52 protein-coding genes and 2 pseudogenes (1 of these 54 cut by a window edge) are annotated in these 57,095 nt (G+C 60.5%); 20 read left to right on the plus strand and 34 right to left on the minus strand.

The window, feature by feature from the left end:
* Positions 1–34 precede the first annotated feature (34 nt).
* Positions 35–568, plus strand: coding sequence for a DUF4142 domain-containing protein (locus P9236_RS11460; RefSeq protein ID WP_278074730.1), 534 nt, complete (start codon positions 35–37; stop codon positions 566–568).
* Positions 569–679: 111 nt separating this feature from the next.
* Here the strand turns inward: P9236_RS11460 and P9236_RS11465 are convergent, their stop codons facing one another.
* Together P9236_RS11465 and P9236_RS11470 are read right to left on the minus strand one after the other, a co-directional pair.
* Positions 680–883: a hypothetical protein gene (locus P9236_RS11465; protein ID WP_278074731.1), complete on the minus strand. Its 204-nt coding sequence runs from the start codon at positions 881–883 to the stop codon at positions 680–682.
* Positions 883–1,122, minus strand: coding sequence for a hypothetical protein (locus tag P9236_RS11470; RefSeq protein ID WP_278074732.1), 240 nt, complete (start codon positions 1,120–1,122; stop codon positions 883–885). The genes P9236_RS11465 and P9236_RS11470 overlap by 1 nt, the downstream gene beginning before the upstream one ends.
* Between P9236_RS11470 and P9236_RS11475 the strand changes: the two genes are divergently transcribed.
* Positions 1,109–1,498, plus strand: a complete 390-nt coding sequence (locus P9236_RS11475) for a hypothetical protein (RefSeq protein ID WP_278074733.1) — start codon at positions 1,109–1,111, stop codon at positions 1,496–1,498. The two genes, P9236_RS11470 and P9236_RS11475, sit on opposite strands and share 14 nt — an antisense overlap.
* Here the strand turns inward: P9236_RS11475 and P9236_RS11480 are convergent.
* Complete coding sequence (locus P9236_RS11480; RefSeq protein ID WP_278074734.1) at positions 1,455–1,697, minus strand: hypothetical protein; 243 nt, start codon at positions 1,695–1,697, stop codon at positions 1,455–1,457. The genes P9236_RS11475 and P9236_RS11480 overlap by 44 nt on opposite strands.
* Before the next feature lie 694 nt (positions 1,698–2,391).
* The gene (locus tag P9236_RS11485) at positions 2,392–2,613 is read right to left on the minus strand and encodes an RNA-binding protein (protein WP_278074735.1); all 222 of its coding nucleotides are present in this window, start codon (positions 2,611–2,613) and stop codon (positions 2,392–2,394) included.
* A gap of 392 nt (positions 2,614–3,005) precedes the next feature.
* On the opposite strand from P9236_RS11485, the gene P9236_RS11490 reads away from it, so the two are divergent.
* Together P9236_RS11490 and P9236_RS11495 are read left to right on the plus strand one after the other, a co-directional pair.
* Positions 3,006–3,188, plus strand: coding sequence for a hypothetical protein (locus tag P9236_RS11490; protein WP_278074736.1), 183 nt, complete (start codon positions 3,006–3,008; stop codon positions 3,186–3,188).
* 167 nt (positions 3,189–3,355) lie between these two features.
* Positions 3,356–3,658: a hypothetical protein gene (locus P9236_RS11495; RefSeq protein ID WP_278074737.1), complete on the plus strand. Its 303-nt coding sequence runs from the start codon at positions 3,356–3,358 to the stop codon at positions 3,656–3,658.
* 48 nt (positions 3,659–3,706) lie between these two features.
* On the opposite strand, the gene P9236_RS11500 is transcribed toward P9236_RS11495, so the two are convergent.
* The gene (locus P9236_RS11500) at positions 3,707–3,994 is read right to left on the minus strand and encodes a hypothetical protein (protein ID WP_278074738.1); all 288 of its coding nucleotides are present in this window, start codon (positions 3,992–3,994) and stop codon (positions 3,707–3,709) included.
* Between the two features lie 880 nt (positions 3,995–4,874).
* Between P9236_RS11500 and P9236_RS11505 the strand changes: the two genes are divergently transcribed.
* From P9236_RS11505 to P9236_RS11530, 5 genes are all read left to right on the plus strand, one after another.
* The gene (locus P9236_RS11505; RefSeq protein ID WP_278074739.1) at positions 4,875–6,314 is read left to right on the plus strand and encodes an FAD-binding oxidoreductase; all 1,440 of its coding nucleotides are present in this window, start codon (positions 4,875–4,877) and stop codon (positions 6,312–6,314) included.
* 1,826 nt (positions 6,315–8,140) lie between these two features.
* Positions 8,141–8,893, plus strand: a complete 753-nt coding sequence (locus P9236_RS11510; protein WP_278074740.1) for a hypothetical protein — start codon at positions 8,141–8,143, stop codon at positions 8,891–8,893.
* Positions 8,887–9,264, plus strand: coding sequence for a hypothetical protein (locus P9236_RS11515; protein ID WP_278074741.1), 378 nt, complete (start codon positions 8,887–8,889; stop codon positions 9,262–9,264). Before P9236_RS11510 ends, P9236_RS11515 begins: the two co-directional genes overlap by 7 nt.
* A 9-nt stretch (positions 9,265–9,273) precedes the next feature.
* The gene (locus P9236_RS11520; protein WP_278074742.1) at positions 9,274–9,966 is read left to right on the plus strand and encodes an SOS response-associated peptidase; all 693 of its coding nucleotides are present in this window, start codon (positions 9,274–9,276) and stop codon (positions 9,964–9,966) included.
* A gap of 235 nt (positions 9,967–10,201) precedes the next feature.
* On the plus strand, positions 10,202–10,378 hold the full coding sequence (locus P9236_RS11530) for a hypothetical protein (RefSeq protein ID WP_278074744.1): 177 nt from the start codon (positions 10,202–10,204) through the stop codon (positions 10,376–10,378).
* On the opposite strand, the gene P9236_RS11535 is transcribed toward P9236_RS11530, so the two are convergent.
* Positions 10,375–11,253 (minus strand): RNA ligase family protein, encoded by an 879-nt coding sequence (locus P9236_RS11535; protein ID WP_278074745.1) that lies wholly within the window; start codon positions 11,251–11,253, stop codon positions 10,375–10,377. The two genes, P9236_RS11530 and P9236_RS11535, sit on opposite strands and share 4 nt — an antisense overlap.
* Before the next feature lie 132 nt (positions 11,254–11,385).
* Between P9236_RS11535 and P9236_RS11540 the strand changes: the two genes are divergently transcribed.
* The gene (locus tag P9236_RS11540; protein ID WP_278074746.1) at positions 11,386–11,571 is read left to right on the plus strand and encodes a DUF3606 domain-containing protein; all 186 of its coding nucleotides are present in this window, start codon (positions 11,386–11,388) and stop codon (positions 11,569–11,571) included.
* 285 nt (positions 11,572–11,856) lie between these two features.
* Positions 11,857–12,108, plus strand: a complete 252-nt coding sequence (locus tag P9236_RS11545; RefSeq protein ID WP_278074747.1) for a hypothetical protein — start codon at positions 11,857–11,859, stop codon at positions 12,106–12,108.
* A gap of 533 nt (positions 12,109–12,641) precedes the next feature.
* Here P9236_RS11545 and P9236_RS11550 read toward each other — a convergent pair.
* Positions 12,642–13,466, minus strand: a complete 825-nt coding sequence (locus P9236_RS11550) for a plasmid partitioning protein RepB C-terminal domain-containing protein (protein WP_278074748.1) — start codon at positions 13,464–13,466, stop codon at positions 12,642–12,644.
* A complete protein-coding gene (locus P9236_RS11555; protein WP_278074749.1) occupies positions 13,463–15,025 on the minus strand; it encodes a recombinase family protein in 1,563 nt (520 codons plus the stop codon). The genes P9236_RS11550 and P9236_RS11555 overlap by 4 nt, the downstream gene beginning before the upstream one ends.
* Before the next feature lie 59 nt (positions 15,026–15,084).
* Between P9236_RS11555 and P9236_RS11560 the strand changes: the two are divergent.
* Positions 15,085–15,285 (plus strand): annotated as a pseudogene (locus P9236_RS11560) (type II toxin-antitoxin system HicB family antitoxin); the annotation flags it as partial.
* Positions 15,286–15,527: 242 nt separating this feature from the next.
* On the plus strand, positions 15,528–15,845 hold the full coding sequence (locus P9236_RS11565) for a YMGG-like glycine zipper-containing protein (protein ID WP_278074750.1): 318 nt from the start codon (positions 15,528–15,530) through the stop codon (positions 15,843–15,845).
* Positions 15,846–16,212: 367 nt separating this feature from the next.
* On the opposite strand, the gene P9236_RS11570 is transcribed toward P9236_RS11565, so the two are convergent.
* The gene (locus P9236_RS11570) at positions 16,213–16,626 is read right to left on the minus strand and encodes a KTSC domain-containing protein (RefSeq protein WP_278074751.1); all 414 of its coding nucleotides are present in this window, start codon (positions 16,624–16,626) and stop codon (positions 16,213–16,215) included.
* Positions 16,627–16,817: 191 nt separating this feature from the next.
* Between P9236_RS11570 and P9236_RS11575 the strand changes: the two are divergent.
* A pseudogene (locus P9236_RS11575) lies at positions 16,818–17,091 on the plus strand (MucR family transcriptional regulator); the annotation flags it as partial.
* On the opposite strand, the gene P9236_RS11580 reads toward P9236_RS11575, so the two are convergent.
* From P9236_RS11580 to P9236_RS11650, 14 genes are all read right to left on the minus strand, one after another.
* Complete coding sequence (locus P9236_RS11580) at positions 17,071–17,346, minus strand: DUF2274 domain-containing protein (RefSeq protein ID WP_278074752.1); 276 nt, start codon at positions 17,344–17,346, stop codon at positions 17,071–17,073. The pseudogene P9236_RS11575 and the gene P9236_RS11580 sit on opposite strands and share 21 nt — an antisense overlap.
* A gap of 12 nt (positions 17,347–17,358) precedes the next feature.
* The gene (locus P9236_RS11585; RefSeq protein WP_278074753.1) at positions 17,359–18,573 is read right to left on the minus strand and encodes a TrbI/VirB10 family protein; all 1,215 of its coding nucleotides are present in this window, start codon (positions 18,571–18,573) and stop codon (positions 17,359–17,361) included.
* A 12-nt stretch (positions 18,574–18,585) separates the two neighbouring features.
* Positions 18,586–19,614, minus strand: a complete 1,029-nt coding sequence (gene trbG, locus P9236_RS11590) for a P-type conjugative transfer protein TrbG (RefSeq protein WP_278074754.1) — start codon at positions 19,612–19,614, stop codon at positions 18,586–18,588.
* Positions 19,604–20,335, minus strand: a complete 732-nt coding sequence (trbF, locus tag P9236_RS11595; RefSeq protein ID WP_278074755.1) for a conjugal transfer protein TrbF — start codon at positions 20,333–20,335, stop codon at positions 19,604–19,606. The genes trbG and trbF overlap by 11 nt, the downstream gene beginning before the upstream one ends.
* Positions 20,336–21,658 carry a P-type conjugative transfer protein TrbL gene (trbL, locus tag P9236_RS11600; RefSeq protein WP_278074756.1) on the minus strand — a complete coding sequence of 441 codons (1,323 nt, stop codon included), beginning with the start codon at positions 21,656–21,658 and terminating at the stop codon, positions 20,336–20,338.
* A 36-nt stretch (positions 21,659–21,694) separates the two neighbouring features.
* A complete protein-coding gene (gene trbJ / locus P9236_RS11605; protein WP_278074757.1) occupies positions 21,695–22,420 on the minus strand; it encodes a P-type conjugative transfer protein TrbJ in 726 nt (241 codons plus the stop codon).
* Entirely contained in the window at positions 22,417–24,867 is a 2,451-nt protein-coding gene (trbE, locus tag P9236_RS11610) for a conjugal transfer protein TrbE (protein WP_278074758.1), read from the minus strand. Before trbE ends, trbJ begins: the two co-directional genes overlap by 4 nt.
* Entirely contained in the window at positions 24,861–25,133 is a 273-nt protein-coding gene (locus P9236_RS11615; protein ID WP_192385151.1) for a VirB3 family type IV secretion system protein, read from the minus strand. The genes trbE and P9236_RS11615 overlap by 7 nt, the downstream gene beginning before the upstream one ends.
* Positions 25,133–25,441: a TrbC/VirB2 family protein gene (locus tag P9236_RS11620; protein WP_192385150.1), complete on the minus strand. Its 309-nt coding sequence runs from the start codon at positions 25,439–25,441 to the stop codon at positions 25,133–25,135. Before P9236_RS11620 ends, P9236_RS11615 begins: the two co-directional genes overlap by 1 nt.
* A gap of 11 nt (positions 25,442–25,452) precedes the next feature.
* Complete coding sequence (gene trbB / locus P9236_RS11625) at positions 25,453–26,421, minus strand: P-type conjugative transfer ATPase TrbB (protein ID WP_278074759.1); 969 nt, start codon at positions 26,419–26,421, stop codon at positions 25,453–25,455.
* The gene (locus P9236_RS11630) at positions 26,418–26,831 is read right to left on the minus strand and encodes a CopG family transcriptional regulator (RefSeq protein ID WP_278074760.1); all 414 of its coding nucleotides are present in this window, start codon (positions 26,829–26,831) and stop codon (positions 26,418–26,420) included. The genes trbB and P9236_RS11630 overlap by 4 nt, the downstream gene beginning before the upstream one ends.
* A gap of 118 nt (positions 26,832–26,949) precedes the next feature.
* On the minus strand, positions 26,950–28,980 hold the full coding sequence (locus P9236_RS11635) for a conjugal transfer protein TraG (RefSeq protein ID WP_278074761.1): 2,031 nt from the start codon (positions 28,978–28,980) through the stop codon (positions 26,950–26,952).
* A gap of 758 nt (positions 28,981–29,738) precedes the next feature.
* Complete coding sequence (locus P9236_RS11645) at positions 29,739–30,272, minus strand: GNAT family N-acetyltransferase (protein ID WP_278074762.1); 534 nt, start codon at positions 30,270–30,272, stop codon at positions 29,739–29,741.
* Positions 30,273–30,557, minus strand: a complete 285-nt coding sequence (locus tag P9236_RS11650) for a DUF1778 domain-containing protein (protein WP_278074763.1) — start codon at positions 30,555–30,557, stop codon at positions 30,273–30,275.
* A 147-nt stretch (positions 30,558–30,704) separates the two neighbouring features.
* Here P9236_RS11650 and P9236_RS11655 point away from each other — a divergent pair, with 147 nt between their 5' ends.
* The gene (locus tag P9236_RS11655) at positions 30,705–31,787 is read left to right on the plus strand and encodes a site-2 protease family protein (RefSeq protein ID WP_278074764.1); all 1,083 of its coding nucleotides are present in this window, start codon (positions 30,705–30,707) and stop codon (positions 31,785–31,787) included.
* 356 nt (positions 31,788–32,143) lie between these two features.
* On the opposite strand, the gene P9236_RS11660 is transcribed toward P9236_RS11655, so the two are convergent.
* The 7 genes from P9236_RS11660 to P9236_RS11690 form a co-directional block, all read right to left on the minus strand.
* Positions 32,144–33,175: a serine protease gene (locus P9236_RS11660; RefSeq protein ID WP_278074765.1), complete on the minus strand. Its 1,032-nt coding sequence runs from the start codon at positions 33,173–33,175 to the stop codon at positions 32,144–32,146.
* Between the two features lie 17 nt (positions 33,176–33,192).
* Positions 33,193–34,719, minus strand: a complete 1,527-nt coding sequence (locus P9236_RS11665) for a hypothetical protein (RefSeq protein ID WP_278074766.1) — start codon at positions 34,717–34,719, stop codon at positions 33,193–33,195.
* A 284-nt stretch (positions 34,720–35,003) separates the two neighbouring features.
* Positions 35,004–35,591, minus strand: coding sequence for a hypothetical protein (locus P9236_RS11670; protein WP_278074767.1), 588 nt, complete (start codon positions 35,589–35,591; stop codon positions 35,004–35,006).
* Positions 35,592–35,850: 259 nt separating this feature from the next.
* Positions 35,851–36,738: a transglycosylase SLT domain-containing protein gene (locus P9236_RS11675; protein ID WP_278074768.1), complete on the minus strand. Its 888-nt coding sequence runs from the start codon at positions 36,736–36,738 to the stop codon at positions 35,851–35,853.
* Between the two features lie 60 nt (positions 36,739–36,798).
* Entirely contained in the window at positions 36,799–37,791 is a 993-nt protein-coding gene (locus P9236_RS11680) for a hypothetical protein (RefSeq protein ID WP_278074769.1), read from the minus strand.
* A 164-nt stretch (positions 37,792–37,955) separates the two neighbouring features.
* On the minus strand, positions 37,956–38,639 hold the full coding sequence (locus tag P9236_RS11685) for an acyl-homoserine-lactone synthase (protein ID WP_278074770.1): 684 nt from the start codon (positions 38,637–38,639) through the stop codon (positions 37,956–37,958).
* Positions 38,640–38,724: 85 nt separating this feature from the next.
* Positions 38,725–39,447, minus strand: coding sequence for a LuxR family transcriptional regulator (locus tag P9236_RS11690; protein WP_278074771.1), 723 nt, complete (start codon positions 39,445–39,447; stop codon positions 38,725–38,727).
* Between the two features lie 156 nt (positions 39,448–39,603).
* Here P9236_RS11690 and P9236_RS11695 point away from each other — a divergent pair, with 156 nt between their 5' ends.
* Positions 39,604–40,374: a hypothetical protein gene (locus P9236_RS11695; RefSeq protein WP_278074772.1), complete on the plus strand. Its 771-nt coding sequence runs from the start codon at positions 39,604–39,606 to the stop codon at positions 40,372–40,374.
* 471 nt (positions 40,375–40,845) lie between these two features.
* Here P9236_RS11695 and P9236_RS11700 read toward each other — a convergent pair whose 3' ends face one another.
* The 3 genes from P9236_RS11700 to P9236_RS11710 are packed head-to-tail and all read right to left on the minus strand — an operon-like array spanning position 40,846 to position 46,740.
* Positions 40,846–43,086: a DEAD/DEAH box helicase gene (locus P9236_RS11700; protein ID WP_278074773.1), complete on the minus strand. Its 2,241-nt coding sequence runs from the start codon at positions 43,084–43,086 to the stop codon at positions 40,846–40,848.
* Positions 43,067–44,386, minus strand: coding sequence for an ATP-binding protein (locus P9236_RS11705; RefSeq protein ID WP_278074774.1), 1,320 nt, complete (start codon positions 44,384–44,386; stop codon positions 43,067–43,069). The genes P9236_RS11700 and P9236_RS11705 overlap by 20 nt, the downstream gene beginning before the upstream one ends.
* On the minus strand, positions 44,383–46,740 hold the full coding sequence (locus tag P9236_RS11710; RefSeq protein ID WP_278074775.1) for a TerB N-terminal domain-containing protein: 2,358 nt from the start codon (positions 46,738–46,740) through the stop codon (positions 44,383–44,385). Before P9236_RS11710 ends, P9236_RS11705 begins: the two co-directional genes overlap by 4 nt.
* A gap of 293 nt (positions 46,741–47,033) precedes the next feature.
* On the opposite strand from P9236_RS11710, the gene P9236_RS11715 reads away from it, so the two are divergent.
* From P9236_RS11715 to P9236_RS11730, 4 genes are all read left to right on the plus strand, one after another.
* Positions 47,034–50,432 (plus strand): TM0106 family RecB-like putative nuclease, encoded by a 3,399-nt coding sequence (locus P9236_RS11715; RefSeq protein ID WP_278074776.1) that lies wholly within the window; start codon positions 47,034–47,036, stop codon positions 50,430–50,432.
* Between the two features lie 140 nt (positions 50,433–50,572).
* Complete coding sequence (locus P9236_RS11720) at positions 50,573–52,291, plus strand: SIR2 family protein (RefSeq protein ID WP_278074777.1); 1,719 nt, start codon at positions 50,573–50,575, stop codon at positions 52,289–52,291.
* On the plus strand, positions 52,288–52,899 hold the full coding sequence (locus P9236_RS11725) for a hypothetical protein (RefSeq protein WP_278074778.1): 612 nt from the start codon (positions 52,288–52,290) through the stop codon (positions 52,897–52,899). The genes P9236_RS11720 and P9236_RS11725 overlap by 4 nt, the downstream gene beginning before the upstream one ends.
* A complete protein-coding gene (locus tag P9236_RS11730; protein WP_278074779.1) occupies positions 52,896–55,310 on the plus strand; it encodes an AAA family ATPase in 2,415 nt (804 codons plus the stop codon). The genes P9236_RS11725 and P9236_RS11730 overlap by 4 nt, the downstream gene beginning before the upstream one ends.
* 153 nt (positions 55,311–55,463) lie before the next feature.
* On the opposite strand, the gene P9236_RS11735 is transcribed toward P9236_RS11730, so the two are convergent.
* Positions 55,464–57,095, minus strand: partial view of a hypothetical protein gene (locus tag P9236_RS11735; RefSeq protein WP_278074780.1) — the 3' portion only. Its footprint extends 600 nt past the window's final position; only the last 1,632 of its 2,232 coding nucleotides appear in the window; its start codon lies beyond the right edge, outside the window — the gene reads right to left on this strand; its stop codon occupies positions 55,464–55,466.

Consider the following 57,095-nt stretch of genomic DNA (forward strand, 5'->3'; position numbering starts at 1 on the left):
TCTTCGGTTCGGAAATTACAACGGAGACAAATCAATGAAAACGTTCGCTCTGACGGTCGCGACGGTTATGCTTGCGTCGCCGGCCTTGGCCCAATCAACCTCGACCACGGAAAAGACCGGCGTGAATTCGGTTCTGGGTGTTGCACCGTCGACGCAGGACTTCGTTACCGAAGCAGCCGCCAGCGACATGTTCGAGATTGAGTCCAGCAAGCTGGCGCTTGAACGGTCCGACGAAGCGACGAAGGCCTTTGCCAAGCAGATGGTCGCCGACCACGAGAAAACCACCGCCGATCTGAAGGGCCTCGTGACCAGCGGAAAGGTGAAGGCCACGCTTCCGACGGCCATGACCGACAAGCAGCAGTCGACCCTCAACGATTTGAAGGCGCTGCAGGGCAATGACTTCACCAAGCGGTACCATTCCGATCAGGTCGATGCGCACAAGGATGCGGTCGATCTCTTCAAGCGCTACAGCGAGGGTGGCGAACAGGCCGATCTGAAGGCATGGGCAGGGACGACATTGCCGCATCTGCAGCACCACCTGGACATGGCCAACGGACTTAACAAGTAGGCCTACCCTGGTTTGGCGACGCGTAGGAGGCACTGCACCTCGCGTCGCCAGCCGATTTGGCGGGAACCCGCATTGCCCTCAGCGTTTCGCAGGCATGGCGACATTGCAGCTTCAAGAAGCGCTCACCAAGATCGGCACGATGACGTCCGGCCAGCGGCCTTTTTGATTCTGGGCGGCTACACTGTTTGTTGGCTTGTCTTTGAACGAGAAGGATCGGATTGCAGCACAACGCGATATCTTCTGGTCGCGGCGCCCGTTCCGATGCGCGAACCTCGTTCCACGGGCAGAGTAATAGACCCACAGCAGCACGACCATCAGCGCGCCGGCAGCGCCATAGGAGGCGGCGATTGCGCTGGTCGAAGCACCAGCAGCCGGTTTGACATTCCGATCAGTTCAGGCATGTCTTCCGAGGACAGGATTATGGCGAGGCCCTGCGCCGCCTTCTGCCTTATGATGCGGTAAATTTCCGCGCGGGCGCCGATATCGACGCCGCGCGTAGGGTTGTTGAGCAGGAGCAGGCATGGCTGGACGGCTAGGCATTTGCCGATCACCACCTTTTGCAGATTACCTCCGGAGAGCGAACGACAGGACGCTTTGCGCCTTGATGCCGATCTGGGCGATGAGATCGCCCGCGATGGTGGTTGCAGCGGCGCGATCGAAGACCGGCCCATGATGCGGGGGGCGGGCCATCACCAGATTGTCGAGTACGCTGAACTCGGCAATCAGCCCTTCATTTTTGCGATCGCCCGGCAGATGAGCAACACCCCGCCGCCAAGCGAAAGTCGGGCTCGACGGCGCTATGAACCGCCCGCGAGCTTCATGGAGCCATGGCGCAAAGGCAAGTCGCCGCAAATGGCCGCAAACAGCGCTTCGGCACCGGCGCCTTTCAATCTGGCAAGGCCGAGGAGCTGGCACCAACATCCAGGCTGACATTATTGAGCTCGCGGCCAACGGCAGCGTCACTGACTTCGAGAACGACGGGCCCTCGCGCCTTGTCATCTCTCGCCGGTCGCGGCGGATAAATGCTTTTCGCAAGCTCGCGCCCCACCATGCGACGATGAATTTCACCCGACGCGATCTCGCTCGTGCCATACGTGCCGACGAATTGCCCGTCTTTGAGAATCGTCAACTCATCCCCTACGGCAAGCACCTCGTCGAGGTGATGAGAAACCTCGCAGGTTCGGCTGGCGGTGCAGGGGATGGATCGAGTCGTGCGTCTGGTGACGCGCAAGCCGATGCTTGGCGGACCTGTGGCGAACCACCCTACCATTGATAATAAAGATAATGGTGGGCCCGGAGGATGTCGTCGAACAGTTGATTGAGCTCTAACCGATTTCAATAAAATCAATAACTTACGGTATATTTTGTAACGTTGTGACGCACAGCCTAATGACCTGGAATTGGGATAAAATGCGAAGTCTTGGTTGTGCCAGGTGAATCAGGCACGACGCAGCCGACGGCGAGCGCCCAAACTCAAGCACTCGCCTACTCGATGTGCTGCGACGACGAGCTACAGGTTTTTAGACGTCAGCTGCTGCCCTGGCCCGAGAGCCCTAAGACGCAGTAGCGAGCCCTGTGGATAGTAATCGCCTGTTTACCATGGCGATGGCTTCGAATTGCTCGAAGACCAATTGCAGGCCCCACCTATCAGCGTTGCCTGAAAGGGCAACGCCCCCGCCGAGGGCCGGCGGCCGAAGCGTTCAGTTATTCCCCAACACATGATATGCATCGGTCGCCGGTTCTCACCTGAGTCTCCATTCATGAGCTTCGTTCCGCTCTACATCGCGGCCACCGGCGCGGTAGTGCTCGCGCTCGCCTCTAGCTCACCCCGCCCGAGCCGAACGCAGCTTTGAAAGCGCCCGCCACAACTCCGTTTCGTCGGTGAGGCCGTTCTCGAAAGCATCGATGACTTCGCGGGCAAGGCGCTCCCTCTGCTCCGAATCTTTCAGGGCCAGACGGCGCTCTTTGCACAGTTGGTCGAATACCCTTTGAAGGATGTCGATATCGGCGGGCATGTATATGCCGCTGTATCTTTTGGAAGCCATGACGCTTTCATTCCTCACCGGGGCGAAGGCGTGATGAGCGCCTGCTTGCCTCGGCTGGGTGCGGACGACAGAGGCATTTTACACTCGCCGCAGCTACCTAGCGAATCCTCCGTAAGAAAACAGACCATTGCCCCGAATAGGGCCCAGCCAGCACGCGGTTCGTCCCAGGAGCTAATAGCCGGATCTTCATTCGCACGTATCGTATATTAGCAATGAAACGTCCTCAGCCGGTGCCCGTCCCCCGGACCCCACCGGTTAGGCCGGCACCGTTCTGGCCTACCCCGCCCAGGTGCCGGGCCGCCCCCCGCACACCTTACACATCGAGATACACCCAAAAGAAGTCAGGCCCGCTTTCTTGAAGGCTTAGGACTTTGGGCCGTATGAACCCCGTTATGACGAGCAAGGCAAAACGGCTTTCGGCATTCGACCTTGACGAGCTGCGCGAGGCTTTCAAGAAGTCTGTTCGCGAGCAGGAGCAAACACCTATCGATTGGGAGGAATGCGCCAAACAATTCCTTGAGCGAGCCATCCAAGGAGGCGCGGAACGATTCCGCCGCTTTCGAATTAACCGTTAGGTGGTCGATCACAGGACTGTAGCCGCCTCAGTGACAACCGAAAGCCCGTCGCTTACGCTCATTAGCTGCGACGGGTTTTCCGTTTGGGCGCTGCCAGATTTCAAACTCAGACCGGTTCATATTAGCGAGTGCTTGACGAAGCCGCCAGCCGCGCCAGACTCTCACCCATGGCGAAAGGCATCAAGGTCGGCGATGAAGTCGCCATCACAGCGACGGTGCGCCGACGTGTGACTGAGGATCGCGTCAGCGTCTCGATCCCGTCTTATGGGTTTCCGCACTCGGTCGTCGACCGGACATCGACGGTGAAGAAAGGCCAGCACATAGAATTGACAGGCGACGTCACGCATATCGAAGGGGATTGGGTGACTGTGAACCTGGGTGTTCCTGTGACGGTGAACATGGATACCCTCAGGCTAGTGACATCCTATGTGCCACCGAAGCGGAAGGCCCCGCTGGTGGACAAGGCCTAAAGAATGGCCCGCTGGTCGAGCCAGCGGGCCAAGGTCCACTTTCTGAATCTAGCAGCCTTCGGTTGTCGTTTTCATCTGGCCCGGCGCAGCGGCTTTGGCGTCGGTATCTTGTTGCCCGGGCGCTGCCTGTTTCGCGCTGCCGGTCTGTTGTCCAGGGGCGCAATCCTTGGCCGAGTTGGGATTGGTCGACTTGGTCGTTGTCGTGTCCGTGTTCTGGTCGCTCGGCATTGTAGTGCTTGTTGTGGAAGAACCACTGGAAGTGGTGCTATTCGTTTGCCCGAAGGCAAGACCGGTAGACAGGGCCATCATGGCTGCTGCGAATAAAAGCCGGGTCATCATCATCTCCTAATGGGCGGTCCCTTCCAATTCATAACCCGAGTGTCCGCATCCGGTTCCTATATCGATGCAATCGACCCTCGCCGTCGCTCCCCACTTCCTCTCCGATTTCATCCGCGCTTTGTCATCGCTTTTCGCCAGGGCGCCTGACGTGGATCTCTCCTGGATTCCATCTTCCCGAAAATCATGCAGCGAGGCGTGGCGCAAGTCCTCCTCGCCGCGCAGATGCTTCACGCGGCCGATCAGCCCCGGTTTGACCCATTGCGTCGCCGGCCGCCCATCCCCTTCGGCGCCGGCCCGGCATGCTCTTGAACGCACTGCCAGAGCCGCTCGCGCACCGCTCTTCCGGCAAATTGGGCCGCAGCTGAGATCGTCGCGAAAACTGATCACGTGGTCGGTACGCCCGCCCTCGCGGATCGCGTGGCGAAGCGAACCACCCGCCGAACTGCTGGGCGCGACGTGCAGTATGCCGCTGACTCCAAAGAAAATCAATGGCTTAGCGGATGGTTAGCCAACGCATATCCTTCGTATTCTCTCGTGTGGTCTGGCGAACCTAGGGAACAGGAGAAGAATAGTATTTAGCGCGAGCGGCTTCTTTCCACAAAGGAGGTCGAAGGGCGCATGTATGGACCATGACGGTATGAGCGCGGCTGGTTTGGGGCCGTAAGCGGATCGGCAGCTTGCGGTTGCCGAGAAAGGAGAGCGGAGCTCAGCTCCACCGGCCAGCTTCCTACGCGTGTGAAAACGCCGTCGCCTTTGGCAGTGGCGTCTACCGGCCCCGGTTCCTTCTTCTCACGATCTCCGAAAACTTGCCTGATGTCTAACATAAGCGCACACTAAATTCAGGAGAGAGGCTCACCAACAAGATCGGGAGGAAATCATGAATGCCATGAGCTTTGCCACCCTTGAAGGTGGCACGACGACCGTCGAGGCCGCAACGCTTGAAGCCTTTTCGGCACAAATACGTGGCACGGTGCTGCGGGAAGGCGACGCCGCCTACGACGACATACGCAGCATCTGGAATAGCATGATCGACCGGCGGCCTGCGCTGATCGTTTGCTGCGTCGGCGCCTCGGATGTCATTGCCGCCGTGAACTTCGCACGGGAAAACAAGCTCCTCGTCTCCGTGCGTGGCGGTGGCCACAACATCGCCGGCAGCGCCGTCTGCGATAGCGGCCTGATGATCGACCTGTCGCCGATGAAGTCGGTGCGGGTCGATGTCGCGGCACGGCGGGCCTGGGTCGGACCCGGCGCCACGCTCGTCGATGTCGACAGGGAAACACAGGCCTTCGGATTGGCCCTGCCGACCGGCATCAACTCGACCACGGGTATTGCCGGCCTGACGCTGGGTGGCGGCTTCGGCTGGATCACCCGCAAATTCGGGCTGACGATCGACAATCTGGTTTCCGCCGACGTGGTCACCGCCGACGGCAAGTTGCTGCGCGCCAGCCAGAGCGAGAACCCCGACCTGTTCTGGGCGCTGCGCGGCGGCGGCGGCAATTTCGGCGTCGTCACGGCATTCGAGTTCCAACTCCATCAGTTCGGGCCGCAAGTGCTGTCGGGGCTTGTCGTCCATCCTTTCGCCGATGCGCGGAAGGTGCTGCGGGAGTATCGTGAGGCGCTGGAAGCGGCCCCCGACGAACTGACTTGCTGGGTGGTCATGCGGCAGGCGCCGCCGCTTCCCTTCCTGTCGGCCGAATGGCACGGCAAGGAAGTGCTGGTGCTGGCTATGTGCTATTGCGGCGATACCCTGGCCGGCGAAAAGGCGACGCAGGGGCTTCGCGCCATCGGCACGCCGATCGCCGACGTCGTCGGTTCCAATCCGTTCACCGGCTGGCAGCAAGCCTTCGACCCGCTGCTTGCGCCGGGCGCCCGCAACTACTGGAAGAGCCACGACTTCACCGAGCTCTCCGACAGCGCGATCGAGGTCACCACGGCGGCGATTGACAGGCTTCCGGGTCCGGAATGCGAAATATTCTTCGGCCATGTCGGTGGGGCGGCGGGCCGGGTCACGGCGGACGCCACCGCGTTTCCGCAGCGCAGCTCGCATTTCGTCATGAACGTCCATGCCCGCTGGCGCGAACCGGCAATGGACCAGGCGTGCATCGACTGGGCTCGCAGTATCTACGAGCAAGCACGACCCTACGCCGCTGGCACGGCTTATGTGAACTTCATGCCAGAGGACGAGGTCGACCGGGTCGAAGCGGCCTATGGCGGCAACTATCGGCGGCTGCTGGACATCAAGCAGCGCTATGACCCGCAAAACCTGTTCCGCATGAACCAGAACCTGCGTCCGATGGTGGGCCTGCGGGCGGCCTAGACATCAAGCTCCAGGGACGGCGCGCTCAGTCGCATCGTCCCTGACGGTTTGACATGGCTTGATCTCGCATCAGCAGGATTCAGAAACACAGGCGGTAGCTTTCGCTGCGACAACCGGATCGTACGTCCTCACCTGGTACCGGCACGACCTCTGCACCCGCTAGCCTGCTACGGCAGCTTCAGGGAACGGCAACGCTGATCTGTACGGCCGAGATCGGGGCGCGAAGCTGCTGATCATGAAATGGGGCCCGCGTTCCGATCTACAGAACGATCTATCCCGAGGCGGCCGGAGAAGGTTGCTCTGTCAGCGAGAGCGAGCTCTTGAAGCCCAGACAGGCGCGGTCTGCAGCAAATAGCTCGGGATTGCCACTCGGCTCCAACGAGCGAAGTGCTGTCCAAATTTGGCGACATTCTCTAAGGCTGGGGAGTGGGCTGTTCCACTCCCCGGCTTTATATTTCAGCAATTTCAGCGGGACAAAGGCTCCGAGGTTGACGGCATTTTGCGTTTATTTCGCTTAGGAAAACTGGGCGGCCAAGTGGCTACATCTCTAACGCCTTGGGCCCGCCATCAGCCTAGTTTGGACTGTTGTATATGGTGCCCGAACCAGTATCGACGCCGCCACCTCCATCAGTCCCGTTGTAAATATTGCCGCCCCCCAATGTCTGGAGTGGGGGCAACGTAACCGGGCTCGTAGGGTGCGACCGTCATTTACAGCATCGCCTTGGACGACGCCGGACACGCCGCCAAGTGGCGCCGAATTAAGCAGCGCAGCGGTCGACACTGGCGAAGTCGATGGGCCTTGGCCGCAAGCCTGGGACCAAGCTGGCGAAGAGCAGGAGTAAAAAGCGTTCTCCACGATAACACAGAGCCGCAGCGGTCCTAGAAGCTCCGATGGGCGCGGAGGTAAGTGTATCATTTTAATACAATCCTCAATTTGTAGACTCCTGCGATGCATCGGCAGCTAGTGTCTCGGTCCGGGCCTATGGAGGGAAGGCCGCGGACCGGGAGGAAAGCGAATGTCTGTCCAAGAAGACTATCGAACGAACAGAGCCGACTATGTGATCGCCGCGACGAAAGGCCAAGCGGCCGTCGATTTCGATCGCAATCATATACTGGAAAGAAAAAAGAAGTCTCTGTGGCTAAGGGACCCGCGAACCGCCAGACTGGCTGCAAATCCGTGTGAAAGCTTGCCAGGACCAAGATCCAGACCACGCGGGAATTAGAGACCGGTGTTCCGCAGCGGCGCGTGCGGCTACTCTTGGATCCGCCTTATAGATGCGTGCCGTTCATTGCGGCAGGAGCGTATATTTATCATCAGCCGGTGCCGTGTTTGTTTCCGAGCCCCCGCCGGTTAGGCCCGGCTCGTGCTGGCCTACCCGCCAGTGCGCCGGGCCGCTCCCGCAGTTCACCTATTCATCTCGCCAGACCACCCGCTTCTCCCATCTGATCTCCACCAGGCGCCGGAGGCGGATCGTGTGCGACTGCTCTCCTGTCGGGTGGAATAGCTGCGCGCTCATCCACTCCCGGCTGCCGCACTGCTGGCAGCGCACCTTGTCCCGCACCTCATCGATCGTAACGTTGCCGATCACCTCCCGCGCTCGAGCGGCTTGTAGTAGCGCGTGATGTTGCAGCGGGCGCAGCGGATGCCCGCCACTTGCCCGGCATCATGGGCATGCGTCAGGGTCCAGGCGACGCCTCTCGGCCACTTTTCGGGTTGTTCCGGCATTCCTTGAAGTGAGGAACATATTCCTGTGTCGTCAAGAGGTCTCTTGACTCCTGCGTTCTCTTTTTGTTCACTGATGGCAGGATAGCCACAGGAGGCGGAAATGCCACTTCGACTGGTGATCGAGAACGCAACGTTTGAAGAACTTGCCCGCGGGGTAGCCGCTGCGGAGGCGGTTTTTGAGGACTCTGGAATTTCCTACGAAGACGCGGCGAGCGGCATGTTCGCGGTTGAACTGTGGGATATGAAGGGTTTTCCTGAAGACGCGGAACCAACTGAGGATCAGGATGCGGCGGCCAGTGTTTGGTTGAAAGCCGAGCGGGCCGCTTGCGAAGCATGTTGTGCTGGATGGCCCGCGGATAAGGTCGTCCGAGCCCATGGAGTTTTGGGAATCGGCGCGGTCGAGCCGAGGGTGAAGATGGCCAATCTGGCGACTTGGCCGGACAGGCAGCGGCGCTACCGGGAGATCATTCAGCGCCTCGAAACAGCCACCGGTCCTGACCGGCAGCTCGACATCGACATCTGCTATGTCATGGGTTGGGTCAATGAGCCGGGGACGCCCAAAGAGGCCGCTGCTTTGGGCCTTCCGTATCTCACGAGCAACCTGGCTGAGGTTGCGGCCATCACCGAGAAATCCCTTCAGGGCTGGAAGATCGAGGTCGACCAGGATCCTTGTGATGCCCGCATTATCCAACTGGACCGCGACGAAGATGACGACGATGACTTGAGCGTCGCCGCGTGGCGTTGTGCTGATGGCTATCTGCATATGGAGAAGTCGCCAGCCAATACCGCGATTGCCCTCACGCTGGCGGCCATGCGCCTTCAAGCTGATAGTTTTCTGCCGCCGGCATGGTGAGGCGAAGCCGTGGCATTCCGCCCCCTTCGATCATCGACCGTGACATGCCACATCAGGTTGCCCTGCCCGACGACATCTGCACCGATCGCAACTTCTCGCTGATCAGGCGATTCCTGCAGGAGCGAGGGCTGACATGCAGGACAAGAGCGGTGATCGCGGTTTGGCAGGGCGGCAAGCAGGAACAATGGCGGCTGCATTGCTTCGCCGATCGCGAGGCCGCGGCTTTCCTTGACCACTTCGGCGGTGTCGTGTTCGATCCGAAGCGTGACAGGGAAAACGGGCGTGCACGCGGCATCTGGCGTCGCCAGGGTGTGTATCAGCGAATTCTGGAACTCGGGCCGCTCAGCGTGCCCGAGGCCCTGCGGAACTGAGGTCGAGGCATGTGCGGACGCTACACCAGATATCTGCCGTGGTCTGAAATCCATCGCCTCTACAGGTTGACGGCGACGGCCGACGTCGGCCGCAATGACGCGCCGCGCTACAACATCGCGCCAACCGATGAGGTGCCTTTCGTGACGGCGGCCGACGACGGCAATCATAAGGTCCGCATCGGGCGGTGGTGGCTGGTGCCGTTCTGGGCAAAGGAAATGCCCAAGGCGACGATGTTCAATGCCAAGATCGAGACGGTCGACACGACACCGGCATTCCGGGACGCCTTCAAATCGAAGCGCTGCCTCATTCCGGCCGATGGCTACTATGAATGGACCAAGAGCCCAGCCGATGGCGGCAAGGACCCATGGCACATCTTCCAGCCTGGCCATGCACCTTTCTCGTTCGCCGGCCTGTGGGCCTATAATTCAAGCCTCGACATCACAAGCTGCACGATCATCACGGAGCCGTCGGCGGCGCCCGTCAACCAGATCCACGATCGGCAGCCGCTCATGGTCGACCCCGCCTATTATGATGCCTGGCTTGACCCAAAGACACCGGCCGGCGACCTGAAGGACATTCTGAGCCACGACATCGACGGCCAGCTCCAATTCTACCGTGTCGGCCGAGAGGTGAACACTGCGGCCATCGACAAGAAGCCGAATGACCATGCCGGACTCATCGAACCGATCAAGCTGCTATGAGCGATGAACCGACGCGACCGGGCGAACCGATCCAGCCGCGCGAGCATGGCCCTCTCGGGCATGCCTGCGAGCACGCTGGATGCGGTAAGGATGCCGGCTGGGGTTTTGCCCGACCGCGCCAGCCGTCGCACTGGTTTTGCTTTGAACACCGCGGCGAGGGAGAGAAATTCCTATGATAAGCCCTCCTAGGCGCGCCAGTGCCTACCCGGACCGCGAGATTGACTGTCAGGAAGCAATGGAGCCGGGGTTCCAAGCCATTGTTGATTGCATGTTGGATGCGGGCTGGCAGCGCGGCGAAGTTATTCGCGCCCTGCGGCGCCTGATCGCCGCCGACAACATGACCCAGAAGGAAAACGCCAAGGTTGAGGCAGATTTGGCCATTGCCAGGGCGATGCTGCGCGCCAGCCGTTAATCCCGCTCCCAGAAATCCTTCAGCGCGGCGTGGCGAAGCTTGTCCTCGCCCTTCAGGAACTTCACCCGCCCGACCAAGCCGGGTTTCAGCCATTCGGCTTTTTCCTTCGCCAAGCCCGTCGGTGCTGGCGCGCCGGCCCTACCCTGCACGCGGTCCCACAGTGCCTGACGTTTGTCGGCTTTGAACGTGACGAAGGCGCCGCCCATGTAGCGCCCCTTGTCGGCCATCAGCACCATCGCCGGCTTGCCCGTCTCCCGCTTCACGCCAATGATGTCCATTTCCTTCTCCGCGTAGCACTTCACCTTGCGCCAGTTCATCGTCGCCCCACTGCGGTAGACGCTGTCCAGCCGCTTCGAAACGATGCCCTCCAGGCCGGTTTCGCATGCGAGGTGGTAGACGGCATCGCCCGTGCCTGGCAGTGCCTCACTCAATTGGATGTGGCCGCCACCGGGAATGAGCGCCTGCAGAATTTCGCACCGGTCCTTCAATGCCATGTCGCGCAGATCGTGACCGTTGAGGTGCAGGAGATCGAAAGCGACCAGATACAGATCCTGCGGGTGCCTGGTGATCGCCGAGCGCAGAGCGTGAAAGTCGGACAGCCCAGCTTCGTTGGTTACGATCACCTCGCCCTCGATGATGAAGCTCTTCGCCCCGAGCGCGCTGGCCTCCTCCGCGAGCGGCCGGTATTTGGCAGTCCAATCGATCCCGGTCTTTGTGTAGAGGCGGATGCCGTCAGCATCCTTGATGAGTTGAGTGCGGTAGCCGTCGAATTTGACCTCGTGGCTCCATCCCTCGCCCTTGGGCGGCTGCTCGACCAGATCGGGCTCCATCGGACGAATGAAGGATAACCGGACGCCGCCGGCGGGCTTACGCATCGAAACCCCACGCGATACTCGAATTTGATTCAAATATCGCACAGCCGCAGGCGTTCCGTTAGCGATTGCTGAAAAAGCAGATTGGAACGTTCATGCCCGGTGATGGGTTTCCCTGCCAGGAGGAACAGCGCCATGACGGACGACAAGAGCAAACGTGATTTCCGCGACCGCGACCGCGTGTCGGCAGATGAGGACTACGAGGTGAGGTATTTCGCCAAGCAGCACCGGATCACGCCCGAGCAAGTTCGGGAACTGATCGGCGAGCACGGCAACGACCGCAAGACGCTCGAGCGCGAGGCTAGGAAGTTGCGCGGGTGACGAAGCTTTCGGACCTTGGGCCACCCATCCTCGGGCGACGACACGGGGGCGACCCTCCCCGCGAGCAGGAGCATTTCTACGATTGCAGGAAATGCGGCCAGCCGGTCGACCGGCGCGATCTCCGCCAGGTCATTTGGCATGAGCGGCCGGACCATGAGCCGCTTGAACTGGATGGTTGATCTCAGATTCTTTCGGGCACGCGGAACCAATTTCGCACATCGAAGTTAGAAAGCGCCGCTTTGAGGGACTCTCGCGATGTTGCTAGCTCGGGACGATGCGATCTCCATGGCTGTTTTGGCCGGCAGAGGCGCCGACGCGGAAATCTTCGGAGTGATCGACCTCGCCAGCAAAATTGAAACCCGGATCTGCGCTATCAGCCTAGGGCGCGCCATCCAATTTGTCGCCAATGCGTCGGTGCTTGGTTACGACGTTCGCGGTGCGATGGTCCTGTACGGGGAACCAGGAACGCCAAGCTTGAGGATCTGGGACTGCGAACACCTTTGGGCGCAATACGGCGGCGCTTTGCTCGAGCCATAGGGCATGGCCATAGCTGTCGCAACGAAAATACGCGGTCCGGAGGTCGGGGCCAGTCGTTCGATCAAATAGTGCGCGATTTTCGCAACAGGCATGCCCATCGGATTGGCGTATAGTGAAGGCGATCAACCAAGATCAGTTCCCAGAGACTCTATAAATAGTCAAAGTAACAGATGAAGACGTGCCGAGATACTGCAAACTTTTTGCCGTAGTTGTGGGCACGGCGCTAACTAGTCTTCCCCTTCTGCCCGCCGATGGTCTCGGCGGCATGTCCGCTCAGACATGTCTTCCACCCCGAGCGACAACCTACTCGACGCTGGCCGCAGCCCTGCTCAACAGGCCGGGAAAACATTTCCCAGTCCCACGCAGTCTGCCCCGCGCGAACGTGTATTCCCCATAACTCAACGACCGGGATGGGGCGAAATCGGTCGCTCTGCTTGGAGACACGAGGACGAAAATCGGACATTCCGCCGGCCCACCTCGCCGAAGCGGCAATCCATCTAAAGCTGATATTGATAGCAAATGGATGATTCCACTTATTCCAGGACGGGTACGGACAAGCTGTGAAACTCTTCAAAATGGCCGGGAAAATTATGGGCCAAATAACGCACAACCTTGGAACTATCCATCAACCGGTCAAAATAGCGGCTGGCCGCGACCAGCTCCAGGCTCGCTGGCCCGCGTCGTTCCACGGCGCTTAGATACGCCAAGCAAAGCTTGGCCAACTCGGGCTCCATCTCTGCCATTTGATCTTCGGAAAGGCCGGCAATCTCCTTTCGCGGATCGGCATCCTTGGCCAGAAGGGACCGTGGCGTAAGAGCGACGAGCATTTTCACGTAGTTGAACCTGACCCGCTTCATGGCAATCATCAGCCGGGCAATCTCCACTTGCCTGACCGGAACGACCAGCCCCAGCAAGGCGAAAAGCTTTGCCGGTCCAGTGCAGTCCCGCAGCAGATTCCGGACTTCCGGGCAAACCTCGCCGGCGGGGAGCAGGGGGGCGCTCGGTACAGAGGCGGGCTGAGGCGAGCGTTGTGCGGGCGGCAAGCCTTGAACCCTCTGTGCCAATGATTTTGGCATCGTCGCAAGGCCCTCGGATGCAAGTAGGGCGCGGAACTGCCAGTCGCCCGTAATCAAAAGAACCGCCGCGGCGATACATTCCAGGCGTTTTTCCAGTTCTTCTGATTCTTCTATGAAGGCACGCTTTCGTTTGCATTCCGCGACATAGGTCTTGAGGAGCCTGGGGCCGAAACGACGCATCCTTGGCGCTTGCTGGTCGAGGGCAAAACGCCTCGCGTTTCTGCGGTCACTGTGCAGGAGCGCCTCGTAGGCGGCTTCCCGGCTCAGGCGCTTAACGTTCATAGTGCGCCCTCGACGGATACCCGCTCCGCCAACGCAACAAGCGGCTCGAGCGTGGGAAAGAGATATGAATCCAGCCGCGCCCCGTTGTCAGCATGCAATTCCCGTTTGCCAGCGATCTCACATGCGGGAGCAATCAGGTAGTCTCGAATGGTGAGGTCGCCGGGATTCATCCGGATCAGGACAAAAATGTCCGGCGTTGGCTGATGATCAGCCCTCGAGAACCAGCGCGGATAGCCAAGGCCGGAAACCCTGCAGCGTCCTACCGCGATCGCCACAGTGATCTCATGGTTGATCCGCAACAGGTCCGTCTCCGTATCATAGGTCGCAAACGCGCCACACTTTTCAAACGCCGCCATCAGATCCTGGATCGCCCCCTGCCTCATCGTTTCCAGGCGCCGGTTCACATGGATGAAGCGGCAACTCTTGGGTGGCTGGTATCCGATCAGTTCATAGGCTTTGACGATGCTTCCGAAACGCGAGTGATAGCGCGTGGACGGCGGGCAATCGGGTGCGGCGTCGACAATCGAGGCGGACAAGGCGCCGCGACGGGCCAGGAGCGCCTTGAGGGCGGCCAACATCTCCTCGTTTGTCATGTGGCGATAGATGGTCTTGAGGATAGCCTGCGCTTGGCTGAACACCTTGCGGTCCACGATCGGCTCCAAGACGTTTTCCGCCCGCACCCACTGTTCCGGGGGATTGCTGACATGACAGCCTTTGAGCCTGGTCGAGCTCCTGTTCCAAACGCTGTTGCCGATGTAGTTTTCGTTGGTCAGCAGCGAGTGCATAGACTCCCGTGTCCATGGGCGCCCGCGGTCGGTCAGCACGCTGCGCTTGTTGAGCAGTCTTGCGATCTGAAGCTCTGTCTTTCGTGTTTTGACAAAGTGATCGAAGATCCATCGCACGGTTGCGATCTCGCCGGGCGGGCCGGGCACCAGAACGATTCGATCCGTCTGCAGGCTCTTGTATTCGTGGGATGAAAGAATGCCTTTTGGGTGCCCCTGTTGGTCGACAAGTAAGCGTCGCAGGCCGAGCCCAGCCTTTGCGCCTTGGCGAAATCCCATCCGGATCAGCCTTACCTGACCCAGGAACACTTTCTGCGACAGCATGCGGCTATGCTCGGCCGCCATGCTGCGCTTGATAGCCTTGAGCACATCGGATCCGATGCTTCCGTCGTTTGCAAACTGCTCGGCGCAAAATTCGATCCGCACCCCGGCCATCTGGCACCGGTACTCATAAGCGGCGCTCTCATCGATATTCTGGAAGCGTCCCCAGCGGCTGACATCATATACAACGACCGTCTCGAAATCGGCTGTCCCGCTCTCGACATCGGCCAGCAACTGCTGAAGGCCCGGACGCCCTCCCAGCTTTAGACCACTGCGACCGACGTCCTCATAGGTGGCGACGATGTCGTAGCCCATGATATCGGCATAGTCGCGGATGGCATCCTTCTGGTTGTCGGTCGAGTAAGTCTGGTGCTCGGTCGACATGCGCAGATACTGGGCTGCGCGCACCATGCGCCTGCCCGAGGGAGCACTGCGAACCGATGCAACCTTGTCCATCGCTTTCCGTCGTCTTATCGATGTCTCAAACTAGCGCCAAGCGCACAGAGGAAAAGGGTATGCGGCACTACGTCGGGCTAGTTCATAGAGACGGCGACAGCGACTTTGGAGTGTCTTTTCCCGACTTTCCGGGCGTCGTCACTGCCGGTGCAAGCCTGGGCGAGGTGCGTGAGCTCGCTGCGCAGGCGCTGGCGTTCCATGTCGAGGGCCTTGTTGAGGATGGGGAAACAATTCCCGAGCCTTCATCGCTCAGCACGGTGACGGCTGGAGAACAGTGTTCAGTGGTCCCGATCTTGGTCCCGCTAAGAGTGAAGCAGGCCGGGCAATCGTTCCTCGGGTAAGCGCCGTCTTTCCGTTTTGGCGACCATGCTCTTCAACAGCCGGGAAACCATGACTCACTTCGTGAGCGGGCTTTGCCGCCGTTCCGCCGCAATGCGAGACCACTGCGGCCGGGTACGCCCCTGTTTCTTTTGGTCTTTGGGGCTTCAAAGGAGTTCTGGAGATGATGATCAAGAAGGTTTTCGTGGCGGTGCTGATGACCGCAGCCCTTGCCGGATGCGAGACACAAACCGAGGGTCAGCAGAGGGCCACCACGGGCGCGCTGATCGGCGGCGCCGGCGGCGCGCTGGTCGGCCAGGCCATCGGCGGCAACACCAAGAGTACGGTGATCGGCGCTGCGAGCGGCGCGCTGCTCGGCGCCGTCGTCGGCAGCGCGACCACTCCGAAGCGCCGCGGCGAGCAGCTCTGCCGCTACCAGGACCGCTACGGCCGGATTTACACCGCGCCCTGCGACGACCGCTACTATAACGGCGATTACTGATCGCCAGCCTTTTGACGGGAGGGGAGACTGGTGGTCTGGGACGCCCTTCTCCCCTCTAAATGTCATTCTTTTGTGCGCTACTCGATGTAGAAAGCGTTGGCGGCGGTGCTTGTGGCGGTCGAATTGACGACGAGCCCTGGCGCCCTGAAAACCCGATACATGCGACCGAAGCCGCGCAGCCTGAAATCTACGCACCGTCTTCGAGGATGACGAAGCTTTCTAAGCTCGGCCCTCGTCCAGAGGTGACGGTGCACCGCCAGCCGGCCGCTGACGAAGATTCGAACTTCTGTGGTATGAGACGTGCGGCCAAGTGGTTGAAAGACATGTGGCACGAGCAGGACGAACACGAGCCGCTTCAACTGGACAGCTAGTCAGGAACTTGGCGATAGCGGAAGTGATTGCGAATATGGTCGTTGAAATAGCGACCTTTGACAAACGCCGACCGTAACGCCGCGTAGGTCTCCGGCGGCACCTCCTCGAAATCGTAACGCTTGCCGCTGGCCACGAACCAGACGGACAAGATCCTGCTTGTCGGATCGTATTTGGTTTTCTCAATCGAGGTGGATGGCATGGTGGACCATCGTTGCAGATCGCTAACGATCGGCCGCGCCTTTTGTTTCGAGACCACTTTAATGCGCCCATGAAGACGGTAGCGACTTTCGATTCGGCGGCGGGCACCTTCACGCTCGAGAAAGACATATGGCGAGGAACATTTCCGATCGCTGACTTGCCGAAGTGGCTGAACTTCTATCGCCAGCAGATGCAGCGGTACCCAGCGCATGCGGCCAACTACGCGCCCGACATGGAAGCGCTTGAAGCGCTAGCCGCCGAGTTGCATGCGCGGCAATAGGCGAAGAAGAAAGTAGCCATCTGCAGCACCGGGTCCCTTCAGTCGCTCTCCGAGTTTGCAAATGCGGCGATGATTGCCTCAAGCGCTACGTTCAACGCACTGGAAAACGTGCGGCCCTTCGGAAATACAAGTCCCTTAAGCGCCATCTGGCAACCCGGCGCGGAATGACGCCCGATAAACACCGGGCGAAATGGGTTGGCGAAGGATTATCCCATGGTCGCCCCAGACGATTGGGCTGTCCGCTCAGCGCTGGCAAAATCGTTGGGAAGGAAGGCCGCTCCGGTCAAAAAGCCCACCGCGAAACTTGGCGGCCGATCAAAGAGGCTGAAGGCGGCGCCCAGGTTCAAGAGCCTGTCCTTCTCGGAACATCCCGCGCTACGCATTGTCTGCTGTTGAAGCTGATTGCCGTCGCGGTTTCTCAAACGCGACACCAGGCACACCTTCCTTTCGGGCCTTGGCAAAAGCTCGGTCGCTTTGGAGGAACTCCGACAGCATGAATGGGATGAGTTCAGCCACCGTTTCCGACTGGCCGTAGGTCTGGCGGTAAAGCGCCGCGTAGTCGTTGAGAGCTTGGCTCAAGGCCGCGCTAACGGTGATGGTGATCTTCGAAGGTGTCCTGTCGGGAAGCTTTCCTAGCTTTAGGCTGGCCATGATTATTCCTCTTCAACCCGTGTATGGCCTGAGCAAGACGTCTCTGTACAAAATCACCCGCAGCGGCCAACCAGGGCGGACCGTGATGGTGGGCTGAATATTGAGGTTCTTGTCCGTGATGCGCTGGCCAGCTTGACTGACGTTCTGCTGAGTGGATTGCCGGATCGCCTTGACCAGATCGCTTTCGTTCCTCCCGAAACTCAACTCAGTGCCGACGCCCAGCAACGTAGCTACCGCCACTCCCTTGATCAGCTGCCAGGTGTGCAAATCCACCTTGTCCTCCAGCCCCGCATAGCCGGCAGTGTCTGTCGCGGGTAGATTGTCGATTTTGATCGACGAGCCGTCCGGCATCACAATGCGTTGCCAGACCAGCAGTGCCCGTTTTTGCCCAAAAGCGACCACGCTGTCATAGGTACCGATCAGGCGTGACCCTTGTGGAATGAGCAAGGTGCTGCCGGTGACCGTGTCGTGCACATTCTCGGTGACCTGTGCGACGACAAGGCCGGGCAAATCGGAGTTGATACCCGTAATGAGGCTCGCGGCGATTACGCTACCGGCCATGAGCTGATATCGCGAAACAGGTGTCTGCAGCGCGTGTGGATTGTAGATCCCGCCCGCGTCCTTTTGGTCGATAAAATCGAGTTTGCGCTGTTGGTTGTTTTGGTCGCCCTCGGCTGGTGCAACCGAAGGCGATCCGCGTGTCGCATCGGACTGTGGAAGCGGCTCAAACGACTGCTGGGCACCTCGCCCCTTACCAGCGAGATCTGTCTGGGTAGGTCGATTATCGATGCGGAAGAGGACTTGCGATTCACGCGCCGAAATCGCCTGCTGGGCAAGGCGCTGCTCCTCGGCGGAGTTATCCTGTCCCGGCGCGATGCCGAGCTGTCGCTGGCGCTCGAGGATGGGACGGCCGAGGTCGCCCGGCAGTGGTGGCCCAAGGACCGGAGCCTTCGGCGTAACCCCAGAATAGTCCTTGGGAAGCGCGTCGATTCCTTCGGCGGTTGGCTTGCGCTCGGTGTTATAGCGGTCTTCCATCTGGCCGTTGATGCGCCAAGCTGGCCCTCGAAGTGCCACCATGGCGACGCCGAATATGGCGCTGGATCCAACAGCGGCGATAGCAATAATCACGCCGCCCCTGAAGCGTACGGCGCGTCTCGGAGAAGCGCGCAGCTGCAGTTGCTCAGGATCCAGCTTCGGCGAAGTATTAGAGCGGTGAGTATCGGTCATGAGCCCTCCCCCTCACCTGCCAAGACGCGGAAAGTGTGACATACGGGGCGATGGTTGTCGGCCGTCTGCCCGCGTGATGCGCACCACCTGCTGCTGCTTAGTGCCTAACCGAAGCTCTGCCGCGGCGAACAGGCGATCGACGATATAGAAGTTGCCGCGCATCCGGTAGTTGACGAGCTGGTTGTTCCCGTCAGCACCGACGATAAAGAGCGGCGGTGCCTCACCCTGATCGATGCGGCGCGGGAATTCGATATAGACTTTGCTGCCATCGTCGAAAGCGCGCGTCGGTCTCCAGGGCGGTGTATCGCCGGTAATCGCGTAGCGGAAGTGAATGTTCTCGAGCGCCACATTCGACGCGACCGGCATGGTCTCCTCGGCTTGAGCGTTGCGCTGGCGAACCGCGACGATCTGATCCTCGCTGTAGGTCCAGGAGATCGCCGCCATTGCGATCTTCTCGGTGCTTTGGAGCTGCAGGTGGTAGGTGCGCCGGTCCGTCGTGATGACAAGGTTGGTAATAAGCCCCGGCGCAAAGGGTTTTACCAACACATGGGTGCGCTGATTGTCACCGGTGCCGCTGACGGTGTCGCCAATGACCCAGCGCACAGTGTCGCCGGCCGACACGGCCGTCAGTTTCTCCCCCGGCTGTAGAGCGATATCGGTGACGCGCTCCGGCGCGGCATAGAGCTGATAGAGCGCGCCATCGGTGAAGGGATAGACCTGCACCGCATTGACATAGCCATACTTGGTCGGTTGCTGTGTCGCCGCCTTGTTGGCGTCGGCGACGCGTTCTTCAGGAGAGCGTTTGTCCTCGGCGACCTTGCCCGGATCGGGTTGCAACTGGCCGGGTAACGGCAAGGGTTTTGGCACTTCGACAATCTTGACCGGCTTCTCCGGCGGCTTCTCGACTGAGGCCGGCTGGAAGTCCGCATCGTCATAGGAAATCTGAGGCGGCGGCACCGGTTTCGAAGCACAGGCGGAGACAAGGGCTGCTGACGCGGACAGGACCAGCGCGGTACGGAGCGATGAGGCTTTAATTATCATTGGCGGGCTCCTTCGGGGAAACGGATGCAGGTGCTGCGCTGTCGAGCTCGCGCGACCAGTCGATGGCGTTGACGAAGACGCCGAGCGGATTGTTGCGCAGCTGGTCTGTATTGCTTGGCGGGCGGATCACGATGGTGAGGATCGCGGTCCAGCGCGTCGTGCTGGCCAGACTGCCGCGCTCAAAGACCTGCTCGGTCCATTTGACCTGGAACGAACTGTCGGAAGCCCTGACCACGCTGGTCACCTGAACCGACACGCTGCGTGTGCCGATCTGGCCGAAGGGGTCGTTCGCCTTGGCGTATTCGTTGAGAAAGAGCGCCGCGCGATCGGTGGCGAAATCGTAAGCCGCCAGCCAATTCTGCCGCACCAGCACCGGATCGGTGGAGATCGAACGGACATTCTGGATGAAGCGGCCGAGATGCCAGGCGATCTGGGCATCGGTGGGTTCGTAGTCTCGGATTGCCGGCGCGACGGCGCGGGCCTCGCCGAACCGGTCGACCTCGACAACATAAGGCACGACACGGCTTTGCATCGACTGCCAAAAAAGTCCGCCGGAGAGTCCTGTCGCCAAGGCCAGACAGCCAAGAGCCATCAGCCGCCAGTTTCTGGCCTGCACCCGAGATGAGCCGATGCGCTCGTCCCAGAGTTGGCCGGCCATCTGATACGGCGTGACCGGCTCGGGTGTCTTGCCGTAACGTTGAACGGGTCGCTTGAACAGCATCTAGTCGTCCTTGTCGTTGAGAGAGGGGTTGGCGCTGCCTCCAGGCCTGTCGCCGTCACGGACGGCCTGCATGGCGGCGTGGCGATGGGCGCGAGCTGTCTGCTCGGACCGCAGGCGCCTTGCCCAGGTCGGCGCGACATTGGGGCCGGCACCGGCAGGGCTTCCGCTCATTGATGCAGTTGGTGCACCGCCCGTGGCAGTCCACGCGGCTTCGCGACCGGCATCCGCACTGCGTCCGAACGCTCCTGTGGCAGATCGAGCTGTGCGCATCGCGGCGCCGCCGACGGCCCCTGCCAACCCCTGCATTCCGGCAGCCACACCTGACAGGCCGGAGTCAGGCGAGGTTACCCGTCCCAACTGCCACGCCGTGGAAGCGGCCGATCCCATGGTTGTGCCGGCACGGACTGCAGCGAGACCGCCGCCGGTTGCCATGCGCGCACCGGCAAACGCCGCGCCTCCGGCAACGAGCGCTGATCCCGCGGCTGCCGCCGCGGTCCCGAGCGCGGCGCCTGGGCCAAGCTGCGGAGCGCCGGAGACAAGACCCGAAGCGATGCCGGGACCAAAAATACCGAGCCCGAGCAATGCCAGTGCTCCCAGCACCTGTGACATGGCCGCGGCCAAGTCCGGTTCCTTGCCTTGCAGCGCGGATGCGAATTCGCCAAACAGCGTGGAACCGATGCCGACAATGACGGCAAGGACCATTACCTTGATGCCCGAGGAAATCACGTTGCCGAGCACGCGCTCGGCCAGAAATGCTGACCGGTTCCAGAGCGCGAAGGGGACCAGGGTAAAGCCTGCCAGCGTGGTGAGCTTGAATTCGAGGATGGTGATGAAGAGCTGGATGGAGAGAATGAAAAAGGCAATGATGACCAGGAACCAAGCCACGAGCAGTACGAAGATGGTGAGCGCGTTGCCAAAGATTTCCGGGAAGCCGAGAAGCTGGCTCGCCTGATCGAGCAGCGGCCAGGCGCCTTCAAAGCCGGTTGCGGCAATACGGCCTGGATGCAGGAGATTGTCGGCCGAGAGATTGCCGGAGGACGCGTCGATGCCTAGGTCGGTAAAGGACCGATAGATGATATCGGCGAGATTCTTGAAGTTGTTCAGGATGAAGGCGAAGACGCCGACATAAAGCACCTTGCGGATGAGCCGGCTGAAATTGTTGGGTTCGCCGCCGAGCGCCCAGGCGAGACCGGCAAGCGTGATGTCGATGCCGATCAGGATGGTGGTGAGAAAGGCGACGTCGCCCGAAAGCAGACCGAACCCGCTGTCGATATAGCGGGTAAAAGTCTCTATGAAGCGATCGATGACGCCGAGGTCATTCATGTCGCCGCCTTCCTCGTTGTCGCTATGAACTGCTGATCAGTTGCCGGGATAGGCCGTGCCGGTGCCGAGGAAACGCTTCGTCGTCTCGCGGGCGGCTTCCTCGGACTGCGCCTTGCGCGCCGCGTCCTCGGCCTCGGCCCGAAACTGTGTCGCGAGCAGCGTCTGGATTTGCATCTGCTGTTTGGTCGAAAGCGCGATCAGTTGATTGGTGGCCTGGCTTGCCTCGAGCGCACCGGCCGCCCCTTGGCTGCGGTTGACGAGATCGGCAAGCAGATCGCCATCACCGCGAACATTCTCGACGATCTGCGACTGGACCGCCATGGTCTGACGGAACGCCTGCATTGCGCTCTGCCAGCGTTCGCGCGCAGCACTCGCCACATCGCTGGCCTTGATCGTAGCGTCGTAGCTTTCCGGATATTGCTGACGCCATTGGTTCTGAAGCTTATTGAGGTTAAAGCTCAGGCCACTTGCCTGTTCCATCAACCCATCGATGCGTTGCAGCGAACCGGTGAGCTGTCCGACCGAAGAAAAATCCAGATTCTGAAGGTTGCGCGCCATGTTCTGAAGCATGGTCGCCTGGTTCTGAAGCGACTGGATCTGGTTGTTGATCTGCTCCAACGCGCGTGCCGCCGACAACACGTTCTGCGTATAGTTTGATGGATCGAACACAATCAGGGCGTAAGCCGGCCGAACGTCGTCGGCCATCGGTTTGGCGATCAGGGAAACGGTGACGAGGCTGGTGAAAAGGCGGCGTCCCATCATGACGATTGCTCCGTATCTGGTTGAGGGGATTGCTGGAGAAGCTCGGCGGCCCAGTCGAGGCCGCGCGCATTCAGGAAATGAGAGGCAAAGCTGTCCTGCCCGTGCTCGGACAGGACACTGTCGACCAGGGTCTGCGTGGCCGGATCGGAGGCGGCGCAAAGCGCCAGAGTGATGGGACCGAGCGCGAGCTCGAACAGACGGTTGCCGCGGCGCGATTGCAAATAGTATTGCCGCTTCGGCGTGGCGTGGGCGATCAGTTCGATCTGCCGCTCATTGAGACCGAAGCGCTCATAGGCCGCTCTCGCCTGCGGCTCCACCGCACGATCATTGGGAAGAAAAATGCGTTGCGGGCAACTCTCGATAATTGCCGATGCAATCGAAGAGCCCGCGATATCGGCAAGCGACTGCGTGGCGAAGATCACCGAGACGTTTTTCTTGCGCAAGACCTTCAGCCATTCGCGGATGCGGGCGGCAAAGAGCGGGTTGTCGAGATAGACCCAAGCCTCGTCGAGCATGAGCAGCGTCGGCCGACCGTCGAAACGCTCCTCGAGGCGATGGAAAAGATAGGTGAGAACCGGCAGTACAGCGCCCTGGCTGTGCATCAGTTCCTCGGTCTCGAAGCACTGCACATCCGACAAGGCCAGCCGATCGTCATCGGCATCGAGCAGCCGGCCGAAGGGACCGTCGAGCGTATAGGGCATCAACGCGGATTTCAGCGCATTGGACTGGAGCAGGACCGACAGACCAGTCAGCGTGCGTTCCTGGGCCGGCGCGGTGGCTAGGCTGGTGAGTGCCGACCAAATCGCCTCTTTCACCTCCGGCGTGACGGTGACATTCTCATGGGCGATGAGACCTGCGATCCATTCGGCCGCCCAACCCCGTGCCGCCTGATCCTCGATGTTGCGCAGCGGCTGGAAGGCAAGCGCACCGTCCGCGCCGAGCGCGTGGTGCTCTCCACCCATGGCGAGTGTCGCCGCGCGCGCCGACTTGCCCTTGTCGAAGACGTAGACCTGCGCGCCGACATAGCGCCGGAACTGCAAGGCGATCAGCGCAAGCAGCACAGACTTGCCGGCGCCGGTCGGTCCAACGATCAGCATGTGACCGACATCGTCGACGTGCGTGGAAAGCCGGAAAGGTGTCGACCCGCTGGTTTCAGCGAACAGAAGCGGCGGGGCTTCGGCGCGGGTGACTTTGGCCAGATGTTCGTTCTCCGCCGGGCCGGCCCACACCGAGGACAGCGGCATGAGATGGGCGAGGTTCAATGTGTGAACGAGCGGCTGGCGAACATTGGCATAGACATGGCCGGGCAATGAGCCGAGCCATGCCTCCACCGCGTTGACGCTCTCACGGATCGTGGTGAAGCCGAGCCCGTTGACGATGCGCTCGACAGAGCGAAGTTTCTCCGCGGCGGCTTGGCGATCCTCGTCCCATACTGTCACGGTCGTGGTGAGATAGCCGAAGCCGACATGATCCCCGCCCAATGCCTGAAGTGCTTCATCGGCATCGAGCGCCTTGTTGTCGGCGTCGCTGTCGACGAGCGGCACCGGCTCGTTCGTCACAACCTCGCGCAGGATCGCGACGATCGACTTGCGCTTGGCAAACCACTGCCGGCGCAAGCGCGTCAGCGTCTTTGTGGCTTCCGTCTTGTCGAGCGGAATGAAGCGCGTCATCCAGCGATAGGCGAAATCTTGATGATTGAGGGCGTCGAGGATTCCGGGCCGGGTGAGGTTCGGAAAACCAAGGATGGTGAGGGTACGCAGATGCTGCTCACCCAGCATCGGCTCCAAGCCGCCGGTAAGTGGAGCATCGACCAGGACGCCGTCGAGATAGATCGGCGTTTCTGGAACGGCGACGGAATAGCGGCGGGTTGAAATTGTGCCGTGCAGATAAGTCAGCGTTTCGGCATCGTCGAGCACGCGCACTTCAGGCATGAAGCCCGACAGAAGATCCAGGACACGGTCGGTCTCGTCACCGAACCGCGCCAGCTCCTGGCGCCAGTCTCGCTCGCCGTCCGAATGATGAGAGTCGACAAGCGCGCTTTCTGCCCGCGCCTGGCTGTCCGGCGGCGGCATGAACAGCAAGGTCAGATGATAGCGACTCTCAAAATGCGCAACCTTGCCCTCGAAGGCCGCACGCCGTTCTTCGTCGACCAGCCATGAGGCGGCATCGGGAAAACGTGATTGCGGATAGCCAAGCGCTTCGACGCGCTCCGCCTCGAAGAAGAGTGCCCAGCCGGAGCCAAGGCGTCTAAGCGCGTTGTTGGCCCGGGCGCAGATGCCGACGAGCTCGGCTTCCGTTGCGCTTTCGAGATCCGGACCGCGGAACCGCAACGTCCGCTGAAAGCTGCCGTCTTTGTTGAGCACGATGCCAGGCGCGACGAGTGCTGCCCAAGGCAGATGATCGGCAAGCCGGTCGGCCTTGCCGCGATATTCTGAAAGGTTCAGCATGCAAGCCATCCCTTCAGACGAAGATGACGAACAAGCACGGCGGCGAAGTCAGGATCGCGTCTTGCGGCAAAGACTGCGAGTGTGTGGCCAGCGATCCAAAGCACCAGTCCGGCGATCCACTGCTGCAAGCCAAGCCCGATTGCCGCGGCCACCGTACCGTTGAGGATCGCCACCGCTCTCGGCGCACCGCCGAGCAGGATCGGCTCGGTCAGTGCCCGGTGGACGGGAACTTCGAAGCCCTCGATATGCTGCTCGCCCGCGACCATCAGACGAGTGCCCCGCCGCCAAACGAGAAGAACGAGAGAAAGAAGCTCGATGCCGCAAAGGCGATCGATAGGCCGAAGACGATCTGGATCAGCCGGCGAAACCCGCCTGCAGTGTCCCCGAAGGCAAGCGTCAAGCCGGTGGTGATGATGATGATCACTGCGACGATCTTGGCGACCGGCCCCTGCACCGACTCCAGAATCTGCTGCAGCGGCTGTTCCCACGGCATGCCGGAGCCCGCCGCGTAAGCTGGGGCCGTGATAAGAAATGCGAGCGCGGTGGACGAAAGAAAGCGAAGCTTCTTACGCATGAGGAGGCCTTTCAGAGCTGCTGGAGTTGCGGGAGTGTGAGCGGGGTGAGGGCGTAGTCGCCGCTCCCGTCGAGACCGGTGACCTCGGCGATCGCGTCGATGCTGCGCGAGGATCCACGCCCGGCGATGAAGACAATCAAGTCGACCGCGTCGGCGATCAAACGGCGGGGAACCGTGACGACAGCTTCCTGGGCGAGTTGCTCGATGCGGTAGAGAGCGGAGCGTGCCGAATTGGCATGGACCGTCGCGATACCGCCGGGGTGCCCGGTGTTCCACGCCTTCAGCATGTCGAGAGCTTCCGCGCCCCTCACCTCGCCGACGATGATGCGGTCGGGCCGAAGCCGGAGCGTCGAACGTACGAGATCGGCAAGTGTGACCGAGCCCCGCCTGGTTCTCAGGGCGACGGAGTCCTTTGCCGCGCATTGCAGTTCGCGCGTGTCTTCGATGAGGATCACCCGCTCGTCGCATTCAGCGACTTCCGCCAAGAGCGCATTGGCCAGCGTCGTCTTGCCCGACGACGTGCCACCAGCGACCAGAATGTTACGTCGCTCGCGTACCGCGCTCCTCAGCGCATCAGCCTGGAGTGGCAACATGATGCGATCGGCCACATAGTTGGCCAGCGTGTAGAGTTTTGCCGCCGGCTTGCGGATGGCAAAGCATGGCGCCAGCACGACTGGCGGTAACAGCCCCTCGAAGCGCTCGCCCGACGGCAGTTCGGCGCTAACGATCGGGTTGTCGGCATGCGCCTCGGCGCGCACGTGGGAGGCGACGAGGCGGATGATGCGTTCCGCCTCGGATGGGTGCATGTGCACGCCAGTTTCGACGCGGCCTTCTCCGAGACGGTCGAGCCGCAACGCGCCATCAGGATTGACCATCACCTCAATGACCAATGGATCGGCAAGCGCCTCGGTGATCGCCGGGCCCATGGCGGTGCGCAGCATCGCACGCCGGCGATGGTCGGCTTCGGGGTGAGAGCTCATGCTTCGCCTCCCACGCCTTTGTCTTTGACAAGCGAGCGCTTACCCGAAGCGATCTGCCGGCCGACCTGCTCGACGAATTTGTCGAAACGTTCTTGAGCGATGGCCTGCGTTGCCCGATCGGGAACCGGCGTGTGGGCATGAAGCGTGATCGAAAAGCGTATGAAGAGCGCCAGGCTCTCCAGGATCATCTCGGCATCGCGCCTGACATGAGCGAGGTCGCGGGAAAGACGGTCAAGCCTTACGCCATAGCGCCGATCGAGCTCGTTCTCTCCGCGCCGCTCAATAAACGCCTCAACCGCCTTCGCCACCACCGCGGATTTGGTGGTCGAGGGATCGCGGCTGAGATTGTCCAGTTTCTCACTGAGCTCAGGCTCGAGCAGAAACTGATGGCGAATGCGGTGGGGCTTCATGGGGCTTGTTCTCGACAGGCCGGCATTGCGCCGGCGACGAGAACAAGCATGAGGCAGCCGACCGAAATGGCTTATGGTCGTTATCTACGCTTAGATACGCTTTGACTTTAGGCGGCGTTCAGAAGCCGGGCACTATGTCCTTGTCGTCGCCCCTACCCTCGTTGATGCCGTAGGCGCGTGCCGCGGTGGAAATTCGGTCTAAGACACGCTTGTCGGCGAGTGCTTCGCTATCATCGTCGACGGGCTTCAACAGATCTTCCTGGTCGGGCTCGTGGGCGACGACGGCCTGTTCTTCCGGCAAACCAGGATGACGCTGCTGCTGAACGCCGCCCTCGTCGTCAGTTGCCGCTCCGACACTTTCGTCGTCGACAGCTAGACGGCAGTCGACGCTGCGCAGCTGTCCAGTCCAATCGTCCGGACGCGCGACAGGGCAGTCCACGTATGGACCGTCGTGCAGGACCGGCGAAGGCAGTACCCGCTCGGTGAAATTCTGATCCTCGTAATAGCGCAGCTTCTTCGCACGGATCGGCGGCAACCCAGAAACCAACACCAGTTCGTCTGATGGCGGCAGCTGCATCACCTCGCCTGGCGTCAGCAGCGGGCGAGCGGTCTCCTGGCGGCTGACCATGACATGCGAAAGCCAGGGCGCCAGCCGATGGCCGGCATAGTTGCGCATGGATCTGAGTTCCGTGGCAGTGCCAAGCGCATCAGAGATACGTTTGGCCGTGCGCTCGTCATTGGATGAGAAGGCAATGCGCACGTGGCAGTTGTCGAGAATGGCGTTGTTCTCGCCATACGCTTTCGAGATTTGGTTCAAGGATTGCGCGATCAGGTAGGCGCGAATGCCGTATCCCGCCATGAAGGCGAGCGCAGTCTCGAAAAAGTCCAGCCGACCGAGCGCCGGAAATTCGTCGAGCATCATGAGCAGTTGATGCCTGCGGCTCTTCTTTGGATCGCCCTCGAGGCGCTCAGTGAGCCGCCGGCCGATTTGATTCAGCACCAGTCGCACCAGCGGTTTGGTGCGCGAGATGTCTGACGGCGGCACAACCAGGTAGAGCGACACAGGTCGCTGGGCATCCATGAGGTCAGCAATACGCCAGTCGCAGACCGACGTTGCCGCGGCCACGGTTGGATCGCGATAGAGACCGAGAAAGGACATAGCGGTCGAGAGAACACCCGAACGCTCGTTCTCAGACTTGTTTAGCACCTCTCGCGCCGCGGAAGCCACGACGGGATGGACCAGAGGCTTGTTTGCGGCTCCAAGATGGTTCGTCGTCATCATGCGCTGCAGTGTTGCGGCAAAAGAACGTTGCGGATCCGATAGAAAGTTGGCGACGCGTGCGAGCGTCTTTTCCTCCTCGGCGTAGAGCACATGGAGGATGGCGCCGACCAAGAGTGAATGACTAGTCTTTTCCCAATGATTTCGCCGTTCCAGGGCGCCTTCCGGATCGACCAAGATGTCGGCGATGTTCTGGACATCGCGAACCTCGTCCGAGCCCTTGCGGACTTCCAGCAATGGATTATAGCGCGCCGATCGTGGATCGGTCGGATTGAACAAAAGACAGTGTGAGAACTTCGATCGCCACCCGGAGGTCAGCTGCCAATTCTCGCCTTTGATGTCATGAATGACAGCTGAACCAGTCCAGGAAAGGAGCGTTGGGACAACCAGGCCAACGCCCTTGCCTGAACGTGTCGGGGCAAAGGCCATGACGTGTTCCGGGCCACTATGGCGCAGATATCGGTCCTCCAGCTTGCCGAGGAAAGCGCCGGCCGGTCGAAATAGCCCTGCCTTCGCAATCTCCTGCGTCTTGGCCCACCGTGAAGAGCCATAAGTGGTGACCAGCCCGCGCTGTCGTGCGCGCCAGAGCGAACCGGCGATTGCGGCCGCACAGCCCAAGAACCCGCTGGCACCGGCAAGCGCACCTGCCTGGTCAAAGACCTCGGGCGCGTAGGCGTCGAAATGGAACCACCATTCGAACAGTCGCCATGGCTTGTAAATCGGCCAGCCAGCCGCCACGAACCATGGCGTTCCAAGTTGCACTTGATAGTCCAGCGTGTGGGCGCACCATTGGGTCGCGGTCCACATGCCAAGAATGACAATGGCAAATACGAGAGCAATCTGGCCGACGAGTAGTTTCGTAGGCGTCATGGGCTTTCTCCGTTTGGAAAACGGATCAAGCATCGCGCCTGACAACGGCAACTGGAATGCTCCTCACGTACGATCGAGCCCAATGGAAGAGGACACTGACGCTGGATCCGTTGCGTGGCCCTGAGTTCGTTGTCGTAAGTGACCCCTTTTTCGAACAGTTCAGAGCGCCTCATCCTGAACGACGCCTCTCGTTCGATCGCCGCCTTCGCCGTCGCCCTCCCCGACCAAGCCGATGTATCCCCGGCCAAATTCTTCAACTTCGACAGCAGGCCGGCGTCTTCGAGCGCCTCGAGTCCGGCAGCTGGCGCGGCGTGTCGAGCCCGAACTGCGATAGACAAGTTCTCGTCGTCACATAGGTGTAACGCGCGCCCGGCTGCGGACTGCGCGGCCCGGCGGCGATCAGATCCTGCGCGCAACACGCCGATCAGGTCTTGCGTACCTTCTTGCCGAAGAAGCACGACGCTGGGGTGATCGGCTGGAAAGCACATCAGCCGAGAGCCACGGGCGACAGCTCTTTTCTGCCCTGCCCCGCGGCCGAGCCGAACGCACCCTGAAATGACGTCGGCAAAGACCTTTTTGCTCCGGTGCAGCTAGACGCGCGATCTTTCGTCGACTCGTCTTGCTAACGCGCGGCCGAACACAGGTGTCTGTCGGGCATACCGGCATCGGTAAGCTGGGCTGCGCCGAGTGGTCGGAACCGGCTTGTCCATGCGTTCCGTGCGGTACACTGGAGACGGCGAGGGCGATTCACTCGAGCCTTAAAGACCCGATTGACGCGGATCTAGTGACCCTTTGTCCGCCATCCAGAGGCGCACGTCCTGGATTGACCGCATAAGCACGGATGGGTTGTCACGCGAAGCGATGAAGCCCCAGCTCTGCCAGTAGCGCTCCGCTTCGGCGTCAATCGCCCGGACAACGACTGCGCGGCCGCCGACGATATCGGCCCCGGCGAGGCAGCGCTGCAGGGCATCCTTCACGAGTCCGCTGCCGATGCCCTGCCCAGCATAGCGATGATCGACGGCAAGCTGTCCAATCAGGAGGCAGGGGATGGGGTCAGGTGGCCGCCCGGTGCGGATCGCCCGAGGCGCGCTGTTCGGCTGGATCACGCCTGGCGCAAGACCATAATACCCGACAACGTCCCCGTCCTCGTGAACGACCAGAACACGGGTGAAACCTCGCTGCTGGTTGGTACGGGCAAAGCCGGAGAGCCACGCGTTCAGCGCCGGCTTGCCGCAGTCGAAAGCGTCAAGCCGATGCGTGTTGCCGAGCAGTTCAATGCCGGAAAGCGCCACCTAGCGTTTCCAGGGTGCTGCCCGTCGCAGCCGTTCGGCCACCTTCGGCGGCGGAGCGGCCGCCGGGGCGGAAATTGCCTGCATGAAGGCGTCATAGGCGTCGGGCGAGAGGCGGATGACGGTCTCGTTGAGGATCGCCGCCTGCGCCTCGTGCAATGCGGCGCGACGCATGAATTCGGTGCGTGACAAGCCGAGCAGTTCCGCGCCACGATCAATGATCGTCAGATCATCGTCGCGGAATCGCATCGAGACAGGTGTTTCCTTTCTCGGGGCTGTGGTGGCCATGTCGCGCTCCTATGCTGCAACTGTATATACGGTACCGTAACGCAGACTGCAATACTGCTTTAAGTGGAGGCGGTTCACAATCTAGCCTTCGCAGCGAATAGCTCGTACTTATTTCTCCGGCACTTCCCGACCCCACGGAGTCACACCATGCAGTGGTCCTACCCGATCCTCCGTGTCGGCGGCACCGAGATCCGCATCCACCTGACCTTCCTGCTGCTGCTTGCCTGGATCGGTATCGCCTATTTCCAGGAGGGGGGAACGTCGGCTGCGATCGAAGGCGTCGGCTTCATCGGCGCCGTGTTCGCCTGCGTGGTATTGCACGAGCTCGGCCATGCCGCTGCCGCTAGTCGCTACGGCATCCGAACTCCAAAGATCACGCTCTTGCCGATCGGCGGGGTCGCGGAGCTGGAGCGCCTACCCGAGAAGCCGTCGGAAGAGATCGTCGTGGCGCTCGCCGGCCCGTTGGTCAATGTCGTCATTGCCGCTTTCCTCGTCGTCGCGCTCGGGACCGCCGTCGGTATCGACGCGCTGATGTCAATGGATAACCCGCATGTCGCGTTCGTGGCTCGCCTCGCTGCCGTCAACATATGGCTGGTCCTGTTCAACCTCATTCCGGCCTTTCCGATGGATGGCGGGCGTGTGCTGCGGGCCTTGCTCGCCACGCGCTACAACCGCCAGCGCGCGACGGAGATTGCGGGGACCGTTGGTCAGTTCGCCGCCTTCGCCTTCGGCTTCATCGGTCTCGTCGCCGGCAACGTGCTGCTCATATTCGTTGCCATCTTCGTCTACCTCGCCGCCACTGCGGAAACGCAGGCGATGGGGCTCGAGGCAGCGGCGCGTGCCGTTAACGTCCGCGACGTCATGATCAGCCGGTTCGAAAGCCTGCCGGCGACCGCGACCCTCGACGAGGCAGCACAGGGCCTGTTGCGCACGACGCAACACGAGTTCCCGATCGTTGATGCTGCCGGCGTGCTGCGCGGTGTGCTGACGCGGGAGGGGCTCGTCGCCGGCCTGCAGAAGCACGGCGGTCAGACTCCTGTGATCGAGGCAATGGCGGCAAATATCCCGGTGGTGCGCGACCATGATAAGCTCATCAAGGCGCTCGAACACCTGAAGAGTGGAGCCGCACCTGCCGTCGGTGTGGTGGATGGCAAGGGCCGTTTGGTCGGCTATGTCATCATTGAAAACATCGGCGAGCTCATGCTGCTGCGCAGCGCCGTCGCACGCTGACAGATCCTGATCGAGGAAACCGTCTTTCCGCCAGTTCCAGACTGCCTTTTTATGCGACTTTCGAAGCACAAAAGGCGAACATTGAAAGGGCGTTGTGGCCTGTCCATTCCGCAGCTCCGTTAATCATTAACAATGGCTGAAATGGACCGATTGCTGCCTGACGCTCCTAGGAGACGCGACTGCAAAAAGGCGCACGTTGATCTAACGACCCCTCTCTGCATTAGCGGGAGGGCGTTGTGTCTGGCCCCCAGTGGGCCTGCAGCGCCCATCGCGTGCGGGGTTTAGCGCGGTGCCATGGGAGTGCGACGTCGCCCGAGTGTCAATGGCTTCTGCGACCTTCAGCAACGGACTGATCTTTATTGGGATTGTAACCCGCAAGCGGGCGAGCGCGCCGCAACATACACCGGGTCCCATCGGTCAACGCCTTTGCAAGAGTAGCGGTATTGATCGTGCTTGAATGGGTTCCACTGCACTCGATGGTCTTCCGGCAAGGCTTCAAAGGTTACTACCGCACCGGGATGGGCACTCTCCTGCTTCAGCTTCTCGGTGGCGCAAAAGCTGGTCGGGTCGCTGCCGCCGTCGCGCCATCCTGAATCCGCTGTCCAGGCCTCTTCATGATTCCAATGATCGATGCCGTTATCGGGGTGCGGGCAAAGCGCATAACATGAGGCTGGATAAGCGTCCCCAGATCCTTGACTGGTGACCGGAACGCTCTGGACCGCTTCGGTAGAGGGGATGGCAAGCGCTGCCAAGTCGCCGAAACGGTTGTCGAGCACACCGACGACTTCGCCCGCCGAGTTGAAGAGTGGCGACCCGCTATAGCCACCCGGAGCAGCGATCCGATCGACGGTGAGCTTGTCTCCATTTTTCGACACATCCGTTTCCGTTAGATCGGTCGAAGTCGGATGCGGAACCGTGTCGGCTCCCCATACGATCGCCACCAAGGTCGGGAACCCGCTGGGACGCTGCATAGCAAGCTTGGAGTATTGGAAGCAGTGGCCATCAACGCGTAGCAGCGCAAGGTCGACACCTGCGATGACTTTCACATATGCGTTCTGGGAGATGACATGCGGCGATCCCGAGTGGTCCAGCAGCGTCACCTCAACATGCCTGTCGGGGGTCTGGTCCGGTCCGACCTTCGCCCAGTCGTCATCCTTTCCAACGACGTGCAGGGCCGTGAGGATGTATCCTTCAGGCGAAACGAAGACCCCTGTTCCGGCATCGATTGGTTTCCGCGAGCCGTCCGCGCCGGTGCCGAAAGCGTGAATCTGCACGACCGCTCCGCGGTTATCATTCCAGATCTTGTCTTTGTCGATCGCCTGCCCCCATGCTTCCGCCGAATAGAAAAAGCCCAAGCCACTCAGCAGGAGCAGTTCCAGTTTTCGCATTGTCGAAGCTCCCGCAATCATGAGTGAGGAGGTAAGGCTACGATGTCACGACTGTAGGCGCCCCCCATTCCGGGAATGGATATTCGAACTGAGTAGGCGCCCGGTAGCGACGTGTGCACCGAAGCGGAGAAGGATAGCGTGCGGTTGGCTTCGTCAGTGGCCGACGTGACATCCTGAACCTGCAACTGTTGCGACCCCGCAGGATCGCTGAGCACAAGGTCAGGCTGCAGGTCGCCTTTCGCGATGGGGCCGACGAAGGCTACAGAGATCGTCAGAGGAACATCGTCCCCAGCCCTGACTACAGACTGGCCGAACTCAGCCTTAACCATCGAAACCTCGACGAGGCTGTCTGACATTGTGCTGGCAAACGGAAGATTGTTTTTCGAAATTGGTGGTGGCCCAGCATGCTTGTTCAGCATGCGTTGCAGCTTGTTCACCACCCACTGGTCGTCAAAGATCGTCGCATGATTGGTGAAAGCCGGCAGGCTTTGGGCAGGCGAGTCCGAATTTGCCGCGCTCCACAGCGGCACGGTGCCATCCCCGACACTCTGGCTGAAGTGCCAGTGTACCCAGGTTCGATCGTTGGGATCTACGTAGAGGTAGAGGTTGGTCGAGAACTTGTCGCCAGCAAAGACCGTCTGCTCGATGCTCGAGGGCAAGGGCTGCCGCAATATCGCCTTCAGCTTGCGGGCGTTGTCGAGATCCTGAAGCACCTCCGCCAACCTTGGCCCTGTCCGTTCCTCAGGAGGTATCCAGTCGCCTGCCTGCCATAGCCTCGCGTCTGCCGGATCGAAGTCGGTGTAACCTCCCTGCACTGGCTTTCCAAAGCGGCAGCAGTGATCGTAGCTGGGGAACAATTCATACAGAGACGGAAATGAAAACATTACCCGGCGGATTGTTCCGATGCCACCTGACAGCCAATTTTCAAAGCCGCCCCATCCGTTGGTCATTTCGGCCAGGGCGTTCATCGACCCCTGGCTTGGAACAGCCAAGCTGACAAAACGCACGACGTGAGCGTCATTGGCGTTCTCATTCAGGTAGATTTTGACGATAAGGCCGCCCATGCTGTGGGCTAGGATATCGATGTCCCTACCTTTGAGAGCAGTATTGCTGTCGATAAGCTCCTTCAGCTTCCGAGCATTGTCGAAATTGCTTCTTCTCCAATCATAATAAAATATGAAGAGATTATTGCCCTCCACATAATTAAGTTTCCGAAGCACTGACAGCAAACCGTCATATTGGTGAATCGTCCAAAACGGGCCGAGAATATTGATGCTTTCGACCAGGCCACCAGGGTGAAGCGGTGGCTGCGGCGAAGCTGCGTTGAGTTCGAGTTTCTCGAAATTGGATAACGACGAGGAGTCGCCCCAAACGACCTTGCCTTTCTCGTCAAGTAACTCCGTGCCCAGGATGCCAGGCACAAACACCAACGGCCTGAACGGTTCTGGCTGGCTCTGTGCAAATGCGCCTGCGTGCGTCAACTCGATGTAGATGCTGCCGAAAACGAGGAACGTCGCGAAAATCGTACGGATACTTCCGATCATAACTGGCTCCGCCCAACTTTCCCAAAGTACAACCTGTTAGCACATGATGAGCGAATGTGCTGGCAGCCGACCAACTCGGCCTGACCTTTCATGGACCGTAGAGGATTCATCCTCACCAAACGGCTCTCCGAATTGCACCGCGAGGCACCCATTTCGGGTGCTAATGGTGCGCAGCACCCCCACGAGCGGATCGATATCGATGCAGGTATCGGGCCTCGGCCAGGCGATCGCCGTCCGTGACGGTAAATCCGGAACGCTGGCACCTAGCATCCCGCCGCGCAGTTCTATCCGGCCTTCTTACCCCCTTTGTCTCTGCTCCCATCGCTTGGGGCCGTAGAACCGGACGAATCCAGATTGACTTCTCCCGGAAGTCCAATTTTGCGCACCCCGATCACCTGCCCAGTGACTGGATCGAACACCATCCGGTAAAGGCCGTGGCAGTTGGAACGAACCACCTGCGTTTTGCGAGGCGCGGGACTAGCGGCGCCAGGAGCCGCAAGAGGAACCAAAACTTTGGCCAGGGAGGCTAGCGCAGTGATGTTTTCATTGGTCTTGCTGTCTGCGCTCGCGTTAAGACCCGTCAGGTTCCAGCCGTCCTGGAGTTGGGGGTTCGCCGAAGCAGTCCCAACGCCAGCATTCATCGTGATTGCGTACTCCTCGGATTTGTCGGGAAGCATCACTATCTTGGCATTGCACGTTGTCTTGCCGCTTTCACTCGTTTCCTCCAGCGCCAGATACGGAGCAGGTCGCCAGTATCGGAGCCCTGGTTGGTTATAGGACGTCACTCGAGTAACCGATACGTTCGCGCAGCCGCTGAGAAAAACCTCCCCAGCGGCGCAGGCAATAACGGCGCATAAAGCCGAGCGGTGCAATTTTGTCCTCCATCAAAAGGTTGACCCGATGCTTTGACTTTTAGCGACCAGCTCTTCCAGCGACTGGTATGCCGCCACTCTTAGTTTTACTAATGCTAGCTGCCCTTCGATGAGCGATTCTGATCGTTCGGCTAACCAATCGCAAACTCCTGTTCGACGAGGTCGCCGCACAGTTTCCCTCCCGTACAATGGCGGTGAACTACAGACAATGGTTTCCTAATTCCTTTGTGCCGGAGAGCGCTTTTTTTGACGGCTCACTTCAAGACTGCCAGGGTTTACTTGCGACGATTGCCCTTATCGAGGCCACATAGTCGTTAGCAGGATGCTCAACCCAGCCACCGCCACTCGCGTCCCATTTGTAATACGTGCCACCATTATATCTTTGGATCATCTCATTTTCGATCATTTCAGCGGTCACCCCCTTAGGATGCCTGTTGAGATAATTTTCCGCAGCCGTCTTCTTGGTGCCAAGTAACGAAATCCCCTGGCTCAGATTCAACTTCCAGTTCCACTGCTGCTCAACAGTGGCCTGGTTGATCTGCATCAACCCCCAGTCGACCGTGCCGTTGGTATTGGTGTTCGACTTGGGCTTACCGTTGGGCAGAAAATGATTCCAGCGGCTCTCCTGCCAGGCGATCGCTCTCAAGATATCGCTGGGAAACATTGGGTTGAGCGTGGCGCGCGATGGATTTTTTCCGCGCGTCCTAAGAGCGATGGCGATTTCATCGCAGTTGTGACCGACGCATCCTCGCGTGGTTTCTATCGAGTCGCCACCATCGGTGATGTCGAAGTTCACCAAGGTAAACGTCAACGTCCGGAACGAGGTGCTACAATTGGACATTGGCTCGACATCTTCGCGGGCCGTCTTTTCCGTGGCGAGATGGCATAGTTCGACCATCAGATGATCTCTCGCCACACCTCCGGTATCGACGCAACAGGCTTGGGTCGGCGACGCAATTCCATAGTCCTCGAGGAGCGTTGGCCGGATCAATTCTCGCTCTTGCGCGACAACGATGGGTTCTTCACCCTGGCAAGTCTGCCACATCTGTTCCCAGTTCTGGGGCCCCGGCAAGTTGGCGTTCTCGTCAATCCAGAAGACGAGTTCACCGCTGGATGGGGAAATGGTTCGACCAGAAATCCAAGTCATGCGAGTATCCTTGGCTGGTTGCGTCGACTGTCGACTGGGCGGCGCCACGCCGACGAGAGACTACTGCTTCTGCAGGTTCAATTGCTTGTTGACGAGGATCTGCTGCCTGCTCAGCGCGAATCGCAGGTTATCAGGGATCTTCATGCCGAGCACAATTGGCAGGGTAGCTGACTGAAACTTCAGGGCGACTTGCGCGCTGGCTGCAGGATAGGTCTTCTCAATGCCGGTTACGTCGAGGTTCGATAATGAGTTGTTGTCGTGAAAGTAGCATTTGCTGTGAGCGCCTTTCTTCAAAAATTTCGGATTACTGCCGTAGATCATAATTGATTGCGGATCGCGCTCTGACCAGTCGTACGCCGATCGATCAGCCATCAACTGCTTCACATTATTGTCCACCATCTTTTTATCCCAGCCGTAGTTTTGCTGGTAGTAGGCATATAATTTTGTCCAGTCGTATTCGGAATCGCATCCACTGGCGGGACTTTGATGCTCATGATGCAGTCCAAGTGCATGTCCCCACTCATGGAGAACTATGCCCGTAAAGCGTGGCTCGGCTGGTGGGTTCTTGTCGAACCCTTCAAAGTTCATGGATACGAGGCTGTTGTCGATGAGATCTTGGGTGAGGCTGTCGTTTCCGATATACGACCAGTAACCTGGCTCAGCAAAACCGATGCGGATTTCGCTCTTGTCGTGCGCAGCGCAGTCGGGACCGTTTTCGCTGCCTCCCGCGAGAGATAAATTCGTGTGCTGGATCCAGATCTCAGCGATTGAGACGATTTTCTTACGTAGATCGGGCGCGCCACCGACGAAACAGACATGGAGAACTTGAGTTTGGGCCCAACGGTTCGGAAGCACGACAACGTACTCTAATCCGTCATGGCCTGTGCCCAAAGAAGGGTGTGGCACGCGATCCAAAGGAAGGTAATTTAGTCGGGCAGGATCCCACTTCGCCTCCGACCCGCTTGCACCAATTTCAAGGGAGTGGGCCTGTGCTGAACCAGCAAGTGCAAGACAGCAGATTGCACAAATGGCAGGATTGGATCTCGCGGTCATGACTTCTCCTCCAGCCCTACCGAACAGAGCCGCAGCACGGTTAAAGGGCAATACTGAACCATCACGATGCACCGATCTCGATCGGCCTTATGGGTAGTCTTGAGACCATGACAGGGTCCCAATGCTGTGAGACTGCTTCGTGCAGGCAAGGCGACTGAGCGGACCTACTGCTGCAGGGGAGAGGTAAAGCTCACCTCATGCTGGCCGCGCTCGTGCGGACCGACAACGAACGGCAATTGCCTTCCCTGACGAACCAGCAGTGTATGATTTATCCCAAGAATTTTTCTCACGCTCATGAGCGCCGCCTCATTTACCTCGATGTAGGCGACGATGTACCACTCGCCGTTTTCTTCCCTGGCCATGCCAAGCGGCTCGGCGTGCCATTTCAGCGCGCCGTGGTGGGGCATGAAGTAGGTTTCCTGGACGCCGCCGACGGCGCTGAGCCCCTCGTCGAGGGCGTATTCCATCACCGCGCAGCAGAGCTGCGTGAGCGTGCCTCGCAAGCCGGTCCCGCGTTTGTCGGGAACGACGAAGGTGCGGGTCCATTCGGCCCAGTCGGGTCGTCTGGGCACGCCCGATTTCTCGCACATGTGAGGAAAGACCTCCGAGACCATGTGCGGCTCGCTCGTTGGGATCAGTCGAGCCGAGGTCACGACGCGGCCGTCTTCGATACCGAGCAGGTAGGTCGCCGCGTCCGTATCGAACTGGTCTAGCTCGCGACCGTCAGGGCTCGGAGGGCGCCAATGCTTCTGATGCACGAAGAAATCGTGCCGGCGGCGCAGAAACTCGTCGAATTCGTTTTCGTAGAGATGCTTGTTATGCGCATTGACGACATGTGCCGCAATCATCGCGCGATCCCCCGATCGTTCTTTTGGGGGAATAGTTGCAGCCGTTCTAATGTACGTCACCTGTCCGATCGGACAGTTGACGCACTTACGGGTGAATCAGGCGCCGACGCACCGCCTCGACGACGGCCTGGGTGGTGGTGGCGACGCCAAACGCCTCGCGGGCCCGCGTGGCGTGCCATTTGACGGTGCGCTCGGTCAGCCCCAGAATCTGCGAGGTTTCCGACGAGGTCTTGCCGGCCGCGGCCCACAGCAGGACTTCCTTTTCCCGGTCGGTCAGCGGCCCGTCGCCATCTTCGGCGTCATTCGAAAAGGACTGGATCGTCATGCCGGCGTAGACCGCCATGGTGACCAGTTGCACCTGCTGGCGTTCAGACAGCTTGCAGGTCTTTTGCGAGGAGGCAAACGACAGCACGGATTGCCAGTGATGGACACTCAGCATCGGCACGGCGAAGCCGCTCCAGATGCCGAACTCCGTCGCCTCGCCGGCGACGCGCCGCGAAGCTTCCGTCCCAGACCATTTGGCGGGTACATCGGACCAAAGAAATGGCTTCAATGTCTTGGCAGAATAGATACAGACGCCGTCCACAGCGGCATGCTCGGCTTCTACATAGCGCTCGAACCAGCCTTCCGGCCAGCCGTTCAATTCTACCATCGGCGCGAGTTTCTGCCCGCCCAACGGCACGCCACTCAATATAAGATGCTCGAATCCAAGCTTTGTTACTGTCCCTAGCAGGTCGCTCAAAAGCGGCCCCGTAGCCATGTGCTTCCGGCACCGCTCGACAAAGTCGAATACGTCTGAATCGATCATGCCAGAGCCCCGTCTCCCGCACGATCAATCTATAGCTTATTTTAGAAAACTCGCATAGGCAAAAGCCCGTGATATCAAGTCGTCCAGCAAGCCTCGGCAGCCTGTCAATGCTTGCTTGATGCGATAGCTGGCGCTGCTAATCTAGAGGGGTACGCGATGACGCGTGGGAAACGCTTGGCTGGCGCCAACAAGAAACGACAAGGGTCGGCTCGGCCTAAGGCGGAGAAAACCGGCACGAAGCCAGCGCCTGCTTCGACTGAAGCAAACAGTCCGTCAAAATCGTCGGATGTCAAAGTTGCGGCCAGCCAGAAACGCAGCCTCATCGAAAACCCGTGGATCGCTCTCCTCCTGCTGCCGATCCTCACCACGCTGTTCGGTGTGCTAGCAGCCCTGTATCTCGATAACTGGCGCGCTTCGCGCGAACAGAAGGACCGTGTCGTCGGTCTTCTGCAGATAGCTGGTCAGGAATGCGAAGCGATCAACAAAACGCTGGCCGGGGTGCAGATCGACCAGCAGCCCGTTTTCATCCCCTCCCTCGGCATCGCCCTCTTGAACATCCAGCAGGATGCAGAGAGCCTCAAAGTCATTCCGGCGGATGATTTTCGCGATTTTGTTCGGCAACTCGTTGGTATCCAGTCCACGCTGAGCGACTATGGTCGACTAGCCAACGACTACAGACTCCTTGCAATACAGACTCCGCGCGGGCTTCCGCCCCCAATCCTGCCAATGCCCGATGGCCCGCCGAAACCGGAAACGCCACAGGAAGCCGCTGCGCGTTTTGTCAAGGCGATGGAAGAGTTGGAGGCAATGCGGCAGACACATCTGGCCCATATGCGCCAGACCTTGCAGTCCTACAAGGACGCGGTGAAAAGCTTCTGTATTGTCGGCGCACGGATCCACGACGAACTCGCAGACAAGACCCGCTAGGCAGCTTGCCAAGGGCTCTGCCTCAACAACTCTCGAGCGGCGTTACTGCGGCCAGAACTATCTCCACCGATGCGCGCCTACATGATCAACTACCTCCCGCCTGCCTTCTGGATTGCGCCAAAGCTTGCATTCAGCGAGTACTGGCAGGCCTGTAGGCGTAACCATGAAGTTGTCGATTGGACCAGCCGGCGTCGAAAGCTCTCGGCAAATCGGTACCGGGTTAGCGAATAACGGATCGATCTCGGCGATAGGCAGGCAAGATGGAAAGCGATGAATGAGATCCTGGATCGCCGCCTCGGTCATGCCATGTCCCCTCCGCCAAGCTCGAGGAGCCTTGCAGTCACTACCGAAGCTCCGTCGCCCGAGATAACCAGAGGCGTTGAATGTTGCCTCGCCATGCGTCATTCGTCCTGTTTAGACTGCGGCTGAACCGCATTGCCCAGCGACCCGATCGCCTCTCGGGGCAGCAATTTAATCTCCAAGCACCGCCCAGCTGCGCGGATTGAGCAGTTCTGTCGCGACAGCGCTGATCTCTTTCCCTATGTTCGCGCGCGCCTTGGCCCACAGCCTTCTCAAAAGCGGCTTAGGGACCATACCGTCGAACCTCGCTGTCTCGAGGTTCTCGACGAACTCCGAAATGGACTGAATATCCGGTGGGCGTTCAACTACCTGGCGAAGGACCGCCTCGGTTTCTTCAGGTCTAGTCTCCAGAACTGTCACGCCCACGTCGTGCACCGCGCATTCAAGGCCTGCCGAAACCAATGTGAAGGCGAGAACGGCATTGGCTTCGGTGCCTCTCCAGGTCAGGACGTGCGTATCCTTCCCTGCCGGCAGGAATCTCGTCTGCCGCAGTCCAAGCTCCAGGTAGGCCTCCCTCCCCTGGCGCAGGAAGTCGGCGGCGGTCGCATCGAGATAAGCGGGAATGTCGTCGCCTTCCAGGACCGCTCGCATCTCGGCCGAAAGCCTGTCGTGGACAGGCTCGCTCATCACGTTGTCGAATTTCGGAATCTTCCCGGACCGATGCCGCTCGACCTCGAGCACCTTGCTGCGGTCGTCCACCGAAGCGATACGCCAGCGTTGCCCTGCAAAGGCAATCACCACTCCGACTGCGACAGGATTCGAGATAGGGATGGCGCCAAGCGTCCGCCCACCGGATACGATCCGCCACTCCTCGTCCGTTGAGAACACCGCGTAGAAGTCGCGGCCAGCCGTGAGCCGCTCTCCGGTCTCGCCGAGCATGATGGTGCCATCTGGCGCTTGCTCCAGCAGACGATTGTCCGCCGAAGCCATACCGCGCAGCAGCTCGATATAGTCGCCCTTTCCCAGAACGGAAAGCGGACCCGCCGAGCATATCGTCTGGAAAAGGCGATCAGCGCGCTGCCCGCCGTCCTGTGCGATCACGGAGAGCGTCTGGTGAAGCGCGACTGTCGCAACGGCGTCGACGACGGAAGGTGGCTCGACGAACTTGGCGACGAGCAGGCGCACGGCTGCCACGGTACGCACGGTCTCCAACCTCAGGTGATCGAGTGGGTCGGAATCTTGTCCGAGATTGCGTTCCCGCACATACATTCGAAGGATTGCCGGAACGCCGCGCCGGCGCCCGCTGCGTCCGAGGCGCTGCCGAAGCGACGCGATCGAACGCGGCGCCCCTACCTGTGCGACGGACTTGATCGATCCGATATCGATGCCGAGCTCCAACGTGGTGGTCGCGACCGCACTGGTGGGGAGATCGCCCTTCTTCAGCCTGTCCTCGAGTTCCTCCCGCAACTGCTTCGAGAGGCTTCCGTGATGGGGAAAGAACTCGTTCGGAACTGCGCCTTTCTCGGATCGCGTCCGCAGCCTGTCCGCCAGGGCTTCCACGCGCCTACGCGATCCCGCGAATACAAGGTTGTTTGCTCCGCGAAGTGTCGCGAACATATGGTCGGCGATGAAGTCCAGTGCGACTGGCTTCTCCTCCGCCTCCAGTCCGTCGATCTCTTCGGCGTCGTCGCCATCCGCGTATGCCCGCACCTGGAGCCTTAGCTCGGGCGAGTCGGCCGAGGACTCCACGATCGAAACGGTCGATGGAGAGGACGGATTCAGCCAGCCGGCGGCAACGGAAAGGTCGCCTATCGTGGCGGAAAGCCCGATCCGCCTTGCTGGCTGTGCTGACAGGGCATCCAGCCGCCGCAGCAGGGTTGCCAGATGGAGACCGCGTGGCCCGCTCAGAAAAGCATGCAGTTCGTCGATGACGATAAAGTCCAATGCGCCCAGCATCCTCCTTGCATCGCCCGGACGACGCAGGAGCATCGCCTCAATGGATTCCGGAGTTATCAGCACGACGCCGCGCGGGTCGCGTCTTGTACGCTGTTTGGCGGCTTGAGGCGCATCCCCATGCCATCGGACGACGTCGACCTCCATTCGCTCGCAGAGGTCGTCCAGGCGCCGGAACTGGTCGTTGATAAGCGCCTTGAGCGGACTCACATAGAGAACCGACACGCCCGGCTCCGTCCGGGCCGCCACTTTCGTCAGGATTGGCAGGAAGGCGGCTTCCGTTTTCCCGGCCGCCGTGGCGGCCGCGATCAGGACATCGTTCCGGCCGCCCAGGATCGCGGCGATCGCCTTGTCCTGGACGTCGCGGAGTTCCTCCCACTTCTGCTCCCAGATCCAGCGCCGGATCGTTTCATGGAGCCTGTCGAATCCAGAGGTGGCCTCAGAGCCTGACGGTGGCAAGATCCTCGTCCCCACCCTCGGTTTGGCCCTCGCTCTCGTCCACCGAAGAGCTTTCTGCATCTGGCGCGATATCGACCCGACCCACCAGGCTCGCCCACTCCGTTCCAGGATTCTGTTCAAGGATTGCCAGGAACTGCACGAACGCCTTTATCGTGTTCCGCGGCGTCCTGAAGTAGGCATCGCCAACGTGCTTGTTGCAATGCTCCATGAACGCTGGAAGGGCTTCATCCGGAACGAGGTTCCTGGTGGGATCGCCGAAGGCAAACACTGCCCGGATATTTGAAAGAAGGATCAGAAGATCCTCGGGCGTGAGGCTTTGGAGGCGCAGCACCGGACCGGAAAGATCGACCAGGCCGTTCGTCGCGAACGCATTCTCGGAAAGGCGGGACTGCAGAGCCGAGTAGCTGTAGAGGCCGCGGCGGGTGTCCATGAGGAACTCCGGCGTGCCGCCGAACGCGAAGCCGAAGCCGCCGAAGCTGCCCTGCAGCACGTCGTTGAGCATGCGCAGGACCTGCTCGAAGTTCTGGTTGCGAGCCTGGGCACTCTGAAGCTTGTACAGATTCACCATTTCGTCGAAGACAACGAACAGCCCGGCGTACCCCGCAAGCCTCACAAAGGCTGCCAGCAGCTTGAGGGAATCATAGACGTTGTCGTCATCGATGATGTTGCGGACACAAAGCGCCTGGCGCGCTTCCGTCTTCGTGGAATATTCCCCGCGGAGCCACCGAAGGGCCGAGGCCTTGAGGACTTCGTCGCCCTGCTCGCCTCCTTTCCAGTACGCCTTTAGGACCATCGCGTAGTCATAGCCGCCGACGTGTTCCTGCAGGTGCGCGAGACGCTGATCGATGATGCGCTCGACCGGGACGCCCGCTTGTGCTGCCTCCTGGATGCAGTCCGTCACGAAGCGTTCGACCACGCTCGGCAGTGCGCCGCCGTCGGGCCGGGTCCGCGTCGCCATATTCCTTACGGCTTCGGCATAAAGTCCCCTCGCCTGGCCCGCCGTCGCATGGATCCTGCGGTCCGGCGCGAGGTCGGCATGGATCGTGACGCATTTGCGCTCGAGCGCGACCAGTCGCACCAGATTCAGAAAGAAGGTCTTGCCTGCCCCATATTCGCCGATCACGAAACGGATCGCTGCTCCGCCGTCGCAAATGCGATCGATATCGCGGACCAACGCTCCCACCTCAGCCGCGCGGCCGACCTGTACATGACGAAGTCCCGTCTTCGGGACAACGCCGGCGGCGAGCGCCTGCAGAATGGCATCGCGATCGCGCGTCTTGATAGTCGTGACAGCCGTCATGCTTCCACCCTCGCTTGCTGCAGCTTATCCCTGAGATGCTCTACGACTGAAACGCGTTCGTCGCCGTCGATTATAGGTTCGTCGAACCTGTCGAAACCCCATTCGTTGATCGTTTCTATCGCTCCGTCGGGCAACAGCCGCAGCTTCCGCGCCTCGTCTTCGAACGCTTGCCTATCCAGTCCGCCGCTCTCGGCCAGAAGGCTCAGCAACCTGGCGTGAGCGCCGTCGAGGCCGGCGAATTTTCCTTCGGCAGCAACAGGTTCCCTGACCTGAGGCGGTGAGGCTGGCGGCTCCTGTTCGGTGAAGATGCCCGCGAGAAGCTCCGACACGGCCGTGGTCTCGAATTTGATCCGCTCCAGGCGACCGTGATCGATTCTGAGACCGCCCGAGGGGGATGTGGGAGGCGGCGCCGGGATCGGAACGCCGGTCGCACGCGTCTCCGGAGCGACGGCGACGGGCTCGTCGAGCGCGACCGACCCGCGATGGAGGGTGGAATACAGATCCTCCACCGGGTAGCCGAGCGCCTTGTACAGCCGCTCGAGGAACTTCACCTCGTCAGGAGCCGCGTAGCCATCCGCCAGGACGGCCGACGTGGCCGATCGGACGGCGCTGGCGCGGGCATCTGCACCGATGCTGCCCAATTTCTTGATGGCGGATTGCTGCGCCGCCGGATCCTTGAGAAGCGTACTGGCATACGCCATCAGCCTGCCGCGCTCGACGCCGCCTATGCTTGGAAACGAACGGATGTCCGCCTTGATCGATTCGAATTCGCTGGGCTCGACCTTTCCGTCGGAGACGGCCGCCAGCGCCGCCACCTCTACCATCGCCCTGGCCGCAGCATAGGCTGAAGCCTCGCCGTCAACGGGAGCGCCATCCTTCGCCTTGAACAGCAGAATGTAGCCGTCGGCTTCCAGGTAGCGCGAGCCGTACCTGCGGTCCGGCTCGAAGCCAACATCCAGCTTGTCCATCAAGGCGCCGATCTGGTTGCACAGGCCGGCGCCGAGCTTTCCCTTGGTCGGGATTTCCATTCCCAGGGCTTGCGCCAGTCGTGCCAACTTCACCCCGGCGATCCTGTGATCGCCAAAAAGATCGTCAACGCGCTTGAGCGCCGCGGCTCCGGTCCCGGAGCCGGACGTAAGGATCTCCTTGGGCAACAGGAAAGCGGCTTCGACAGAGCCCTTGGCGTCAGGTTTCTTCCCAAGAAGACGGCTGTAGGCGGCAAGCTCGTCGGTACAGGCGGTGAGAAGGTCTCTCAGACCATCAATTGGCGCGGAAAGGGCAGCGATGTCAGGAAGCGGCCCGAGCTCGCTATCCGACAGGTCCACCCTGCCCCCGAAGCCACCGCTCGCCGCCCGGTATTCGATTTTGATGTTCGTCCTCGGCGAATTGACCTTCAACCCGTCCGGATAGCGCGACGCGAACCGTAGGTGCCAGAGTTCGACGAGTTCCTCGAAGCATCTGGATGCGGGCGTGCGCAGCTGCGTGTCTGGAAGGGACAATATCCACAGGAGCGCGTCGGTGCTGTCGAAAGGAAGCTTGGAACTTAGCTTCCGCCCGAGATGAGCCCTTACGGACAGCGGCATCTCGTAGCCGTTCCTGAGGTCTGGCGTAAGCGTCGGACGAGAAGTGTCCGGGTTCACCATCAAGTCTGCCACATCCAGGAACTTGGAAGCGTAGCCCTTGAAGGAGTAGTTCTCGCCATGGAGCGCTAGAAGGCGCCGGACCTCCGCTGCCATCGCCGGAGCCTCATTCCTCGCCTCGTCGATGAAGAGACGACGTTCGAGGCCATAGAAGAATATGAAAACATAGCCTATGCCGATCGAAGGATCGTTCCTGCCTCCTGCAAGCCATTCGAGATAGGTCCGACGCGCCCCCGGGGAGATCGACCGATATGATGGCCAGTAGGGCAACGTCTTGCCTTCGGGATCGCCTCTTACGGAGCCGACCTGGCAAGTTGGGTCAACCAGACAGTTCTCGGCACCCGCTTTCCCAGGGAAGGACCCGCCGAGATAGAACATGCCCGACTGGATGGTAACTCCCGCTACCCGAACGCTTTCTCCGGCAGGCAACCACCTCGCCGGGGCTCCCATGGCTCGGCTGTCGGCGGCTGCGGCCCGGCACTCAGTGAACGATCGCTTTTCCCACTGGTTGCTTCCATCGGTGAAGCGCCTGTCAGGACGAGATCGAGGGTCCTGCCAAGGCTGCTGCATCGACGCAATCCGTCCGCTCGTCGGCGCAGACCTTTCCTGCATAGCTCGGCGTGAGCGCTGCGGCGCCTCTTCTGCGAAACTTTGGCTGCGTCCCAAATAGATCAGCCACGCAACCAACGCCGCGCCGATCAGGAACCATTCCATAGTCGTCCCCCCGGACCCTCAGGATATTCCGTTGACATCATGGCATGGTCTGCGGGTATCAGACAATCTTCGAACAAGGATTGCGTCCGACAGCAAACAACTTCGATCACTCTTCCTTGGTCATCCCGGCTCAACAGAGGCGGACAATAGAGTGCATGGCGGCCATGCGAGTACCAGGCACCCCAATATTTGCGGTTTCCGGCTACTGACGTGGCGAAGGATTCTCCCGGTAGGGTTTATTAACGACGCCGAGTGGAAAGTGGGCTCCGCGGCAGCAATGGGGGGACACGGTTATGCAGCTGGTTGCGGACGAACTTGGGCTTAGCGCGAGTGACTTAGTAGGCCATCTAAGTTGCCATCACCTGAGCGTCCTTAACCGGGCCGTTGCGGAGGGAAAGCTCGCAAAGCCCTCCCATTGGGACCCGCAGCTTGAGGTTCTGCGAGAGCGCGGCGCCGTCCATGAACGGAACTTCGTGCAGCATTTGATCGACAGCGGATTGGAAGCAGCACGGATCGATGGCGTCGACGTCTCTGACGCGGCCGTTGCGGCGACCCTTCAGTCGATGGCTGCGGGAACCGAAGTTATCGTCCAGGGAGCGCTACGACACGGCCGTTGGGGCGGTCGTGCTGACATCCTGCGGCGTGTGGAGAAACCAAGCAACCTTGGCTCCTGGTCGTACGAGGTGCTCGACACCAAACTCGCACGGGAAACCAAAGCGGGAACGGTGCTCCAGCTCTGCCTCTACTCCGACCTCCTGCAGGAAGCGCAAGGCCTTGCGCCGGATCACATGCATGTGGTCGCGCCTTGGTCCGATTTCGTGCCGCAGACGTTCCGCTTCGCCGACTATGCCGCCTATTATCGCCAGGCGAAACGTCGGTTCGAGCAGTCACTCGAGCAGGAGACCGCTCCAGCCACGTATCCCGACCCGACCGCTCACTGCGACATTTGCCGCTGGCACGACACTTGCGACGGCAAGAGGCGAGATGACGATCACCCCTCGCTGATCGCTGGCGCCACGAAAGTCCAGAACAGTGAGTTCGCGCTACACGGGGCCTCGACGATGGCTGGCATAGCAGCGCTTCCTCTGCCTCTTTCCTGGCGTCCCGAACGCGGGTCAGTCGGCTCCTATCACCGCGTGCGAGAACAGGCGCGCTTGCAGGTGGAGGCTCGGGAAACCGGAGAGCGCAAGTTCGAGATGCTTGAGATCGAGCCGGGATTCGGGCTGGCGCGCCTTCCTGAACCGTCTGGCGGCGACATCTTCCTGGACCTCGAAGGCGATCCGTTCGTGGGAGAGCACGGCCTCGAATATCTCTTCGGCTACCTGTTCAGCGACGATCAGCGCCAAAGCGTCTATCGCGGCGAATGGGCTCTAAGCCGATCCGAGGAACGACAGGCTTTCGAACGGTTCGTCGATTTCGTCATTGCGCGCTGGGAGAGGTATCCGGACCTGCACATCTACCACTACGCGCCCTATGAGCCCGCAGCCCTAAAGCGTTTGATGGGAAGGTACGGCACGCGAGAAGACGAGATCGACCGCATGCTGCGCGCGGAGCTCTTCGTCGACCTCTATTCGGTGGTTCGTCACGCCGTTCGCGCCAGCGTCGAGAGCTACTCCATCAAGCGTCTCGAACCTTTCTACGGCTTTGTAAGGCGGGTGCCGCTCCCGGCGGCAAACAGCGCCCTCGTGAATTTCCAGGCGAATCTCGAACTCGGCGATGTCGCGTCCGTCAGCGAGGAAACCCGCGCGACCGTGCGCGCCTACAACGAGGATGACTGCCTCTCGACGGCCGCCCTCCGCGCATGGCTGGAGGATCGCCGCGCCGAAGCAATCGCAGCCGGATTGGAAGTCCCGCGGCCTGCGGCCGGCGATGATGGTGCGCCGAACGAGAACGTCGCCGCATGGCTTGCGCGCATCGCTCCCGTTATCGAACAGCTTCTGGAAGGTATCCCTGACGATCCTGCCGAGCGCTCGGAAGAGCAGCAGGCCCGTTGGCTGCTTGCCAACCTGCTCGATTGGCATCGGCGGGAAGCCAAGGCGACCTGGTGGGAGCTCTTTCGTCTTGCAGCGGTGCCCGCCGAAGAGTTGCTCGACGAGCGGGCCGGGCTGTCAGGCCTTGTGTTCCTCGGGGACGCCGGCGGAACGGCTCGAGCGCCCATTCACCGCTACAGTTACCCAAAGCAGGAGACTTCCTTGCGCGGTGGCGAAGACCTTCGCAACTGCGGCGGCGACAAGTTCGGAAAAGTGGAAGCGATTTCACTCGAGGAACGGACCGTCGATATCAAGAAGCGCCAGGACACCGCCAGCCTTCATCCTGAAGCCGTTTTTGCGCACAAGGTCGTCGGCGCCGAGGTAATCGCGGAGGCTCTCCTCCGCATCGGCGAGCACGTCGTGGCGAACGGGATCGAAGGCCCCGGCCCCTACCAGGCCGCGCGAGATCTGTTGTTAAGGCGCCCGCCTCCCATCGGCGAGCATCCTGTGAGGGAAGCCGGCGAAAGCACACTGGCTGCCGCACTTCGGCTGGCGGAGCAACTCGGCGAAGGCGTGCTGCCCGTGCAGGGACCGCCGGGGGCCGGAAAAACCTTCACGGCAGCGCAGATGATCTGCGCCCTCGTCAGGCAGGGCAAGACCGTCGGAATTACTGCAAACAGCCACAAGGTCATTCGGAACCTCATCGACAAGGTCATCGAGGAAGCGGACGATCTCGGGATCGACCTCCAGTCCCGCCTTAAAGCTGATGAGGTTGAGGAAAGCCTGCATAGCTTGACATTCGCCCGCCGGAGCGAAGACCTCATCGCGGCCATCGGCCAGGACGTGAACGTCGGCGGCGGAACAGCCTGGCTCTGGTCGCGCCCCGACGCATTTGAGGCGGTCGACGTGCTATTCGTCGACGAGGCGGCGCAGATGGCCCTCCCCAACGTGCTCGCCGTTTCGCAGGCGGCGAAGACGCTGGTGCTCGTGGGCGATCCCCAGCAGCTCGACCAGCCGATCCAGGGCAGCCACCCTGACGGGTGCGATGTGTCCGCCCTTCACCACATCCTCGACGGCGCCCAAACCGTCCCGCCGGATCGCGGCCTGTTCCTCGACGAAACATGGCGGCTGCACCCGGACATTTGCAGATTCACGTCGGAGCTATTCTATGGTGGGGAACTTCGTCCCCGCGAAGGCCTAGAGAGCCAGTTAATCGGTGGCGAGACACGTCTGTCCGGCGCGGGCTTGCGGTGGGTGCCCGTCACGTATAGCGGCAACCAAAGCAGTTCGCCGCAAGAGGCAGAGGCCATTGCGGACCTGGTGCAAGAAGTTATTGCGGCGGGCGTTAGTTGGACGGATCGTCTCGGGGACGTTCGTCCGTTGACGCTCGACGACATTCTCATCATCGCACCCTTCAATGCCCAGGTGTTTGAGATCCGAAAGCGCCTGCCTGGCGCACGAGTCGGTACTGTAGACAAGTTTCAGGGGCAGGAGGCGCCGATCGCCATCTATTCCACGGCGACCTCAAGCCCCGCCGATGCCCCCCGCGGCATGGAATTCCTGTACAGCCTCAACCGTTTGAATGTGGCGACGTCCCGGGCGAAATGCGTTTGTGTCCTGGTGTCGTCCCCAGTGCTCTTCCAAGCCGAGTGCCGAACGCCTCACCAGATGCGGCTGGCGAATGCACTTTGCCGCTACTTAGAACTCGCAACATCGCTTTAGCAGGATGTGCATATCTGCTAGCGCCACATCGTTAGAGGTGGGGGCCCCAACAGCATTAGAAATGACGTAACGATTTGTCACTATTTCAAAAATAGAGTTCTCATGTTTCAAAATCAAAGCCTTGTATCGAAAGTTCGCGCATGACTGTGGCGCCAAGTGCTTCCGAGATAACGATCCGCCAGACGCTTGATATCCTTGATGGGCCATTCCGCGCTGTCGCGCTCGGGGTGGCCGAGGATAGATACGCGTTTTGGCTGGGTTCCGGCATCTCATTCGGTCGTGTTGACGGGCTAAAGAAGATTATTCCTCGCGTCATCGAGTTTCTGCGGCAGCAGATCGATGCCGCGGATGGTGGTTGCCCGTTCAAAGAGGCACTCGACCGGTCGCTTGCCCTCGCAAGTCTTTCGCGTGAGGAATGGACCCGTGTGGATTTTGGGTCGGGATTCGCAACCTGGCCTGACCGCGATGCTATCGTCGGGCGCCTTACGAATAACTACGCAAGGCTGCTGGACATCACCGTTCCCGGGAAGCCGGACGACTATCTCCTGTGGGAAGGTGTGGATGTGCCAACGACATTCGCCAATCCCACAACCGAGCCTGATGTGGAGCATCTTTGCGTGGCGATGCTCGTGCTGGAGGGCACTGCCTCGGACATCGCGACGGCCAACTGGGATGGGCTCGTCGAAAAAGCGATGAATGAGCTTACTGGGAACGTACCGAAGCTTGTCGTCTGTGTCAGGTCCGAGGACCTACGTCAGGCGGCGCTCGTCGCGCAATTGATTAAGTTTCACGGCTGCGCCGTTCTCGCCGTGAAGGATCAACCGCACTACCGACCGTTTCTCGTCGGGCGCTTCTCGCAGATCAATCGTTGGGCCGCGGCTCCGGAAAACAAGGCGGTAATCGGTCGTCTCACCGACATCGCCGTCTCCAAGCCAACGCTGATGTTGGGTTTGTCGGCACAGGATTCCAACATCCAGGCGCTTTTCGCGAGCGCGGAGGCGACAATGCGATGGCCATGGCCAGGTGAGCGGCCGAGCTTCGTGTTTTCCGGCGACAAGGTCGGAGCCGATCAGGAGGCCCTGCTCAAGAACGTGTATCCCAACGATTACACTGGCGCGACGCGGACCCAGATCAATGGGCAATCCCTGATCAAGGCCTACGCGAATCCCCTCCTGATGGCTCTGCTCCTGTCCGTGATCTGTGACAAAATGAGAGCCATGGTTGACTTGGTCGAAGGCACGCTGAGCGACGATGGCAAGCAAGCCGTAAAGCAAGGCCTTATCGCTCTGAGGAACCAAATTGCCAGTGCTGACAATGGGAGCCGCCTGGACTTTGTGAAGGCGTTCGCCGACCAGGCGTCGCGCACGATGACGATGTTCAGGGATGGCTCGGCTGGGACGGTACCGCGCCGGTACAATCCCTTGACGTCGGTGCCTCTGCACCACGTGGCGGGCGATCACAACATTCCTTCCTCCGGACTGGCTGAGGTGGCCGTCACCGCTGGCATATTGGGCATTGGCCTCGAAAGCGGCGCTTGGACGTTGGAAGGAGTGGACCCTTCGGATCCCACTGCCGGTATCGTTCGCGTGTCGACCGCGGCCGCCAGCACGAAGGTTGTTCTTGCCGCGAACGGTCGAGCCGCGGTTCGACTGCAGCAGAACGGTCACATCGTTGACGAGGAGGACGCCGTGCTTGTCTACAGCGCCGAAAAGCCCCCCACAATGCCACGGTCGCCGCGTAGCTCCCCTGGCCGGACGGGCCACTTAGGCTTGCGCGAGGTCAGCATATACGATCTCCTGCAACGCGTGATCGGGGCTGCTGATCTCGTACAGTATTTCCGTGAGGAGGCTGCGATATGAGCGCTTCCACGCCTATAGAAGGCGTTGTCGAGATCCTAACTGGATCGGGCTATCGGCGACTCCCGTCGCCGCTTTCGATTGCCGGGCTTTCTTTCGAGTTCCCTGCCGCACTGATCGGCGAGAACCCATCTCCTGATCTCGTCCTGGTTGCGGACACGGCTTTTGAGGCCGACACGCGAATCCTTCGCAAGGTAGAGGGCGTAGCCCGCGCCCTCGATGTCGCCCGGTCGAAACGCCCGCTCACCGCCATTTTGGTCGGACCTCGGCCGGCCGGAACGGTTCTCGATGCTATGACGAAGGTCTGCCGGGTCCTGCCCACCGGTGTCATCCAGCCCGACGACACCAGTGGCCTGTTACAGAATTGGCTGGCGGTTTTGCTTCCCCTTGCGCTGCCCGAACCGAGCCAGAACGCCACGGAGCCGCTTGAATCAATCGCCCAGCGCTCGAATGATCTGGACGACAGCGTCGTTGAGGTCGTCGCGCTGGCGGCCCAGGGAGCCAACACCGTGCAAGCGCGGCTTCATGAGCTGCTCAATACCTCGTTGAAAGTCCCTGCCGTGAAACAATCGAACGAAACAGATCGACCAGCAGGCGGAGTTTTCGAATGAGCCCAGCTCAGTTGCGGTCCATTACGCTGACCGACTTCCGCAGTATCAAAGGCACCATTTCAGTCCCGTTGGACGCGCCGATCGTCCTTGTTCACGGTCAGAACGGGGCGGGAAAGACAAGCCTGCTTTCGGGCATCGAGCTGGCTTTGACTGGAGGTGTCCCCTCGTTGGAGCGCGTCGATCCCGACTACGCCAGCCATCTGGTACACAAGGATGCCAAGTCGGCCCGTATCTGGATCAACACCGACGGCTTGCCCCGTAATGAGGCGGAGATAAATGTCGGCACTGATGGGATTTCGGGCGCCGCGCTGCTCGCCGCTGACTTGGCTCGATTCTACAGCGAGCGCTGTTTTCTTGCCCAATCCTCCTTGGGACGGCTGCTTGAATTGTACCAGGATTCCCCAAAGCGAACCGATTCCGCTCTCACCAAGTTCGTGAAGGACCTCCTTGGTCTCGATCATTTCGACGCCATCATAGACGGACTTCACGACGCGGGCGACGTTCGCCGCCTCCGATCGGGCGTGCCAGCCTATGCCGAAACAAGGGATGCGATCCCACAGATCGAAAACGAGATCGAGCGTTTGCGGAGTGGATTGGCGGCGACAGATTCCCGTATCCTCGAGCTCACTAAGCATAATGACGAGCGAACGAAGGCGATGTACGCGGTGGAACGCCATGACGGCAAAGGACGTCCGCTCACCGCCGAACAGGAGGAGCAGGAACTCATCCGGCTGGCGAATCTCAGGCGCGAGATCGAGGTCGCGCACCGCCAGTGGCAGCAGGTTTCGACTACTGACGCCTCGCGGCAGCGAGTAGCTGCCCAGCCACGCAGCGAGGCGGCGGACAACGCGTTGCAACAATGGAACGCAGCCCAGGGCCGCGAATTGAACCGACTGCTGGAACGCCTCGCTCCCTTGGTTCCTGATCTGCCGCCGGCAAGCGAAGGGCCGCAGCACGCCTATTCTGTGGCGCTCGCGTCCGCAACTCAGGAGCTTGCCCGTTGCTCGGATGTTCTGGCTAGCGACGCGCAGGCCGCACAGCGCGAGACCGATCTCAGCGGCGAATACATACGGGCAAAGGCCAGGACCGACGCCCTTGAGCAACAGATATCCGGCTATGCTGCCGAGGCCGGCACGTTGGCGCAAGCGCTCAGTGGCCTCTTACCCCACATCCACTCGGAGGATTGTCCCGTTTGTGGCCGTGATTTTAGCGAGGAATCGAAGACCCCGCTTCACGCCCATCTCTCGGCAAGGATAACGGACTTGACGGCCGTCTCCGGACAGCTGCAGGCGCTGAACAAGGATCGCGCCGCGACACTTGCGGCTGCGTCCAACGCGGAGAGGCAGCTCGGCGAAATCCGGAGCAGACGGCTTGATAATCAGACTCGTGACGCGCTCAGAACCAGACAGGCTTTGTTGCAGGAAATCCATCTTGCGCTCGAGGTCATCTCCGATAGCGTAGCCGAGGGGCAACAGCTGCTTGAGGCTGCGGCTTCGGCATCGCGTGAGCTTTCGGATTTGGCCGCCCTCGACCAAAGTGGGACGGCGCTGCGGGAGTCCCTGGTTCGCTTTGCAACGGAACTCAATCTCGACCCGATCAGCCCGACGGAATCCGTAGATGTGGCCCTGTCGCGGTTCGGGGCGGAAGCGGCCCGGCTGGAGGAGGTCTACACCTCAAACCAGAGCATTCGGCGTGAAATGCGAGGCAACACGCTTGAGGTGCAACGTCTGACTGCGGCGCGTGACCCTGTCGTGTCGGCCATTGCCACCTCGCAGGCGCGACTTGACCAACTGAATGCCGCCAAAGGGCGGGCAGACTCGATCATTCATGATGCGCGCGAGCTTGCGAAGCGCGTCGGCGAGGCGCGTACGACAGTCGTGAGGAAAGTCTTCAACGGCTCGCTCAACCGCGTCTGGCGTGACCTGTTCGTACGCTTGGCGCCCGAAGAACCGTTCGTGCCCGCTTTCGCAGTGCCTGAGACAAATGGGGGACCTGTCGAGGCCATCCTGGAAACTTGGTACCGCTCGGGCGGCAAAGGCGGAAACCCCCGGGCCATGCTGAGCGCGGGGAACCTCAATACAGCGGCACTAACGCTGTTTCTCGCTTTGCACCTGTCGGTCACTCCAGACCTTCCGTGGCTGATAATCGACGATCCAGTTCAAAGCATGGACGAAGTCCACATCGCTCAGTTTGCAGCGTTGCTGCGCACGTTGGCCAAATCGAAACTGCAGCGCCAGATCGTTGTCGCAGTCCACGAGAAACCGCTGTTCGATTACCTCGCCCTGGAATTCAGTCCGGCCTTTCAGAATGACAGGCTGATAACGATCGAACTCAGCCGAAGCGCCGATGGGCAGACTCTGATGAATTACCAGCCCCACGTCTGGCAGCCCGACAAGGCGATCGCCGCTTGATGATTCGAAGCCAGCTTAAGTGCGACTGTGGGGAGCCGATCTGAAGGCTGCTCCTTTTCCACCTTCCTGTGGCCGCAGCCAGCGAGCGAGCGACCGCCCGTCTCACCGGCGCCAAAGCTACCGTTCAAGCAGAATTGGTTCAACATCTGCCTCCTAATCATCGACATCGTCGAAGATCGTGCTGCTGTCAGCAGTAGCTGACGTCATGGAGATATTTGCCGACGTTGTCGCCTGCGCTGACCATGTGGAAGGCTCGGGCAAGGGCCTGTCGTCCTCGAGGGCGCTTATATGGGCGCTGATCTCGGCATAGAAGGTGTCGAGTGGCTCCGTCCGCCCATCCGGGAAAAAGAACGGTTCGGCCTTTTCCATGCTGTCCTTGAAGTCCTCATAGAGGCCGAGTTCATTGTCCGAAGAAAACCTCCCGCGCATATCATCCAGCAAGTTGCCGAGATCATTCAGCCATTGTTTGCGGAAGCGCGCGGCAAGATCGTCGAACTCGTCGTGGGTGAAGATCTGCTGGTACATCTTGTTCGCAAACACATCAGTCCCCATCCAGGTGATCGTGTCATCGTCCACATATTCCACGATCCTCTCCCGGGCTTCTTCAGGCAGGAGACCGTAGGAGTTGAGGGCCGCCAGGAGCAGCAGGCCGCCGGATGAAAGGTTGCGGGGGATTGTCGTTTCTGCCCATTCGAGAATGTCTGGGCGTGCAGTGACGATCTTGCCAAGAAAGCCGTCACCAGCACGGGCACCAAGGAACGATTTGAAAATCTCGTCGAGCGGATGATCCTGAAACCGCTCCAAGAGCACTGCAAACAGCGAGGCCGGGACGCGGACATGGGCATGTTCACTAGTCAACGGTGCACATACGACCTCGCGCATTAGCCGATCGATCTTCGCGCCGTGCACATAAAGCTCGATCAGTTCAGGGGAGCGGGCGATTATCTCGGCGAATGCGTCGGTCACGGTCGGATGTCGGAACACCCAGCGGTCACCGTCTTGAGCCGAAAGGCGCCGGGTCAGGCTGTCATTCAAATGCTCCATTGCCATGGCCACAGCCGCGGGCTGCACGCCCAAGAGCCGAGTGACCATTTCGAGCGCCGGGTGCTGCCCGATCGGCGATGGCACGCCGCTTTCCGAATTGAGGAAAATCAAGGCGATCGCGCCAAGGGAGGGCGCGTCAAGCTGTTCGAGCACTTCGGTCAGAAACTCGACCGGCTGCTCGACAAGCTCCTTCATCCGACCCGCGCTCAGCTTCAGCTTGCTGGTGAACAGCGGATCACCGAGCCGTCGTGCGGTCTCCGGCAGAAATGCCTTGTTGGCGGCGACAGCGGCCATAAACGGCTTCAGCCGCTGGCGCATTGCCTGGGGTTGGACCCGGCGGACGTGATTGTAGAGCATCTGCGCGCGCTCATTGTCGGTCAGCTCTTGGACATTCACGACGACCTGGCTCTCCTTGAACAAGGGGAACGCGCTCTGCTTTAGGTGGGACCGGGCCGCTCCCCAAATATAGTTGCGGGACGTGAAGATGATGCGGGAGCCGCCTTCGATCGCCGCCCGCAGCGTGCCGAGCTCGGCATTCCACCGGCTCATCCGATCCAGGTCGAAGTGATTGGACCCGAAGGCATCGTCAACCCACAGCAACTGCTTCTCGCCAGGGTGCCAAAAATGCAGCTGGTCTGGCGCGTTGATCTTCACGGCGCCGATACAGCCGTCGTCGAGTGCGCCCAGCGCCAGGATCGCCGCGATCGTCGATTTGCCCGAGGCTGGATCTCCCAGCAGGAT

This window comes from Mesorhizobium sp. WSM4884, assembly GCF_029625675.1.
GTDB lineage: Bacteria > Pseudomonadota > Alphaproteobacteria > Rhizobiales > Rhizobiaceae > Mesorhizobium.

Excerpts from the sequence above, each read along its gene's own strand:
- P9236_RS11460 (WP_278074730.1), top strand. The coding sequence starts at position 35 with ATGAAAACGTTCGCTCTGACGGTCGCGACGGTTATGCTTGCGTCGCCG.
- P9236_RS11465 (WP_278074731.1), bottom strand. The coding sequence starts at position 883 with ATGGTCGTGCTGCTGTGGGTCTATTACTCTGCCCGTGGAACGAGGTTC.
- P9236_RS11485 (WP_278074735.1), bottom strand. The coding sequence starts at position 2,613 with ATGGCTTCCAAAAGATACAGCGGCATATACATGCCCGCCGATATCGAC.
- P9236_RS11490 (WP_278074736.1), top strand. The coding sequence starts at position 3,006 with ATGACGAGCAAGGCAAAACGGCTTTCGGCATTCGACCTTGACGAGCTG.
- P9236_RS11495 (WP_278074737.1), top strand. The coding sequence starts at position 3,356 with ATGGCGAAAGGCATCAAGGTCGGCGATGAAGTCGCCATCACAGCGACG.
- P9236_RS11500 (WP_278074738.1), bottom strand. The coding sequence starts at position 3,994 with ATGACCCGGCTTTTATTCGCAGCAGCCATGATGGCCCTGTCTACCGGT.
- P9236_RS11505 (WP_278074739.1), top strand. The coding sequence starts at position 4,875 with ATGAATGCCATGAGCTTTGCCACCCTTGAAGGTGGCACGACGACCGTC.
- P9236_RS11510 (WP_278074740.1), top strand. The coding sequence starts at position 8,141 with ATGCCACTTCGACTGGTGATCGAGAACGCAACGTTTGAAGAACTTGCC.
- P9236_RS11515 (WP_278074741.1), top strand. The coding sequence starts at position 8,887 with ATGGTGAGGCGAAGCCGTGGCATTCCGCCCCCTTCGATCATCGACCGT.
- P9236_RS11520 (WP_278074742.1), top strand. The coding sequence starts at position 9,274 with ATGTGCGGACGCTACACCAGATATCTGCCGTGGTCTGAAATCCATCGC.
- P9236_RS11530 (WP_278074744.1), top strand. The coding sequence starts at position 10,202 with ATGGAGCCGGGGTTCCAAGCCATTGTTGATTGCATGTTGGATGCGGGC.
- P9236_RS11535 (WP_278074745.1), bottom strand. The coding sequence starts at position 11,253 with ATGCGTAAGCCCGCCGGCGGCGTCCGGTTATCCTTCATTCGTCCGATG.
- P9236_RS11540 (WP_278074746.1), top strand. The coding sequence starts at position 11,386 with ATGACGGACGACAAGAGCAAACGTGATTTCCGCGACCGCGACCGCGTG.
- P9236_RS11545 (WP_278074747.1), top strand. The coding sequence starts at position 11,857 with ATGGCTGTTTTGGCCGGCAGAGGCGCCGACGCGGAAATCTTCGGAGTG.
- P9236_RS11550 (WP_278074748.1), bottom strand. The coding sequence starts at position 13,466 with ATGAACGTTAAGCGCCTGAGCCGGGAAGCCGCCTACGAGGCGCTCCTG.
- P9236_RS11555 (WP_278074749.1), bottom strand. The coding sequence starts at position 15,025 with ATGGACAAGGTTGCATCGGTTCGCAGTGCTCCCTCGGGCAGGCGCATG.
- P9236_RS11565 (WP_278074750.1), top strand. The coding sequence starts at position 15,528 with ATGATGATCAAGAAGGTTTTCGTGGCGGTGCTGATGACCGCAGCCCTT.
- P9236_RS11570 (WP_278074751.1), bottom strand. The coding sequence starts at position 16,626 with ATGCGCTGGGTACCGCTGCATCTGCTGGCGATAGAAGTTCAGCCACTT.
- P9236_RS11580 (WP_278074752.1), bottom strand. The coding sequence starts at position 17,346 with ATGGCCAGCCTAAAGCTAGGAAAGCTTCCCGACAGGACACCTTCGAAG.
- P9236_RS11585 (WP_278074753.1), bottom strand. The coding sequence starts at position 18,573 with ATGACCGATACTCACCGCTCTAATACTTCGCCGAAGCTGGATCCTGAG.
- trbG (WP_278074754.1), bottom strand. The coding sequence starts at position 19,614 with ATGATAATTAAAGCCTCATCGCTCCGTACCGCGCTGGTCCTGTCCGCG.
- trbF (WP_278074755.1), bottom strand. The coding sequence starts at position 20,335 with ATGCTGTTCAAGCGACCCGTTCAACGTTACGGCAAGACACCCGAGCCG.
- trbL (WP_278074756.1), bottom strand. The coding sequence starts at position 21,658 with ATGAATGACCTCGGCGTCATCGATCGCTTCATAGAGACTTTTACCCGC.
- trbJ (WP_278074757.1), bottom strand. The coding sequence starts at position 22,420 with ATGATGGGACGCCGCCTTTTCACCAGCCTCGTCACCGTTTCCCTGATC.
- trbE (WP_278074758.1), bottom strand. The coding sequence starts at position 24,867 with ATGCTGAACCTTTCAGAATATCGCGGCAAGGCCGACCGGCTTGCCGAT.
- P9236_RS11615 (WP_192385151.1), bottom strand. The coding sequence starts at position 25,133 with ATGGTCGCGGGCGAGCAGCATATCGAGGGCTTCGAAGTTCCCGTCCAC.
- P9236_RS11620 (WP_192385150.1), bottom strand. The coding sequence starts at position 25,441 with ATGCGTAAGAAGCTTCGCTTTCTTTCGTCCACCGCGCTCGCATTTCTT.
- trbB (WP_278074759.1), bottom strand. The coding sequence starts at position 26,421 with ATGAGCTCTCACCCCGAAGCCGACCATCGCCGGCGTGCGATGCTGCGC.
- P9236_RS11630 (WP_278074760.1), bottom strand. The coding sequence starts at position 26,831 with ATGAAGCCCCACCGCATTCGCCATCAGTTTCTGCTCGAGCCTGAGCTC.
- P9236_RS11635 (WP_278074761.1), bottom strand. The coding sequence starts at position 28,980 with ATGACGCCTACGAAACTACTCGTCGGCCAGATTGCTCTCGTATTTGCC.
- P9236_RS11650 (WP_278074763.1), bottom strand. The coding sequence starts at position 30,557 with ATGGCCACCACAGCCCCGAGAAAGGAAACACCTGTCTCGATGCGATTC.
- P9236_RS11655 (WP_278074764.1), top strand. The coding sequence starts at position 30,705 with ATGCAGTGGTCCTACCCGATCCTCCGTGTCGGCGGCACCGAGATCCGC.
- P9236_RS11660 (WP_278074765.1), bottom strand. The coding sequence starts at position 33,175 with ATGCGAAAACTGGAACTGCTCCTGCTGAGTGGCTTGGGCTTTTTCTAT.
- P9236_RS11665 (WP_278074766.1), bottom strand. The coding sequence starts at position 34,719 with ATGATCGGAAGTATCCGTACGATTTTCGCGACGTTCCTCGTTTTCGGC.
- P9236_RS11675 (WP_278074768.1), bottom strand. The coding sequence starts at position 36,738 with ATGACTTGGATTTCTGGTCGAACCATTTCCCCATCCAGCGGTGAACTC.
- P9236_RS11680 (WP_278074769.1), bottom strand. The coding sequence starts at position 37,791 with ATGACCGCGAGATCCAATCCTGCCATTTGTGCAATCTGCTGTCTTGCA.
- P9236_RS11685 (WP_278074770.1), bottom strand. The coding sequence starts at position 38,639 with ATGATTGCGGCACATGTCGTCAATGCGCATAACAAGCATCTCTACGAA.
- P9236_RS11690 (WP_278074771.1), bottom strand. The coding sequence starts at position 39,447 with ATGATCGATTCAGACGTATTCGACTTTGTCGAGCGGTGCCGGAAGCAC.
- P9236_RS11695 (WP_278074772.1), top strand. The coding sequence starts at position 39,604 with ATGACGCGTGGGAAACGCTTGGCTGGCGCCAACAAGAAACGACAAGGG.
- P9236_RS11705 (WP_278074774.1), bottom strand. The coding sequence starts at position 44,386 with ATGACGGCTGTCACGACTATCAAGACGCGCGATCGCGATGCCATTCTG.
- P9236_RS11710 (WP_278074775.1), bottom strand. The coding sequence starts at position 46,740 with ATGGAATGGTTCCTGATCGGCGCGGCGTTGGTTGCGTGGCTGATCTAT.
- P9236_RS11715 (WP_278074776.1), top strand. The coding sequence starts at position 47,034 with ATGCAGCTGGTTGCGGACGAACTTGGGCTTAGCGCGAGTGACTTAGTA.
- P9236_RS11720 (WP_278074777.1), top strand. The coding sequence starts at position 50,573 with ATGACTGTGGCGCCAAGTGCTTCCGAGATAACGATCCGCCAGACGCTT.
- P9236_RS11725 (WP_278074778.1), top strand. The coding sequence starts at position 52,288 with ATGAGCGCTTCCACGCCTATAGAAGGCGTTGTCGAGATCCTAACTGGA.
- P9236_RS11730 (WP_278074779.1), top strand. The coding sequence starts at position 52,896 with ATGAGCCCAGCTCAGTTGCGGTCCATTACGCTGACCGACTTCCGCAGT.